This window comes from Streptomyces sp. NPDC051173, assembly GCF_040689515.1.
Classification (GTDB): Bacteria; Actinomycetota; Actinomycetes; order Streptomycetales; family Streptomycetaceae; genus Streptomyces.
In genome coordinates this window covers 1-47,481 of sequence record NZ_JBFBBD010000055.1, presented here as the reverse complement: position 1 = coordinate 47,481, position 47,481 = coordinate 1, and the positions used below count along the sequence as shown (strand labels likewise).

Annotated in this window: 44 protein-coding genes, 1 tRNA gene and 1 pseudogene; 25 read left to right on the top strand and 21 right to left on the bottom strand. The window is 71.4% G+C overall.

Annotated features, from left to right (window positions below):
* Positions 1 to 337 precede the first annotated feature (337 nt).
* The 4 genes from AB0435_RS24810 to AB0435_RS24795 all read left to right on the top strand — a co-directional run bounded on the left by AB0435_RS24810 (position 338) and on the right by AB0435_RS24795 (position 4,370).
* Positions 338 to 1,288 (top strand): ROK family protein, encoded by a 951-nt coding sequence (locus AB0435_RS24810; RefSeq protein WP_366005482.1) that lies wholly within the window; start codon positions 338 to 340, stop codon positions 1,286 to 1,288.
* On the top strand, positions 1,288 to 2,442 hold the full coding sequence (nagA, locus tag AB0435_RS24805; RefSeq protein WP_366005483.1) for an N-acetylglucosamine-6-phosphate deacetylase: 1,155 nt from the start codon (positions 1,288 to 1,290) through the stop codon (positions 2,440 to 2,442). Before AB0435_RS24810 ends, nagA begins: the two co-directional genes overlap by 1 nt.
* Positions 2,443 to 2,592: 150 nt before the next feature.
* Positions 2,593 to 3,522, top strand: coding sequence for a 1-phosphofructokinase family hexose kinase (locus AB0435_RS24800; RefSeq protein WP_366427980.1), 930 nt, complete (start codon positions 2,593 to 2,595; stop codon positions 3,520 to 3,522).
* A 5-nt stretch (positions 3,523 to 3,527) separates the two neighbouring features.
* The gene (locus tag AB0435_RS24795; RefSeq protein WP_366005485.1) at positions 3,528 to 4,370 is read left to right on the top strand and encodes a class II fructose-bisphosphate aldolase; all 843 of its coding nucleotides are present in this window, start codon (positions 3,528 to 3,530) and stop codon (positions 4,368 to 4,370) included.
* Positions 4,371 to 4,428: 58 nt separating this feature from the next.
* On the opposite strand, the gene AB0435_RS24790 is transcribed toward AB0435_RS24795, so the two are convergent.
* Positions 4,429 to 5,373 (bottom strand): hypothetical protein, encoded by a 945-nt coding sequence (locus AB0435_RS24790; RefSeq protein WP_366005486.1) that lies wholly within the window; start codon positions 5,371 to 5,373, stop codon positions 4,429 to 4,431.
* Between the two features lie 178 nt (positions 5,374 to 5,551).
* On the bottom strand, positions 5,552 to 6,127 hold the full coding sequence (locus tag AB0435_RS24785; RefSeq protein WP_366005487.1) for a TerD family protein: 576 nt from the start codon (positions 6,125 to 6,127) through the stop codon (positions 5,552 to 5,554).
* 198 nt (positions 6,128 to 6,325) lie between these two features.
* On the opposite strand from AB0435_RS24785, the gene arfB reads away from it, so the two are divergent.
* Complete coding sequence (arfB, locus tag AB0435_RS24780) at positions 6,326 to 6,754, top strand: alternative ribosome rescue aminoacyl-tRNA hydrolase ArfB (RefSeq protein WP_366427979.1); 429 nt, start codon at positions 6,326 to 6,328, stop codon at positions 6,752 to 6,754.
* A gap of 90 nt (positions 6,755 to 6,844) precedes the next feature.
* Here the strand turns inward: arfB and AB0435_RS24775 are convergent, their stop codons facing one another.
* Positions 6,845 to 7,396: a flavin reductase family protein gene (locus tag AB0435_RS24775; protein ID WP_366427978.1), complete on the bottom strand. Its 552-nt coding sequence runs from the start codon at positions 7,394 to 7,396 to the stop codon at positions 6,845 to 6,847.
* A 412-nt stretch (positions 7,397 to 7,808) separates the two neighbouring features.
* On the opposite strand from AB0435_RS24775, the gene cdgB reads away from it, so the two are divergent.
* Both cdgB and AB0435_RS24765 read left to right on the top strand, forming a co-directional pair.
* Complete coding sequence (cdgB, locus tag AB0435_RS24770) at positions 7,809 to 9,563, top strand: diguanylate cyclase CdgB (RefSeq protein ID WP_366005490.1); 1,755 nt, start codon at positions 7,809 to 7,811, stop codon at positions 9,561 to 9,563.
* A gap of 196 nt (positions 9,564 to 9,759) precedes the next feature.
* Positions 9,760 to 10,689 (top strand): carbohydrate-binding protein, encoded by a 930-nt coding sequence (locus tag AB0435_RS24765; protein WP_366427977.1) that lies wholly within the window; start codon positions 9,760 to 9,762, stop codon positions 10,687 to 10,689.
* Between the two features lie 187 nt (positions 10,690 to 10,876).
* Here the strand turns inward: AB0435_RS24765 and AB0435_RS24760 are convergent, their stop codons facing one another.
* Positions 10,877 to 11,404 carry an RICIN domain-containing protein gene (locus AB0435_RS24760; RefSeq protein ID WP_366005492.1) on the bottom strand — a complete coding sequence of 176 codons (528 nt, stop codon included), beginning with the start codon at positions 11,402 to 11,404 and terminating at the stop codon, positions 10,877 to 10,879.
* Between the two features lie 329 nt (positions 11,405 to 11,733).
* Between AB0435_RS24760 and AB0435_RS24755 the strand changes: the two genes are divergently transcribed.
* From AB0435_RS24755 to AB0435_RS24740, 4 genes are all read left to right on the top strand, one after another.
* Positions 11,734 to 11,934, top strand: a complete 201-nt coding sequence (locus AB0435_RS24755; RefSeq protein ID WP_366005493.1) for a hypothetical protein — start codon at positions 11,734 to 11,736, stop codon at positions 11,932 to 11,934.
* 237 nt (positions 11,935 to 12,171) lie between these two features.
* On the top strand, positions 12,172 to 12,360 hold the full coding sequence (locus tag AB0435_RS24750; RefSeq protein ID WP_366005494.1) for an antitoxin: 189 nt from the start codon (positions 12,172 to 12,174) through the stop codon (positions 12,358 to 12,360).
* Positions 12,361 to 12,905: 545 nt separating this feature from the next.
* Positions 12,906 to 14,522: a M4 family metallopeptidase gene (locus AB0435_RS24745; RefSeq protein ID WP_366427976.1), complete on the top strand. Its 1,617-nt coding sequence runs from the start codon at positions 12,906 to 12,908 to the stop codon at positions 14,520 to 14,522.
* A gap of 147 nt (positions 14,523 to 14,669) precedes the next feature.
* The gene (locus tag AB0435_RS24740; RefSeq protein WP_366005496.1) at positions 14,670 to 15,167 is read left to right on the top strand and encodes a hypothetical protein; all 498 of its coding nucleotides are present in this window, start codon (positions 14,670 to 14,672) and stop codon (positions 15,165 to 15,167) included.
* Between the two features lie 227 nt (positions 15,168 to 15,394).
* Here AB0435_RS24740 and AB0435_RS24735 read toward each other — a convergent pair whose 3' ends face one another.
* Positions 15,395 to 16,099 (bottom strand): pentapeptide repeat-containing protein, encoded by a 705-nt coding sequence (locus tag AB0435_RS24735; RefSeq protein WP_366427975.1) that lies wholly within the window; start codon positions 16,097 to 16,099, stop codon positions 15,395 to 15,397.
* An 88-nt stretch (positions 16,100 to 16,187) separates the two neighbouring features.
* Here AB0435_RS24735 and AB0435_RS24730 point away from each other — a divergent pair, with 88 nt between their 5' ends.
* The 3 genes from AB0435_RS24730 (at position 16,188) to AB0435_RS24720 (ending at position 19,549) form a co-directional block, all read left to right on the top strand.
* Positions 16,188 to 17,192, top strand: coding sequence for a zinc-binding dehydrogenase (locus AB0435_RS24730; protein WP_366427974.1), 1,005 nt, complete (start codon positions 16,188 to 16,190; stop codon positions 17,190 to 17,192).
* A gap of 210 nt (positions 17,193 to 17,402) precedes the next feature.
* On the top strand, positions 17,403 to 18,989 hold the full coding sequence (locus tag AB0435_RS24725; protein ID WP_366427973.1) for an MFS transporter: 1,587 nt from the start codon (positions 17,403 to 17,405) through the stop codon (positions 18,987 to 18,989).
* A 71-nt stretch (positions 18,990 to 19,060) separates the two neighbouring features.
* Positions 19,061 to 19,549 (top strand): GNAT family N-acetyltransferase, encoded by a 489-nt coding sequence (locus tag AB0435_RS24720; RefSeq protein WP_366005498.1) that lies wholly within the window; start codon positions 19,061 to 19,063, stop codon positions 19,547 to 19,549.
* Positions 19,550 to 19,559: 10 nt separating this feature from the next.
* On the opposite strand, the gene AB0435_RS24715 is transcribed toward AB0435_RS24720, so the two are convergent.
* Positions 19,560 to 20,699 (bottom strand): Xaa-Pro peptidase family protein, encoded by a 1,140-nt coding sequence (locus tag AB0435_RS24715; RefSeq protein ID WP_366427972.1) that lies wholly within the window; start codon positions 20,697 to 20,699, stop codon positions 19,560 to 19,562.
* 225 nt (positions 20,700 to 20,924) lie between these two features.
* On the opposite strand from AB0435_RS24715, the gene AB0435_RS24710 reads away from it, so the two are divergent.
* Positions 20,925 to 23,093 carry an MMPL family transporter gene (locus AB0435_RS24710; protein WP_366427971.1) on the top strand — a complete coding sequence of 723 codons (2,169 nt, stop codon included), beginning with the start codon at positions 20,925 to 20,927 and terminating at the stop codon, positions 23,091 to 23,093.
* A gap of 80 nt (positions 23,094 to 23,173) precedes the next feature.
* On the opposite strand, the gene AB0435_RS24705 is transcribed toward AB0435_RS24710, so the two are convergent.
* Positions 23,174 to 23,247: transfer RNA gene (locus AB0435_RS24705), tRNA-Thr, on the bottom strand.
* Positions 23,248 to 23,512: 265 nt separating this feature from the next.
* Between AB0435_RS24705 and ugpC the strand changes: the two genes are divergently transcribed.
* The 3 genes from ugpC to AB0435_RS24690 all read left to right on the top strand — a co-directional run bounded on the left by ugpC (position 23,513) and on the right by AB0435_RS24690 (position 26,257).
* Positions 23,513 to 24,640: a sn-glycerol-3-phosphate ABC transporter ATP-binding protein UgpC gene (ugpC, locus tag AB0435_RS24700; RefSeq protein WP_366427970.1), complete on the top strand. Its 1,128-nt coding sequence runs from the start codon at positions 23,513 to 23,515 to the stop codon at positions 24,638 to 24,640.
* A gap of 342 nt (positions 24,641 to 24,982) precedes the next feature.
* A complete protein-coding gene (locus tag AB0435_RS24695) occupies positions 24,983 to 25,399 on the top strand; it encodes a hypothetical protein (RefSeq protein ID WP_366005502.1) in 417 nt (138 codons plus the stop codon).
* 135 nt (positions 25,400 to 25,534) lie between these two features.
* A complete protein-coding gene (locus tag AB0435_RS24690) occupies positions 25,535 to 26,257 on the top strand; it encodes a nucleotidyltransferase family protein (RefSeq protein ID WP_366005503.1) in 723 nt (240 codons plus the stop codon).
* Positions 26,258 to 26,330: 73 nt separating this feature from the next.
* Here the strand turns inward: AB0435_RS24690 and AB0435_RS24685 are convergent, their stop codons facing one another.
* The 3 genes from AB0435_RS24685 to cysS form a co-directional block, all read right to left on the bottom strand.
* Entirely contained in the window at positions 26,331 to 27,959 is a 1,629-nt protein-coding gene (locus AB0435_RS24685; RefSeq protein WP_366427969.1) for a DoxX family protein, read from the bottom strand.
* Between the two features lie 154 nt (positions 27,960 to 28,113).
* A complete protein-coding gene (gene rlmB, locus AB0435_RS24680; RefSeq protein WP_366005505.1) occupies positions 28,114 to 29,064 on the bottom strand; it encodes a 23S rRNA (guanosine(2251)-2'-O)-methyltransferase RlmB in 951 nt (316 codons plus the stop codon).
* A 108-nt stretch (positions 29,065 to 29,172) separates the two neighbouring features.
* Positions 29,173 to 30,567: a cysteine--tRNA ligase gene (cysS, locus tag AB0435_RS24675; protein WP_366427968.1), complete on the bottom strand. Its 1,395-nt coding sequence runs from the start codon at positions 30,565 to 30,567 to the stop codon at positions 29,173 to 29,175.
* A 184-nt stretch (positions 30,568 to 30,751) separates the two neighbouring features.
* Between cysS and AB0435_RS24670 the strand changes: the two genes are divergently transcribed.
* On the top strand, positions 30,752 to 31,903 hold the full coding sequence (locus tag AB0435_RS24670; RefSeq protein ID WP_366005507.1) for an acyltransferase: 1,152 nt from the start codon (positions 30,752 to 30,754) through the stop codon (positions 31,901 to 31,903).
* 174 nt (positions 31,904 to 32,077) lie between these two features.
* On the top strand, positions 32,078 to 33,298 hold the full coding sequence (locus AB0435_RS24665) for an acyltransferase (protein WP_366427967.1): 1,221 nt from the start codon (positions 32,078 to 32,080) through the stop codon (positions 33,296 to 33,298).
* 88 nt (positions 33,299 to 33,386) lie between these two features.
* On the opposite strand, the gene AB0435_RS24660 is transcribed toward AB0435_RS24665, so the two are convergent.
* From AB0435_RS24660 to AB0435_RS24645, 4 genes are all read right to left on the bottom strand, one after another.
* A complete protein-coding gene (locus AB0435_RS24660) occupies positions 33,387 to 33,794 on the bottom strand; it encodes a PPOX class F420-dependent oxidoreductase (protein ID WP_366005509.1) in 408 nt (135 codons plus the stop codon).
* A 98-nt stretch (positions 33,795 to 33,892) separates the two neighbouring features.
* Complete coding sequence (gene ispF / locus AB0435_RS24655) at positions 33,893 to 34,396, bottom strand: 2-C-methyl-D-erythritol 2,4-cyclodiphosphate synthase (protein ID WP_366005510.1); 504 nt, start codon at positions 34,394 to 34,396, stop codon at positions 33,893 to 33,895.
* Positions 34,383 to 35,153: a 2-C-methyl-D-erythritol 4-phosphate cytidylyltransferase gene (gene ispD / locus AB0435_RS24650; RefSeq protein WP_366005511.1), complete on the bottom strand. Its 771-nt coding sequence runs from the start codon at positions 35,151 to 35,153 to the stop codon at positions 34,383 to 34,385. Before ispD ends, ispF begins: the two co-directional genes overlap by 14 nt.
* A 309-nt stretch (positions 35,154 to 35,462) precedes the next feature.
* Positions 35,463 to 35,945, bottom strand: a complete 483-nt coding sequence (locus AB0435_RS24645; RefSeq protein WP_003953493.1) for a CarD family transcriptional regulator — start codon at positions 35,943 to 35,945, stop codon at positions 35,463 to 35,465.
* A 545-nt stretch (positions 35,946 to 36,490) separates the two neighbouring features.
* Between AB0435_RS24645 and AB0435_RS24640 the strand changes: the two genes are divergently transcribed.
* Positions 36,491 to 37,177 carry a DUF461 domain-containing protein gene (locus AB0435_RS24640; protein WP_366005512.1) on the top strand — a complete coding sequence of 229 codons (687 nt, stop codon included), beginning with the start codon at positions 36,491 to 36,493 and terminating at the stop codon, positions 37,175 to 37,177.
* 135 nt (positions 37,178 to 37,312) lie between these two features.
* On the opposite strand, the gene AB0435_RS24635 is transcribed toward AB0435_RS24640, so the two are convergent.
* Entirely contained in the window at positions 37,313 to 37,993 is a 681-nt protein-coding gene (locus tag AB0435_RS24635; protein ID WP_017242433.1) for a response regulator transcription factor, read from the bottom strand.
* Between the two features lie 58 nt (positions 37,994 to 38,051).
* Positions 38,052 to 39,287, bottom strand: coding sequence for an ATP-binding protein (locus tag AB0435_RS24630; protein WP_366005513.1), 1,236 nt, complete (start codon positions 39,285 to 39,287; stop codon positions 38,052 to 38,054).
* 226 nt (positions 39,288 to 39,513) lie between these two features.
* Here AB0435_RS24630 and phoU point away from each other — a divergent pair, with 226 nt between their 5' ends.
* A complete protein-coding gene (gene phoU, locus AB0435_RS24625; protein ID WP_366005514.1) occupies positions 39,514 to 40,203 on the top strand; it encodes a phosphate signaling complex protein PhoU in 690 nt (229 codons plus the stop codon).
* Positions 40,204 to 40,549: 346 nt separating this feature from the next.
* On the opposite strand, the gene AB0435_RS24620 is transcribed toward phoU, so the two are convergent.
* From AB0435_RS24620 to AB0435_RS24610, 3 genes are all read right to left on the bottom strand, one after another.
* The gene (locus tag AB0435_RS24620; RefSeq protein WP_366427966.1) at positions 40,550 to 41,293 is read right to left on the bottom strand and encodes a class F sortase; all 744 of its coding nucleotides are present in this window, start codon (positions 41,291 to 41,293) and stop codon (positions 40,550 to 40,552) included.
* Positions 41,294 to 41,316: 23 nt separating this feature from the next.
* Complete coding sequence (locus tag AB0435_RS24615) at positions 41,317 to 42,018, bottom strand: hypothetical protein (RefSeq protein ID WP_366005516.1); 702 nt, start codon at positions 42,016 to 42,018, stop codon at positions 41,317 to 41,319.
* Between the two features lie 203 nt (positions 42,019 to 42,221).
* Positions 42,222 to 42,983 carry a phosphoglyceromutase gene (locus AB0435_RS24610; RefSeq protein WP_366005517.1) on the bottom strand — a complete coding sequence of 254 codons (762 nt, stop codon included), beginning with the start codon at positions 42,981 to 42,983 and terminating at the stop codon, positions 42,222 to 42,224.
* Positions 42,984 to 43,136: 153 nt separating this feature from the next.
* Between AB0435_RS24610 and AB0435_RS24605 the strand changes: the two genes are divergently transcribed.
* On the top strand, positions 43,137 to 44,417 hold the full coding sequence (locus AB0435_RS24605) for an MFS transporter (protein WP_366005518.1): 1,281 nt from the start codon (positions 43,137 to 43,139) through the stop codon (positions 44,415 to 44,417).
* Between the two features lie 54 nt (positions 44,418 to 44,471).
* Here AB0435_RS24605 and AB0435_RS24600 read toward each other — a convergent pair whose 3' ends face one another.
* A complete protein-coding gene (locus AB0435_RS24600) occupies positions 44,472 to 44,963 on the bottom strand; it encodes a YbjN domain-containing protein (protein ID WP_366005519.1) in 492 nt (163 codons plus the stop codon).
* On the bottom strand, positions 44,956 to 46,317 hold the full coding sequence (gene mshA, locus AB0435_RS24595) for a D-inositol-3-phosphate glycosyltransferase (RefSeq protein ID WP_366427965.1): 1,362 nt from the start codon (positions 46,315 to 46,317) through the stop codon (positions 44,956 to 44,958). The genes AB0435_RS24600 and mshA overlap by 8 nt, the downstream gene beginning before the upstream one ends.
* A gap of 132 nt (positions 46,318 to 46,449) precedes the next feature.
* On the opposite strand from mshA, the gene AB0435_RS24590 reads away from it, so the two are divergent.
* On the top strand, positions 46,450 to 47,262 hold the full coding sequence (locus tag AB0435_RS24590; RefSeq protein ID WP_366005520.1) for a class I SAM-dependent methyltransferase: 813 nt from the start codon (positions 46,450 to 46,452) through the stop codon (positions 47,260 to 47,262).
* 129 nt (positions 47,263 to 47,391) lie between these two features.
* A pseudogene (locus AB0435_RS24585) lies at positions 47,392 to 47,481 on the top strand (NYN domain-containing protein); the annotation flags it as partial.

Genomic DNA, 47,481 nt, shown 5'->3' with positions numbered 1-47,481 from the left:
CGCGCTGTCCTCAAACTCCCCCAGCTACCGCTGGGAGGTGCCCCCAACGGGCTGGGTATGCGGGCTACGGTCCGCACCATCCAGCCCGTCCGGCGTTTGAGGACGCGCCCGCTGGGGGCACCTCCCAGCGGTAGCTGGGGGAGCTCCCGCCGCAGGCGGCAACGGACCCGCAGCCGGGGGCCTGGGGGCCTGCCCCCAGTTTCGGGAAGGGGCGGGGCTGGGGAACAAGCCCGCCGCAGGCGCAAGCAACCCGCACCCGGCAACGAACCCGCACCCACAGCCCGCCCCACCCAACAGTGGACTAGACCTTTCCCCACCCACACGCGACACTACAGACGTGAAACACGTCATCGCCCTGGACGTCGGCGGCACCGCCATCAAAGCCGCACTCATCGGCCCCGACCACCGGCTCCTGCACGAAGCCCGCCGCCCCACCCGCCGCGAACACGGCCCGGACGCGGTCGTCGACGGCATCCTGGACTTCGCGGCCGAGCTGCGGGAGACGGGGCGCAGGCTCTACGGGCGGACAGCGGAAGCCTCCGGCGTGGCCGTACCCGGCATCGTGGACAGCGAGGCCGGCACCGCCGTCTACTCCGCGAACCTCGGCTGGCGCGACGTCCCGCTGCGCGACCTGCTGCGCGAGCGCCTGGGCGGCGGCACACCCGTGGCCCTGGGCCACGACGTCCGCACGGGCGGCCTCGCGGAGGGCCGGATCGGCGCGGGCCGGGGCGCCGACCGGTTCCTGTTCGTCGCCCTCGGCACCGGCATCGCGGGAGCGATCGGCATCGACGGCCGGATCGAGCAGGGTACGCACGGCTACGCGGGCGAGATCGGCCACATTTCCGTACGTTCCGGACCGGACGCCCCCAAGTGCGGCTGCGGCGGCCTCGGCTGCCTGGAGACCGTGGCCTCGGCGGCGGCCGTGAGCACCGCCTGGGCGCGGGCCACCGACGACCCGGCCGCCGACGCCGCGGGCTGCGCCGCGGCCGTCGCGGCCGGCGACCCGCGCGCCCACGCCGTGTGGCAGGAGGCCGTCGACGCCCTCGCGGACGGCCTCGTCATCGGGCTCACCCTCCTGGACCCCCATACGCTGATCATCGGTGGCGGGCTCGCCGAGGCGGGGGAAACGTTGTTCACACCGCTGCGCGCCGCCGTCGCGGAGCGGATCACGTTCCAGAAGGCCCCCCGCATCGTCCCGGCGGCGCTCGGGGACACCGCCGGCTGCCTGGGCGCGGGCCTGCTCGCCTGGGACCTTCTCTCCACCGATTCCACGGAGGTATCCGCCTGATGGTCGAACGAACGGTTCTCGCCGGTGCCCGCGTGGTGCTGCCGACCGGTGTGGTCGAGAACGGGCGGGTGGCGGTCGAGGGCCGGCGGATCGCCGCCGCGCCGCCCGCCGGAGGCACGGCCCTCGACCTCACCGGCCACTGGATCGTCCCCGGCTTCGTGGACATGCACGTGCACGGCGGCGGTGGCGCGTCCTTCTCCTCGGGCGACGCCGAGGAGGCGCTCACGGCCATCCGTACGCACCGCGCGCACGGCACGACCACGACCGTCGCCTCCACGGTCACCGGTGACCTCGACGACCTGGCCCGGCAGGCGGCCGTCCTCGCGGAGCTGACCGAGCAGGGCGACCTGGCGGGGATCCACTTCGAGGGCCCGTTCATCTCGCCGCACCGCTGCGGCGCGCACCAGCCGGAGCTGCTGCGCGCCCCGGACCCGGCGGACGTGCGCAAGCTGGTCGACGCGGCGCGCGGCACCGCCCGCATGATGACCCTCGCCCCGGAGCTCCCCGGCGGCCTGGAGTCCGTCCGCCTGCTCGCGGACGCGGGCGTCATCGCGGCGGTCGGCCACACCGACTCCACGTACGAGGCCACGCTGGAGGCCGTCGAGGCGGGCGCGACGGTGGCCACGCACCTCTTCAACGCGATGCCGTCCCTGCTGCACCGCGCGCCCGGCCCGATCGCGGCGCTGCTGGAGGACGAGCGGGTCACGGTCGAGCTGATCGACGACGGCACGCACCTCCACCCCGCCGCCCTCCAGCTGGCGTTCCGCAGCGCGGGCGCGGACCGGGTCGCGTTCATCACGGACGCGATGGGCGCGGCCGGCATGAACGACGGCATGTACCCGCTCGGCCCCATGCGCGTCGAGGTCAAGGACGGCGTCGCGCGGATCGCCGACGGCCCGACGGCCGGTTCCATCGCGGGCTCCACGCTCACGCTCGACACCGCCTTCAAGCGCGCGGTGACCGTCGACGGGCTGCCGGTCGAGGACGTCGTACGGGCCCTGTCGGCGAACCCGGCGCGGCTGCTGGGCGTCGACGACCGCGTCGGCTCCCTGGAGCCGGGCAAGGACGCGGACCTCGTCGTCCTCGACGCCTCCTACGACCTGGTGGGTGTCATGCGCAAGGGCGAATGGGTGGTTGAGCCCGAAGTGCGGTAGTTCTGCACTCCCTTGACGGGACTTCACACCGCGGCGGCGCGTCCGAGGTCTGGGCGCGCCGCCGCAGTTTTGGCATGATCGCTCGCGCAGCCGTTCACAGAGCCGTCACGCCGCCGTAACGCCGTCCCCGGTCATGGGAGAGAGCCGCCGATGATCCTCACGGTCACGCTCAACACCGCACTCGATCTGACCTACCGCGTTCCACGTCTGCAGCCGCACACCTCGCACCGCGTCACGGACGCCACCGAGCGGGCGGGCGGCAAGGGCCTCAACGTCGCGCGCGTCCTCGCCGCGCTGGGCCACCCCACGGTCGTCACCGGCTTCGCCGGGGGCGCGACGGGTGAGACCGTGCGCCGCCTCCTCGCCGAGAGCGCCCCCACCGCGGGGAACCTCACCGACGCCCTCGTCCCCGTCCTCGGCCCCACCCGCCGCACGGTCGCCGTCGTCGACGCCTCGACCGGCGACACGACCCAGCTCAACGAACCCGGCCCGGCCGTCTCGCCCGAGGAGTGGGCGTCCTTCACCGACACCTACGCCCGCCTCCTGCGCGAGGCCGCGGCCGTCGCCCTGTGCGGCAGCCTGCCGCCGGGCGTCCCGGTCGGCGCGTACGCCCATCTCGTACGGCAGGCGCGCGCGCTCGGCGTGCCCGTACTCCTCGACACCAGCGGCGAGCCGCTGCGCCGGGGCATCGCCGCCCGCCCCGACCTGGTCAAGCCCAACACCGGCGAACTCGCCGCCCTCACCGGCTCCACCGAACCGCTGCGCGCGGCCCTCGACGCCCGGCGCCGGGGCGCCCACGCGGTGGCCGCGACCCTGGGCGCCGACGGCATGCTCGCCGTCACCCCCGAGGGCACCTGGCGCGCGGCCCCGCCGCGGCGGCTGACCGGCAACCCGACCGGCGCGGGCGACTCCGCGGTCGCGTCCCTCCTCGCCGGCTGGGTCGAGGGCACCCCCTGGCCGGAGCGCGTGGCCCGCGCCGTGGCCCTCGCGGGGGCGACCGTACGGGCGCGTGCGGCGGGCGAGTTCGACCGCCCGACCTACGAGAGTCTGCTGCCACAAGTGAAGGTGACGGAGGCGTAACCACCATGCCCCTCGTACGCACCGGCGAACTGGTCACCGAGGCGCGGGCCGCCGCGCGGGCGGTCGTCGCCTTCAACGTCATCACCGTCGAACACGCCGAGGCGATCGCCACGGGAGCGGAGGCCGCCGGCCTGCCCGCGATCCTCCAGGTCTCGGAGAACGCGGTGAAGTTCCACGACGGCCGCCTGGCCCCCATCGCCGCCGCCACGGCCGCGGTCGCGACCGCTTCCCGGGCCCGGCTGGCCCTCCACCTCGACCACGTCGAGAGCGACGACCTCCTGCGCCGGGCCCACGCACACGGCTTCAGCTCGGTGATGTACGACGCGTCGAAACGGCCGTACGGCGAAAACGTCAAGGCCACGGCGGAAGCGGTCCGTTGGGGCCACGAGCGGGACCTCTGGGTGGAGGCAGAACTGGGCCGCGTGGGCGGCAAGGCGGGCGACGCCCACACCCCCGGCATCCGCACGGACCCGGCCGAGGCCGCCGCCTATGTGACCGACACCGGCGTCGACGCCCTGGCCGTGGCGGTGGGCAGCAGCCACGCGATGTCCTCCCGGACGGCGGCGCTCGACCACACCCTGATCTCCCGGCTGCGCGACGCCGTCCCCGTCCCCCTCGTCCTCCACGGCTCGTCCGGCGTCCCGGACGAGGAACTCCGCCGCGCGGTGGCGGCGGGCATGGCCAAGATCAACGTGGGCACGGCCCTGAACGTGGCGTTCACAGGGGCGGTACGAGCGTTCCTGGAAGCACACCCGTCGGCGGTCGACCCGAGAAAATACCTGACCCCGGCGCGGGGGGCGATGGCGGAGGCGGTGACACGCTTCCTGCGGACGGCGGCGGGCGCGTGAAGCACGAGGGCCGACGCAGGGATCTCTCCCCACGCCGACCACCCAAGCGCCCAGGGAGTCAGCCCTGCCCGTCGAAGAGTGCTTCGGCGCTGGCCACGATGAATGCCTGGTCCAGCCAGCGCTCCAGAGTGTCCAGGTCGGTACAGTTGCAGACGCGTTCCCGAACCTCCGGCGAGACGGCGATGTCCCGGCTCTTCAGCACGCGCATCACCATCAGCGCACGCTCCCAGGCCCGCCCTTCGACCCGCCCCTCGGCCAGCCCCTCGACCCGCCCCTTGGCTTCGCCTTCGAGGAGTGCCTGCTCGATCATGGTGCCGCGGCCGGGGAAGTAGGTACGGATAGGCATCAGTTTCCTCCAGGTCTCTCCCGCCCGGGAGTCCCCCAGGCCGATCTCCAGCAGTTCCGAGTAGTACGCCGAGGACTCCGGGGCGGCCGCGCCCAGGGCGCGGGCCAGTGCGTCCAGTATGGCCGGAGCGTCCTCATGGCTGCTATGCGTCATGGCCGAGAACGTCGCCATGGTCAGGTCCCGGGCAGCCTCCTCCGAGTCGGTGATCACGGGGACATTGCCCGGCCCCAGGACCAGCGGATGCACCGACAGCGAAGTCCAGGCGTCGACGCCGAGCCGGAACGGACCGGCCGCCCAGTCCGCGGTCGCCTTGTCATGGCAGACCACGAGGAGCAGCACGGGGCAGGCGTACTTCGCTTTCAAGAACGACATGTAGTACGCCCAGCTGACCGGCTTGGCCCGGTCCTGCCGCCCCTGCGCCTCGATGGCGAGGAGAAACCCTCCGCGATCACCACTCCTGCCGTCGCCGACCGGCTCGATGCGCAGCACGCTGTCCACGCGCCGCTCCAGCGGCCTGATCTCCGTGACGTCCGCCGTGAGGACCTCGACGGCCGCCTTGGCGGGTAACGGCACACCCAACAGCCGGAATACCGGCGCGAGCAACCCCGGCTGTTCCTGGAAGATCCGGTGCGACGCCTCGTGACGTGAAGTAACCATGTAATGACGCTAAGGCCTCGAACGGGAATCCATCAGACTCTCGCCCTACGTTCACTCATTCGAGCAAGTGAATCGCTCACCAGTACAAGAAGCCTGGACGGCCCGGCCGTATCGACGAGAAGAGGGCCGCCCCGTCGCGGGGTGGCCCTCCTCTCCGTCACGAAAGACGCGGCTCGCGTCAGACGTTCACCCCGAAGTCCTGCGCGATGCCGACCAGGCCCGACGCGTAGCCCTGGCCCACCGCGCGGAACTTCCAGTCCGCGCCGTTGCGGTAGAGCTCGCCGAAGACCATGGCCGTCTCCGTGGCCGCGTCCTCGCTGAGGTCGTAGCGGGCGATCTCGGCGCCGCCGGCCTGGTTGACGATGCGGATGTAGGCGTTGCGGACCTGGCCGAAGTTCTGGCTGCGGGTCACCGCGTCGTAGATGGAGACGGGGAAGACGATCTTCTCCACGTCGGCCGGGAGCGCGGCGAGGTTGACGTTGATCGACTCGTCGTCGCCGTCGCCCTGGCCGGTGGTGTTGTCGCCGGTGTGGACGATCGACTGGTCCGGCGTCGACTTGTTGTTGAAGAAGACGAAGTGGGCGTCGGAGTAGACCTTGCCCGTGGGGTTCACGGCGATCGCGCTCGCGTCGAGGTCGAAGTCCGTACCGGTGGTGGTGCGGACGTCCCAGCCGAGGCCGACCGTGACGGCCGTCAGGCCCGGGGCCTCCTTGGTGAGGGAGACGTTGCCGCCCTTGGACAGGCTTACAGCCATGGGAAAGGTCCCTTTCTGATGGAATCGCCGCGACGGCGGCCGCGGGGTCGCCGTCACTCTTGATAACGCCCTCCGGGGGACCCAGGGTTCCAATCGGCTTTACTTTCTTTGCCATTTCCTGATGGGTCGTCGCCGGAGCCGCCCGGCCGGGCGCAAAACGGGGTGACGGCCCGTCCCGGGCGCGGGATCATGGGGGACATGTCCGGTCCCCACGTCATCCGCGGCTCCGTCTGCCTCCCGGAGTCCGAGCTCATGTGGCGTTTCTCGCGCTCCTCGGGCCCCGGCGGCCAGCATGTCAACACCAGCGACAGCCAGGTCGAGCTCCGCTTCGACCTCGCCGCCACCGACGCGCTGCCCCCGGTGTGGAAGGAGCGCGCCCTCGCCAGGCTCGCGGGCCGCCTGGTCGGCGGCGTGGTGACCGTACGGGCGTCGGAGCACCGATCCCAGTGGCGCAACCGCGAGGCCGCGGCCGTCCGGCTGGCCGCGCTCCTCGCCGAGGCGTCCGCGCCGCCGCCCCGGCCGCGGCGGCCCACGAAGATCCCGCGCGGCATCAACGAACGGCGGCTGCGCGAGAAGAAGCAGCGCGGCGACACGAAGCGCGGCCGTTCCGGCCGCGATTGGGGCTGACCCCCGGGCCGTCCGGCGGCTGAGGACACGCCCCAGACTTCGTCCGGGACCCCAAGGGCGCCTCCGCCGCGGGCGGAGAACAGCCGAGCCTCAGGCCAGCCGCCGGTAGCGCCCCTTGAAGTACGTCAGCGGCCCGCCCTCCGTGCTCGGCGCCCCGGCCGAAAGCACCCGGCCGATCACCAGCGTGTGGTCCCCCGCCTCGACCCGCTGCTCGGTCCGGCACTCCAGGACGGCCAGCGCGCCCCGCACCAGCGGAGCCCCCGTCCGCGCCCCGCGCTCGTAGGGGATGTCCTCGAACAGCAGCCGGTCGCTGATGCGGCCCTTCATCGCGAAGCGGCCCGCGATGTGCCGCTGGCTCTCGGCGAGGACGGACACCGCCCACAGCGGCTGCCGTTCCAGAAGGTCGTCCATGCGGGAGCCGTTGCGAACGCTCACCATCACGAGCGGCGGTTCGAGGGAGACGGAGAGGAACGCGGTCGCCGTCATCCCGACGCCCTCACCCCGCGGCCCGTCCTCGGCGTCGTGGGCGGTCACCAGCACGACGCCCGCGGCGAGGCGTGCGAGGGCGGCCCGGAACTCGTCGGCGCTCACCCCTTCAGCATGGGGTATGGCGGTCTCGTGGGGCGAAGTCGTCTGCAACACGCTGTGCACGCTAGCCGCCGCGCCGTTCCCCCGCATCGGGCTTCAGGACCAGCCGGGTCCTAGGTCGCCCGGCGGTGCCTCCGGGGCAAGAATCCCCGGCCGGCGGGGCATCCTCGCGCTCCGCGACCGGTTCGCGCCAAAGCGTGGCCGATTGCCTTTCGACAGTCATCCGATTCGCCTCCGGATGGCGTCCATATGGGTGTCGTATGGGTTTCGGATTTGCGTTCACGAAGCATAGGAGCGCGCTCGAACGCCAGTGGCGGGACTTCATCACGCGCTGTGACATGAGTCACAGAGGGCGCTAATTGTTGACCCTGTGTACCGAGTGGTCAGCTCGCTGTGATTCAGTGGCCGTGATAAACGGACGACAAGAAGCCTGGAGTTGCTGTCGAGGTCTCGGGGGAGAGCGAAGATGGAGACCGAGTCGGAGCCGTACGTCCGCCTTGCGACCTTGCGGGGATTGCATCAGGTGGTTGCCGATCTGAACACGGCACGTAGCCTCGCGGACACCTTGCAGACCGTCGCGGACGGCATCGTCGCCGGCCTCGGCTATGAGCTTTCGGCAGTCAATCTCGTGCGGCCCGACGGGGATCTCGTCGTGGCCGCCGTCGCGGGCAGCGCACACGCCGAGGCCCTGATGGCCGGGCGGGTCGGCTCCCGGGTCTCCTGGGAGCGCCGGCTCGCCATGGCGGACCAGTGGGGCTCGCTGCGCTTCATCCCGTACACCGAGGGCTGGGTGCTCGACGACGACGACGTGCCTCAGTGGCACACCGCCGGCCCCGCCCCGCGCTTCCCGGACGAGTGGCACCCCATGGACCGCCTCTTCGCCCCGATGTACACGGCGGGCACCGCCGGAGGCGAGCTCCTCGGCGTCATATCCGTCGACAGACCGCGCAACGGACGCCGCCCGGGAGCCTGGGGCCGGGAGGCCCTCCAGATGTACGCGTTCCAGGCCGCGATTGCGATCAGCAACGCTCGGCTGCGCGCAAACATGCAAAGGGCACTCGTCCGCTTGGAGCGCGAGCAGCAGGCGCTGCGCGCGAGCGAGGAAAGCTTCCGCCAGGCCTTCGAGTACGCGCCCAGCGGCATGGCCATCGCCGAGATGGGCGGCGATCAGCACGGCCGGCTGCACCGCACCAATGACGCCCTGTGCCGCCTCCTGGGCCGGTCCGCCTCGCAGATGCGCCGCTATTCCTTCTCCGACCTCGTCCACCCCGAGGACATCGGCACCCTCCTGCGCACCTCCGCCGAGGGCGGCCGGGCCGAACTCCGCCTCGGCCGCCGCGACGGCAGTTATGTCTGGGTGTCGCTGCGCAATTCCGTGGTGGCCGACGCGGCGGACGGCCCGCGTTATCTCCTCACCCACGTCGAGGACATCGAGGAGCGCAAGCGCCACGAATTGCAGCTCGCCCACCGCGCCAGCCACGACTCCCTGACCGGGCTGCCCAACAGCGCCGAGCTGCGCGCCCGCCTCAGCAGCCGGCTGTGCGGCACCCCGGCCCGCGCCGAGGAGCACGCGTCGGTCGCCCCGTACGGCTCCCTCGACGGCTTCGACGAGGTCGAGGGCGCGGCGTACGGGCAGCAGCAGTACGGGCACGGCTTCGGCGCCGACCTCGGGCCGGACTACGCGCCCGACTTCGCCGCCGACTACGCCTCCGACTTCGCGCCCGACAGCGCCACCGGCGAATTCGGCGCGGAACACGGCGGCGCGCCCTATCCGGGGCACGTGCACACCGTCGCGCCCGACGAGGACTCCGAGGACGACGGGACCAAGGGCCTGGCCGTGCTCTTCTGCGACCTCGACGGCTTCAAGTCCATCAACGACCGCTTCGGGCACCACACGGGCGACGCCGTCCTCATCGAGGTCGCCCGGCGGCTGACCGACGGCGTGCGCGAGGGGGACACCGTGGCCCGGCTCGGCGGCGACGAATTCGTGGTCCTCGCCGACGGCCTCGGCCAGGCGGACGCCGAGGATCTCGCGGTCCGGCTGCGCAACGCGATCATCCCGCCGATAAGGGTCGACGGCCGTGCCGTACGCGTCGGCGCGAGCTTCGGGATCGGCTGGGCGGGCTGCGGGATGTCGGCCGACGAGGTACTCCGCTCCGCCGATCAGCGCATGTACGTCGAAAAACGGTCACGTGCCAAGGCGGGGCGGCGGGCAGGCTGAGGTCCGTACCACGGCGTGGGCCCATGATTACCGGGTAGGCTGCGCCGAATGCGGCCACCGCCGCCGACGTGAATCGATCGTGAAAATTGGCCATCCGGACCGCGTGGCTGCCCGGGGCCGCCCCGGCTCGGCAGCGGCGGTCCGGGGCGCTCGCGCACGTGAGCGCCGGTGGGCACCAGGTTGGGAGTGACAGGGGATGACGGCCGGTAACAACGGTTCGGGAACGCCGGAGGGCGACGACCCGTTCGCGCACCTGTACCGCTCGGAGGGTGGTGACGGGAGCCCGGAGGACGGCCCCGCCGCGCCCCGGCCCGGCGTCCCCCGCACGTCCTACCACCAGGTCCGCACGGTGGGCTCCCGGCAGTACGGGCAGCAGAACCAGACGTACGGCGGGCAGCAGCCCCCGCACCAGCCCGCACCGCACTACGCGGCCCCCGAGACGCTCCCGGGCGGCACCCCGCGCCAGCCGGGCCCCCCGCCCGGCGGCCACGGCGGCCCCCAGCGCCCGAAGCGCCGCGGTCTGCTCATCGCCGCCATAGCCGTCGTCGTGGTCGTGGCGGGCGGCATCGGCGCGGCGATGATCACCAACAGCGGCGGCGACTCGAAGACGAGCGCCGACGGCGGCGACAACAAGCCGAAGCCGCAGAACAGCGCGAAGCCGAAGGAACCGGAGAAGGACCAGCCGAGCAATTCCTCGGCGGCGGGGCTTCTCAACCGGGACGCGGCGAGTCTGCGCCTCATCGGGCCGGCGGGCACCGAGAAGAAGGTGTCGGGCGCCAAGGCGGCCGACGGCGCGTACGTCAAGGGCATGGATCAGCAGGGTGCGGGTGTCGAGTGGGAGGTGGATCTCCAGAACGCCGGTGAGTACCGGCTGAACCTCTCCTACGGCGTCCCCGGCAAGGACGCCAACCTCACGGTCACGGTCAACGGCAAGCCCAACGATCTGCCGATAAAGCTGGGGAACTACGGCAACTCGAAGGAAGGCGAGTGGTCCAGCAACTGGATGACCACTTGGACCCGCGTCGACCTCGACAAGGGCCCGAACCGCATAAAGATTTCCTGCGAGGCGGGTAACCAGTGCGAAGGCCATCTCGACCAGGTGTCGATCACCCCGCCCAAGAGCTGACTTTTCGGAGGAGCGCGCCGTGCGCGCCATACCGCTCAGTCGCGCTCCAGGGCGAGGTGCCACGTCCGGTGGTTGGTTGGCCAGGTCACCTCCCGGTCAGCCAACCGCCAGGCCGTCACCCGGAAATCCGGACCAGGCTGGATTCAGCTTCCCCGGATCGCCCAGGCTCAACGCGGTAGATATGGCGTCAGCCGACCTGGCCCGCGGACCATCCCTGACCGGGGGTATCCGCGAAGTCCCACTGCTGCACCCGCGCTCCGTTCGCGGTGCTCGAGTTCTCGACCTCCAGAACCTTGCCGCTGTTCCTGTTCACCAGGGCGAAGTTGCCGTAGTGTCCGGCGCCGGTGGAGAACTTCCACTCTTGCGTGTCGTTACCTGCACAACTCCACTGCTGGACGGGCGCGCCGTTATCCGTGCGAGAGTCCGCAACTTCCAGGCACTTTCCGCTGAAGTTCTCCAGCGAGTACCAGCCATCCCCTCGGTTCCGGAACTTCCAGTAGCTCCCCGTCTGTGAACCGCAGCTCCACTGCTGGGCCCGAGCCCCATTGCTGGAGCTGGAGTTTTCGATCTCCAGGCATTTGCCTGCGCCACCGCTACCCAACTGCCAGTAGGGGTTGTCCGCATGACTGACGCCCGGAGTCATCAACATGACGACAGACGCGGCGGCGGCTGCCGTCGTAATCTTCGAGGCAATCTTCAACTTGAAGCCCTTCACAAGATTGCGTGCAGGATGTGAATTTTGCGCGCAAGGAGTAAAGATCACATAAGTCGAACTCGCGTACCCACAAGGGGATTAAGTCATTCCGGATAGTCGACACCGACGCTTGGATCACCGGCCCATCGGCAGCGAGTCCGGCGTCGCGTCGCCGGAGTCGGGCGAGGAGCCAGGGCGGCCGGGAGGCTACGCGTCCGCAAAGACCACGGCACACAGGTCAAGGCCGGCCGCGGCCGTGTAAGCCGGGGCCCGGGCGCGGAGTTGGGCCGCTTCACGGCGGGTACGTAGTACCCAAGGAGGGGATCCCGTGGAGACAGGACACACGCACCATGGACGACGGCGACTCACTCGACCGCATCCTCGCCGCGGCGATCGGCGACCGGGATCGGGAGTACGAGCGCTGCCCGGACTGCCGGCTTCCGTTGAAGGTGATCGTCGTCGCGGAGAATCCCGGGGACGCCACCTCGCCGGCGATCGTCCGCGGCGTCTGCCCCGGCTGCCCAAGAGGGGCGATCACCGTCGCCCCATGACACCCCTCGCACTCGCCTGCCCGAACTGCCAGAACATGATGCAGCAGATGGGCAACGGCGTGTACAAGTGCTGGAACTGCGGGTACACGAGCACCGGCTGACCTCCCCCGGCGTGCCCCGGGCCCCGTGCGCGGCCCGGAGGCCTCCGCGCGCCTCTCGCCGGGGAGCCTCCGAGGATGCGAGCCGGGCGGAATGCGGCGATGCTGGGTGCGTCAGCGTTCCGTGAGGAGGACGGCCATGTCCATGCTCGACAAGCTCAAGGGCCTGCTCAAGGGTCATGAGGATCAAGCCAGGCAAGGCGTCGAGAAGGCCGGTGACGCCTTCGACGAGAAGACGGGCAACAAGTACCAGAGCCAGGTCGACACGGCCCAGCAGAAGCTCAACGAACAGATCGGCAACCAGCCGCCGACGGACGAACAGCGGTAGCCCGCGCGTCCGCCGTCCGCATACGGTCGCAATGCCGCACACAGTGGCGTTGCGGCCGCGGCGTGCGCCCTCAAGAAGCCGGCGTGCCTCCGTGAGGTGTGCGCCCTGAAGAGGCCCGCATATCTCCCGAGGTGCGCGCTCCGAAGAAACCGGCGCGCCTCCTGAAGGGCATGCCGCCCGAAGAAGCCTCCGACCGGCCCGGCTGAGCGCGCTCCACCGTCGAGCGCCCCCTCCGGTCACCCTCCGCGCACCCTTCGCCGAAGCCGCCCCGGGCACCCAGTGCCCGGGGCGGCTTTCGCATGCCCGTGTGCGGAAGCACCCGGTCCGCCGCCCCGCCGGGCGCGTAACAAAGCCGCACCCAGTTCACCGCATAGCGGAACCAATCAACCGCGTTTCGGAGAACGGGAGATCAAATCCTTGTTGCGCCCCTGTCAATGACGCCCCATCAATGGCAAAGTCTCTTCTCAATTCGCTCCTGCACCACACGTTGCACCAAGGGGCAGTCGTACACCCGGCTGCCCTAACCCCCCTCATAGGAGACAGAGTTGAGAAGCATCACCTCCACCTCCCGCAAGAACACCCTCCGCGCCGCCGCCCTCGTCGCCTCGGCCGCCATGGTCGTCGTCGGAGTGCAGAGCGGCTCGGCGACCGCCAAGACCGATCACGAGAACGGCGCGCAGGCGCTCGCGCTCTCCGCGGGGCAGCGGTCGGCAGCGATCAAGACCGCGCAGACGGAGGCGGGAAGCACCGCCGCGAAGATCGGTCTCGGTGGCAAGGAGAAGCTGGTCGTCCGCGACGTCATCAAGGACGTCGACGGCACGGTGCACACCCGCTACGAGCGGACGTACGACGGTCTGCCGGTGCTCGGCGGCGACCTGGTCGTGCACGAGGCCAAGAGCGGCTCGCGCAGTGTCGACAAGGCGACGGACGCCGACATAGCCGTGCCCACGACGACGCCCTCGCTCGCCCCGTCCGCCGCGAAGAAGAGCGCACTGAGCGCCTCCGCGGACCAGAAGAACGCCAAGACCGACAGCCAGGCCCCGCGCAAGGTCGTCTGGGCGGCGAGCGGCAAGCCGGTCCTGGCCTACGAGACCGTGGTGACCGGCGTCCAGAAGGACGGCACGCCGAGCAAGCTGCACGTCATCACCGACGCGTCGACGGGCAAGAAGCTCTTCCAGCGCGAGTCCATCGAGACGGGCACGGGCACCAGCACCTACAGCGGCAAGGTCCCGCTGACCACGACGAAGACCGGTTCGGGCTACGAGCTCACCGACGGCTCGCGCGGCGGCCACAAGACGTACGACCTCGACCAGGGGACGTCCGGCACCGGTTCGCTGTACACCAACTCCACCGACACCTGGGGCGGCGGCCGTCAGACCGCGGCCGTCGACGCGCACTACGGCGCGGCCGCGACCTGGGACTTCTACAAGAACGTCCTCGGCCGCACGGGCATCAAGAACGACGGCAAGGGCGCCTACTCCCGCGTCCACTACGGCGACAACTACGTCAACGCCTTCTGGGACGACGAGTGCTTCTGCATGACGTACGGCGACGGTGAGGGCAACAACCACCCGCTGACCTCGCTCGACGTGGCCGCCCACGAGATGAGCCACGGCGTCACCTCGGCGACGGCCGGCCTGAACTACAGCGGCGAGTCCGGCGGCCTCAACGAGGCGACCTCGGACATCTTCGGCACGGCCGTCGAGTTCTACGCCAACAACGCCACCGACAAGGGCGATTACCTCATCGGCGAGGCCATCAACATCAACGGCGACGGCACCCCGCTGCGCTACATGGACAAGCCGAGCAAGGACGGCGCGTCGAAGGACTACTGGTCCTCCAGCCTCGGCAACATCGACGTCCACTACTCCTCCGGCCCCGCCAACCACTTCTTCTACCTGCTGTCCGAGGGCAGCGGCACGAAGACGGTCAACGGCGTGACCTACAACAGCCCCACCTACGACAACTCCAAGCTCGCGGGCATCGGCCGGGACAAGGCCACCAAGATCTGGTACAAGGCCCTGACCACGTACTTCACCTCCACCACCAACTACAAGGCCGCCCGCGCCGGCACCCTGAAGGCCACCGCGGACCTCTACGGCGCCACCAGCGCGGAGTACAAGGCGGTCGCGGCCACCTGGACCGCGATCAACGTCAAGTGATCCGCCCCTGGTGAACCCCGCACCCCTCCCGTGACCCGCGCCGGACCGCGCCCCCACCGCCCAGGAAGGCGGGGGCGCGGTCCGGTGCGCGCGGGCCCCGGGCCGTACGTTTACGCGTACACCTCCCGGCCGTGACACCATCGAAGCGTGATCGACCTCGGCTACTCGCTTTCGCGCCGCTTCCCCGACCCGCCGCAGACGGACTACCGCACCGCGGACGTGCGGACGCTCCGGCACGACCTCTTCTGCGGTGACGTCTACCTCGCGGACGTGAAGACCGACCGCGAGCTGTCCACAGCCTGGGGATGGGTGCCGGTCCTGGACTTCGCCTGGGCGCTGTGCGACGTCCTCGAACAGGTCGACCAGGACCCCCGGGGCAACCGCTCGGCGGTCCCGCAGTACGCCGAGCTGGACTTCACCGAGTCCACCGACCGGATGCTCTTCGCCCGGCGCTTCGGCTGGGTGGAGGTCGAGGCCGACTGGATGCCGGCGGACGAGCCCCCGCTCAACTTCAACCACCGGGCGCTGCGGCGCGAGGCCCGGGACTTCCTGCACGACCTGATCGCGGACCTGTCGGACATGCACGAGGGCCTCGCCGACAACCCGGCGATCTGGGACCTCCAGGCCCGCTTCCCGCGCGTGTGACCCGCCGAGGCGGACGGGGCATTTCGCCTGCGTTGAGCCGGTCCCGCTTCCCACGCGTGTGACCCGCCGCCCCTGAGGCCCGGACCGCCCAGGTCACCGTCACCCCTGAGGCCCGACCGCCCCAGGTCACCACCGCGCCCGGGTCCCGTCCGACGCCCGCGTCACCCGCCGCCCCTGAGCCCCGCGCGTGTGACCCGTCGCCCGTGGACTCCGTCCGCCACCCCAGGTCACCCGAAAGGCGCCTCCACCCGGACCCCTATGTGCGCGGCGAACGCGGCCGCCAGATCCAGCAGTTGGGCCGGGCTGACGACCGCGCCCGAGAGCCGCTCGACGCCCCGGGCGATGTCCAGCTCCGCGGCCGCCCGCAGGTCGACGTCCGTCATCCGGGCGGCCGTGAAGTCGACGCGCCGCAGCGCGCAGTCGCGGAAGACGACCCGTTCCAGGACGGCGCCGCCGAAGTCCGCCTCGGAGAGCACGCAGCCCTCGAAGGTGACGTCCTTCAGCCTCGCCTCGCGCAGATTCAGATAGTCGATCTTGCCGCCGCTCACCAGGACCCGGTCCAGGACCGCGCCGTGCAGCTGCGTCCCGCCGAGCCGGGCGTCGCGCACCTCCACGTCGCGCAGCGTGGCCTCGGCGAGATCCGTGCCCACGCCCCGGACGCCGTCCAGCACGCAGTCCATGAACCGCGCCCGGCTCAGCCGGGTCTCGTCCAGCGCGCAGCGACGTATGAGGCAGTCCATGAAGCGGCCGCCCCGCCCGCTCCGGCCCGAGAGATCCGCCTCGGTGAAGTCCAGCCCGTCGTAGTCCCCGTCCGGCTCCGGCCCGGGTCCCTCGTACGGCCGCAGCGGGGGCAGCCGTACCTCTGGGAGTCTGGCCGTCGGGGCCGCCTTCCGCGGCCTCGCCCTGCCCTGTGCCCTGTCGCCCATCGCCATGCGTCCACGGTGGCACACGGCACTGACAATGCCCCTGACCTGGGTGTTCGGCCTCATCACCGGCGCCCTGCCCCGAGGAGGAGCACCCATGCACGCGATCCGGCTACACGCCTTCGGCCCTGCGGAGAACCTCACGTACGAGCGCGCCGACGACCCCGTGCCGGGCCCCGGCCAGGTGCGGATCGCGGTCGCGGCGGCGGGGGTCCACCTCGTCGACGCGACCCTGCGGCAAGGGCGGGCGAAGGGGCCGCACAAGCCTCCGGAGCTGCCCGTGATCCTCGGGCACGAGGTCGCCGGCACGGTCGAGGCGCTCGGCGCCGGCGTGGACGCCGCGCTGCTCGGCCGCCGAGTCGCCACCCACCTGGGCCAGGTGCCGGGGGGCTACGCGCAGCTCACGGTCGCCGACGCGGACAAGCTGCACGACATCCCCGAGGGGCTCGCCGACGATCACGCCGTGACCATGGTCGGCACCGGCCGCACCGCTCTCGGGATCCTCGCCCTGGCCGAACTGACCGGTGAGGACGTGGTCGTGGTCCTGGCCGCCGCGGGCGGCGTCGGCACGCTGCTGGTGCAGCACGCGAAGCGCGCGGGCGCCACGGTCGTCGGCCTCGCGGGAGGGCCCGCGAAGGTGGAGCGCGTACGGGAGCTGGGGGCCGACATCGCCCTCGACTACGTGGACCCGGCGTGGCCGGAAACGGCCCGTGAGGCGCTCGGAGGGCGGGCCGCGACCGTCGTCCTCGACGGGGTCGGCGGGGACGCGGCCCGGGCCGCGGTCGGCCTGCTGGGGCGCGGGGGTCGGCATCTGAACCACGGCTGGACGGCCGTCCCGGCGAGCCCGGGTCCCGTCGCTGCGTTCACCCCCGAGGAGCTCGCCGCCCGGTCGGTCACGTCGCGCTGCGTGCTGGGGCAGCCGATGCTGGAGCGGCTCGGGGGGCCCGCGGGGATGCGCCGTACGCAGGCGGAGGCCCTGGCGCACGCGGCGGCCGGGCAAGTGGCTCCGGTCGTCACGCGCTTCCCGCTGGCGGAGGCGGCCGCGGCGCACCGGGCGCTGGAGTCGCGCGGGACGGTGGGCAAGGTCGTACTGGTCCCCTGATCCCTTGCTCCCCGCCTGCCTCATGGGCTCGTTCGCGTGTCCCGGAGCGTTTCCGTCCGGCAGACAGGGGCGAAAACAAGCCGTCTTCCGGCAGGCGGATGTCCCCCATCGGGCCTAGTCTGGTTGGCGCGCGTGAGCGCATAGGTATACGCGGCGCGCCCAACCGCATACGCACCGAATCGGACGCGAGAGCAGGTTCCGATGAGCTCCATGAATACGGGCCCTATACCTCCCCCATCCGCCGCTCTGACCGGACCCGACCCCCGCCGCTGGTGGGGTCTGGCAGTCATCGGCACGGCGCAGCTCATGGTCGTCCTCGACGCCACCATCGTGAACATCGCCCTGCCGTCGGCGCAGCGCGCCCTTCAGATGTCCGACGGCAACCGGCAGTGGGTCATCACGGCCTACACCCTCGCGTTCGGCGGTCTGCTGCTGCTCGGCGGCAAGATCGCGGACCTGGTCGGCCGCAAGCTCACCTTCATGACCGGGCTCGTCGGCTTCGCCGCCGCGTCCGCGCTCGGCGGCGCCGCGCAGAGCTCGGGGATGCTCTTCGTGTCCCGGGCGCTCCAGGGCGCGCTCGGGGCGCTGCTGGCACCGTCCGCGCTGTCCCTGCTGACCACGACGTTCACGGACGTGCGCGAGCGCAGCAAGGCGTTCGGCATCTACGGCGCGATCGCGGCCGGCGGCTCGGCGATCGGGCTGATCGCCGGCGGCCTGCTGACCGAGTATCTGAACTGGCGCTGGTGCCTGTACGTGAACACCCCGATCGCGATCATCGTCTTCCTGGGCGCCGGGGCGCTCCTCCACGACGACCGGCGCCGTGGCGAGGGCAGGCCGCGGCTGGACATCCCGGGCGTGCTGCTGGGCTGCGGGGGCCTCGTGGCGATCGTCTACGGGTGCAGCGAGGCCGAGCCGCGCGGCTGGGACGACGCGCGCGTGCTCGGGCTGCTGCTCGGCGGCGCCGCGCTGCTGGTCCTGTTCACCTGGTGGCAGAAGCGGGCGCCGAGCCCGCTGCTCCCGCTGCGCATACTGCGCGACCGCAACCGCGCGGGATCGGTGCTGACCATGGCGCTCGCGGTCATCGCCATGTTCGGGATGTTCCTGTTCATGACGTACTACCTCCAAGTGGTGTGCGGCTACTCCCCCGTCAAGACGGGCCTGGCCTTCCTGCCGATGACCGCCGCGATCGTCACCGGCTCCACGCAGATCTCCGCGCGGCTGATGACCCATGTCCCGCCGCGGGCGCTGATGGCACCGGGCGCGCTGCTGGCGGCCGGCGGGCTGTTCCTGCTGACCTTCCTGCCGGTGGAGCCCGCGTACGTCTCGCACGTCCTCCCCGCGGAGATCCTCGTGGGCCTCGGCATGGGTCTGATCTTCATGCCGGTGATGGCCACCGCGACATCGGGGGTGGCGCCGCGGGACTCCGGCGTCACGTCCGCGACGGTCAACACCGCTCAGCAGGTGGGCGGTTCGATCGGCACGGCGCTCCTCAACACCATCGCCACGTCCACCAGCGCCACGTACCTCGCGGACCGGCTGCGGACCGCCACCGCCGAGGCGGGCGGCCGGCTGACCCCGGCCGCCCGGGACACGATCACGAAGGCGGGCGTGGTCCACGGCTTCAACGTGGCCATCGGCTGGGCCTCGGGCATCATGCTCCTCGCCGCCGCGACCAGCACCCTCCTGGTCACCGCGGGCGCCCCCAAACACACCGCGCGCCCGCCGGACCCCGCCCGCGCGGAAGCCGAGGAACGCCACCACATGCGCGCCTGCGAACCGGGCGAACCCCCGGGCTGACCCGGCGAACTCCCCCACCACCCGGGGAAATCCATTCGCGCCGGCATCCGGCGGCGGCGCATCCTGTGCTCATGAGGATCAGACTCGCGGAAGCCGCCGACTGGCCCGCCATCTGGCCGGTGGTGCGCACGGTCGCCGCCGCCGGCGAGACGTTCACCTATCCGCGCGACCTCACCGAGGACTTCGCCCGCGCGTCGTGGATGCTGTCCGCGCCGTCCCGTACGGTCGTGGCGGTCGACGGCGCGGGCGGGCTCCTGGGCACCGCCAAGATGAACCCCAACCACATGGGCCCGGCCTCGCACATCGCGAGCGCCAGTTTCATGGTCGCGCCGGAACACTCCGGGCGTGGCGTCGGCCGGGCCCTCGGCGAATACGCCGTCGCGTGGGCACGCGCCGAGGGCTATCGGGCGATGCAGTTCAACGCGGTCGTGGAGAGCAACTCCCGCGCCGTGGCGCTCTGGAAATCCCTCGGATTCACCGTCGTCGGCACCCTGCCCGAGGGCTACCGGCTTCCCGACGGCACCTGCACCGGGCTGCACATCATGCACCTGACCCTGTGAGAACGGTCCCTCACCGCACCACCAGCAGTTCACGAGGCGTGTTGTTCAGGCGGCGGCCCGCCGAATCCGTGCAGGTCACAATGTCCTCGACACGGACGCCGAAGCGGCCCGGGAGATAAATGCCCGGTTCGATCGAGAAACACATCCCCGGGCGCAGCGGGAGGTGTTCGCCCTCGACGAGATAGGGCGGCTCGTAGGTGGTCACGCCGATGCCGTGGCCGGTGCGGTGGATGAAGTATTCGCCGTAGCCGGCAGCGCGGATGACCTTGCGGGCCACTCGGTCGATCTCCTGGCAGGCCACGCCCGGGCGTACGGCCTCGAAGGCCGCCTGCTGCGCCTCGCGCACCACGTCGTGCACCTTGCGCTCCTCGGCGGTCGGCTCGCCCACGTGGACCGTACGGGTGGTGTCCGAGCCGTAGCCGTCCATGAGGCCGCCGAAGTCCATGACGACCATGTCGCCGTCCTCGATGACCTGGTCGCCCGCGTCGTGGTGCGGGTTCGCGCTGTGGGGGCCCGCGCCGACCACCGTGAAGTCCACCTGGCTGTGGCCGTGTTCGCGCAGCAGCCGCGCCAGGTCCGCCGCGACGTCCCGCTCGCGCCGCCCCGCGAAGCGCAGCTGCACGATGTCCTCGTACACGGCGTCCGCCGCCGCGCCGGCCGCCGCGAGCCGCTCCACCTCGTAGGCGTCCTTGACCGCGCGCAGCATCGGCAGCAACTCGGTGAACGCCCCGAAGCCCACACCCGGACAGGCCCGCTGGAAGGCCAGCAGGTGCAGCGCCCAGGCGCTGTCCGAGACGCCGTAGCGGCCCCGCGGGTCCAGCAGCGGGGCGAGCGCGGCATACGGATCCTGGCCGTCCGTCCAGCCCGTGATCGTCAACGCGTGGGCACCCGCCGCCCGTTCGGCGTCGGGCGCCCCCAGCGCCGGGACGAGCAGCTGCGGCCGGTGCCCGGGCGCCAGCAGCAGCGCGGTGAGCCGCTCCGTGGTGTGCGGGCGGTAGCCCGTCAGCCAGGTGAGGTCGGGGCCGGGCGTGACGAGCAGACCGGCCAGCCCCGCCTCGGCGGCCGAGACGGCGGCGCGCTCCATGCGGGCGGCCAGGACCTTGGACCCCTCGGTCGCCCCGGCGGGGGCGGGCTCAGCGGCATCGCTCATGAGGGCAGCGTAATCCGGACGGAGGCGGTCGGCAGCGATTTCTCTACCTCACGGGTGAGAGCCCCTCATCCGCCCGGATGAGAGGCACCCCGACCCAGGACCGATTTCCCCCGGATTTCATTGTGGAGGGGAATCCCGCCCGCCTAGCGTGTTGACGCCCGAACTGAACTCATTCCGTTGTCGTTCTTCCGCCGGGCAGCGCTGGACCATAGTTGAAGGAGCACCATGTTCCGACGGATCGGGCGGTTCGCCGTCCACCGCCCTTGGCTGACCATAGCGGGCTGGATCATCGCGGCAGTGGCACTCGCCATGCTCGCCCCCGGCTTGAAGTCGACAACCGATGAAACGGAATTTCTCCCTTCGCATTACGAGTCCGTACAGGCCGGGAAACTTCAGGAGAAGGCTTTCCCGCAGACCGAACAGCCCTCCGCGATAGCCGTGTTCCAGCGGACCGACGGCGGCAGGCTCACCCCGTCCGACAAGGACGCCGTCGCCCGGATCACCCAAGGCCTGGACGCCAAGCACCACAAGGGCATAGCCAAGGTGGTGACCAACCCCCAGGCCGTGTCGCCCAACGGCGAGATCGCCCTCGCCAATGTCATCGCCGTCGACCGCAACTCCCAGGACAGCACCGTCCCCGACGCGGTCAAGGACCTCCGCTCGGACGTCAAGTCCCTGACCGGTGACACCCAGTTGAAGGTCGGCTTCACCGGCCAGGCGGCCACCGCGCTCGACGCCAAGGAGTCCTCGGGCAACACCGACTCCATGATCATGTCGGCGACCCTCCTCCTGATCGTCATCCTGCTGCTCGTCATCTTCCGCAGCCCGCTGATCGCCCTGCTGCCCGTGCTGATCATCGGCGTCGTCTTCTCGGTCGCCCTCGGACTCATCGGCACCGTCGCCCACCTCGGCGGGCTCAAGGCGGACAACTCCATCTCCGCGATCCTCATCGTCGTCCTCTTCGGCGTCGGCACCGACTACATCCTCTTCCTCCTCTTCCGCTACCGCGAGGAGCTGAGGGCCGGCGAACAACCCAAGAACGCGCTGGTCAACGCCGTCGCCCGGGTCGGCGAGACCATCGCCTCCGCCGCGGGCGCCGTCATCGTCGCCTTCCTCGCCCTGCTGCTCTCCACCATGGGCATGATGCGCGCGATGGGCCCGTCGCTGGCGATCTCCGTCGGCGTGACCCTCGTGGCCGCGCTCACCCTCGTACCGGCCGTCTTCTCCCTGCTCGGCACCAAGGCCTTCTGGCCGTCGAAGTCGTGGAAGAAGAAGCCGCGCAACCGCGTCGCGAACGGCCTCGGCTCCGCCGTCGCCCACCGCCCGGGACTCATCGGAGCCGTCTCCGCCCTGGTCCTCGCGGTGCTCGCCATCGGCACGTTCAGCTTCAAGGCGGAGTTCGACACCGACAGCCAGCTGCCGCAGAAGCTGGAGTCCGTCCAGGCGATGAAGGACCTCCAGCGGGGCTTCTCCGCCGGCCAGTCCGACCCCGCGATGGTCTACGTCCAGTCCAAGGACGCCGCCCCGCTCGACAAGGGCGCCCTGGACACCTACCGCGACAAGCTCGCGAAGCTCGACGGGGTCGGCTCCGCCGCGCTCACGGCCACCAGCCCCGACCGCACCGTCGCGCAGTACAGCGTCGTCCTGAAGTACCGCCCCACCGAGGACAAGGCCATCGAGCTGGCCGGCGGCTCGCTCCGCGACGGCGCGCACGCCGCCGCGCCCGAGGGCACCCGGGCCGTCGTCGGCGGCACCTCCGCCGTCCTCTCCGACGTGGAGAAGGCCGTCACCCACGACTACACGGTCGTCTTCCCCGTCGCCGGCCTCGCCATCATGATCATCCTGGGGCTGCTGCTCCGCAGTCTGGTGGCGCCGCTCTATCTGATGATCTCCGTCGCCCTGGGCTTCGGCGCGACACTCGGCGCGACCGTCTGGCTCTTCCAGGGCGCGCAGCACAAGCACGGCCTGCTGTTCATGCTGCCGATCATCGTCTATCTCTTCGTCGTCGCCATCGGCACCGACTACAACATCCTCATGGTCGCCCGCCTGCGCGAGGAGGTCCGCCGCGGCGTCCCGGCCCGCGAGGCCGTCCGGACGGCCGTCTCCCGCTCGGCACCGACGATCTCCTCCGCGGCGATCATCCTGGCGGGCACCTTCGGCGTCCTGATGCTGGCCGACAACTCCATGCTCCAGCAGATGGGCTTCGCGGTCGCCTTCGGCATCCTGCTCACGGCCTTCATCATGGCCATGCTGCTGGTCCCGACCGTGACCTCGCTCCTCGGCCACAAGGCGTGGTGGCCCGGCCACCAGGACGCGCCACGCGCGGAGCCGGTCCCGGACCAGCCGCAGGGCATGTCCCCGTACCGGGCGGAGGGCGAGGAGGTACGCAGCTGACGCGTACGCCCCCGCAATGACATCGGCCCTCCGTGAGAGATCACGGAGGGCCGATCCACGCGCTGTTCAGCGCTGACACGAGCCGCCTGTCGGATTCGAACCGACGACCCTCGCTTTACAAGAGCGACGCTCTGGCCAACTGAGCTAAGGCGGCACGACGCACGCGGGCGGCGCCCACGAACGCTGCCCCACTCTACACAGCGCCTCCTCCGGCCAGCCACAGAGTTGCCACCGCCCTGGAGGGCCGGCGGAGGGCCGGCGGAGGCCCGGCCGGAGGCGCGCGAAGGTTTCGCGCGCCCCCCTGCTGACAACCGCCCCGCCCCCGGGTAGCGTCACCGGCAACCCGTCCGATTGGACTGGACCACTCCTTTTACTCGGATCGTCCGGCACGTTCCTGCCGGTGAAGGGATCTCGAAACCATGGCTACGGTCACGTACGACAAAGCGACCCGGATCTACCCGGGGAGCGACAAGCCCGCCGTCGACCAGCTCGACATCGCGATCGAGGACGGCGAGTTCCTCGTCCTCGTCGGGCCCTCCGGCTGCGGCAAGTCCACCTCGCTGCGCATGCTCGCGGGGCTGGAGGACGTCAACGGCGGCGCGATCCGCATCGGGGACCGCGACGTCACCCACCTGCCGCCCAAGGACCGGGACATCGCGATGGTGTTCCAGAACTACGCGCTCTACCCGCACATGACCGTCGCCGACAACATGGGCTTCGCCCTGAAGATCGCGGGCGTCAACAAGGCGGAGATCCGGCAGAAGGTCGAGGACGCGGCCAGGATCCTGGACCTCACGGAATACCTCGGCCGCAAGCCCAAGGCGCTCTCCGGCGGCCAGCGGCAGCGCGTGGCCATGGGCCGCGCGATCGTCCGCGAGCCGCAGGTCTTCCTCATGGACGAGCCGCTGTCCAACCTCGACGCCAAGCTGCGCGTCCAGACCCGCACCCAGATCGCCGGGCTCCAGCGGCGCCTCGGCATCACCACGGTGTACGTGACCCACGATCAGGTCGAGGCCATGACCATGGGCGACCGGGTGGCCGTGCTCAAGGACGGCCTGCTCCAGCAGGTCGACTCGCCGCGCAACATGTACGACCGCCCCGCCAACCTCTTCGTCGCGGGCTTCATCGGCTCCCCCGCCATGAACCTCGTCGAGGTCCCGATCACCGACGGCGGCGTGAAGTTCGGCAACAGCGTCGTGCCCGTCTCCCGCGAGGCGCTCTCCGCCGCCGCGGACCGGGGCGACCGCACGGTGACGGTCGGCGTCCGGCCCGAGCACTTCGACGTGGTCGAGCAGGGCGGCTCCGCCGCACCGTCCCTCGGCAAGGAGGCCCCCGCCGGCCTCGCGGTCACCGTCAACGTCGTCGAGGAACTGGGCGCGGACGGCTACGTCTACGGCACGGCCGAGGTCGGCGACGACCGCAAGGACCTCGTGGTCCGCGTCAACGGCCGCAACGTCCCGGAGAAGGGCGCACTCCTGCGGGTGGTCCCGCGGGCGGGTGAACTCCATGTCTTCTCCACGTCGTCGGGCGAGCGCCTGAGCGACTAGGGGGGCCTGGCCGGAGTGCGGGTCCGCTGCCGGGTGCGGGTTGCTCGCGCCTGCGGCGGGCTTGTTCCCCAGCCCCGCCCCTTCCCGAAACCGGGGAGACCCCGGACCCCAACGCGGCTGCGCCACGTGTCCTCAAACGCCGGACGGGCTGAATGGTGCGGACCATGACCAACGCGCGGTTCGGGGGCCTGGGGCACAGCCCCGGAGACGCCACCCAACCCCGACACCCGTCACCTTTTCGAGCGCGTACGTCAACTCACGTCCCGCGATAAACCTCGAATCCTTCGCTCGACCGGGTGACTAAATGTCGCCATATCATTACCCCTCGCTACCATCTGCGACATGAACCAGGCCGCCCGCCGCATCGGCAGAACCCTCGCCCTCGTCCTCCCTGTCGTGCTCGTGCTCTCCGGGACCCTCGCGGTCACCCGCGTCCCGTGGGCCGCGCCGAGTGCCGACTCGCAGGTGCTGACCGCTTCGTCCGACACCGCCTCCACCCAGGCCAAGGCAGCCCGCGCGCCGTACGAGGTGCTGCGCGACCAGCTGCTGACCGAGCTCCAGGTGAAGAACCCCGGCTCCGCGCTCACCCACCTCCAGGCCGCGACCAACGGCCGTCCCTCCCTCGCCCAGCACTGCGCCGAGCTGGCCCGTGCGCTCGGCCGTGCCGCGGTCGCCAAGTACGGCGCCAAGCAGGCCCAGAAGTTCTCCCGGCCCGTCTGCGACACCTCGTTCGCGTCCGGCGTCGCCCAGGCCCACTGAGCACCGCCCACGGGCCCGGCCGCCGCACCACCCGTACGGCCCGCCGTACGGCCCGCCGTACGGGGGCAGCACCCCGCACGACCGCGCGCACCGCCGCCCGCACCCCCGCCCGGGCCACGGCATATCGTGCGGAGCATGACAGGCACGCACGCGTACCCGCATCCCACCCAAGCCGTCGTCCTGGCCGGAGGCCAAGGGTCACGGCTTCGCCCGTACACCGACGACCGCCCCAAGCCGATGGTCGAGATCCCCGGCACCGGGACCCCGATCATCGGCCATCAGCTGGCCTGGCTCGCCGCCGAGGGAGTCACCGACGCCGTCGTCTCCTGCGGCCATCTGGCGGAGGTCCTCCAGGACTGGCTCGTGTCGGCCGATCTGCCGCTCCGTGTGACCACCGTGGTGGAGAAGGAGCCGCTGGGCCGCGGTGGCGGCCTCAAGTTCGCGGCCGCGTCGCTGCCGCACCCCGATCGCCCCTGGTACGCCACCAACGGCGACATCTGGACCCGCTTCTCGCTCCGCGAGATGGCCGACTTCCACCACGAGCGTGACGCGACCGCCACCCTGGCCCTGGCCCGGCCCCGGATCCCCTGGGGAGCGGTGGAGACCAACGAGTTCGGCCACGTCCTCGACTTCATCGAGTCGCCGCCCTCGCCGTATCTGATCAACGCGGGCGTCTATGTCTTCTCCGCGGACTTCACCGCCCTGCTGCCCGAGCGCGGCGACCACGAGCGCACGACCTTCCCGCGCCTCGCGCGCGAGCGCCGGCTGGCGGGTTACCCGCTGCCGCACGGCGCGTACTGGCGGGCCATCGACACGGCGAAGGACCTGACCGAGGCCGCCAAGGAACTCGCCGGCTGACACGCGGCACGCGAGCGCCCCCGCACCCTTGCCGGGTGCGGGGGCGCGGTGCGCCGTGCTCAGCCGGGGAGGCTCAGCCGAGGAGGCCTCCCAGGGCCCCTCCGCCGCCGGTCGAGCCGCCGGAGGAGGAGTTGCCGGAGGAGCCCGTACCGCCGCCCGTGGAGCCGTTCGCGGCGGACGAGCCGGAGGGGCTGCGCGGCGCCGCGGGAGCGGCGGGCCGCTCGTGCGTCTGCGGCGTGGAGTGCGCGCCCTGGCTGGCGCCCGGGTGCCCGGCGGCGCCCGCCGTGCTCTCCGGGGCCCGCGCGGTGCCGGGGGCGGCGGGCGCGGTGGCGGAGGGCGTGGCGGTCTTCTTGCCCGAGGGGGTCGGCCTCGGGGTGCCGGGGGTGGCCGACCCGCGGCCGCCGTGGGTCGGGGCGCCGGTGCCCGGGGTCTGCGGGAGCGGCGTGCCGGGGAGGTTGTTGACGGGCGGGTCGCTCGGCCCGGGGGTCCGCGCGATCTCCGAGGAGCGCACGGCGCCGCCCAGCGTCGAACCGACGATCAGGGACAGGCCGATGACGACGGTGGCCATGACCGTGCCCCGGCGCAGCACGCGCCGGCGGAGGTCCCACAGCTCGGCGCGGGGGCCGAGGCGCCGCCACGCCTCCCCTGCGAGCCGGCCGTCGATGGAGTAGAACGGCGCTCCGGCGATGACCAGGGGGCTCCACGCGGCGAGGTAGACGATGTCGGGCGCGTTGTAGACGGGCACGGTGCGCCAGGTGACCGTCATGAGGAGGACCGCGGAGAGCAGGACGCCGATGCACGCGGCGAGCCGCTGCCAGAGGCCGAAGATGGTGAGGACGCCGACGACGACCTGGAGGAAGGCGACGGTGAGCCCGGCGCCCACGGGGTGGGCGAGGGCGAGGCCGCGCAGGGGCGCGGCCAGGGCCCAGGGGTGCAGCGCGGTGAGCCAGGTGACCATGGAGCCCCGGCGGCCGCCGTCGAAGTAGACGGGGTCGCAGAGCTTGCCCATGCCCGCGTAGATGGAGATGAGGCCGAGGAAGATCCGCAACGGCAGGAGCACGACGCCGAGGTTCATCCGGCGCCCGGGGTAATAGGCGTGCCGGACGGAGTCGTTGCCGCCGCGGTCGCGTTTGCGCCCGGGGTGGTCGCCGTCCTCGTCGTCGAACTCCTGGTATTGGTACTGGTCTTCGTCGTACGCGCTGTCCGTGGGGCGCACCCCGCGCAGCAGTTGGGTCTGGGGGCCGACCGCGTCGACGAGCTCACCGGGGCCGGTGTGCTCGGTGGAGCCGCGGGGGCCGACGACCGTCGGCGGGGGGCCGTCGACGCGGATCCGGGGCAGCACCTGGGTGGAGCCCGCGTCCTTGCCGGCCGCCGTGCCCACGGGCCCGGCCGCGGAGTCCCTTACGGCTTGCAGGAGTTCGGTGGGCGCCGCGTCGCCGGGTTGCGTCCGGCCGCTCCACACCACCGGGGCGCGACGCCTGGCCGCGCCCTTGACGGTGGGCAGCTGTGCCGTGTCGGCGACCCCGGCGAACTGGCGGGCGACGCGCGGCGGCCGGGCGAGCTGCACGCGGAAACTCAGGTGGTTGACGACGATCTGCGCCGGGTCGGACGGCACTTTCACCGTACTCAGCGCGGGCTGGTCGTCGTACCCGGAAGAGCTTCCCCCCGTGGGTGTGCGGGGTGTTCTGGTGTCCACACTCATCTAACCGAGTGACTTCTGATTAGGACACTGCCTTGACCGGTTCGAACTGTCCGAGGCCCGTCAAGATCATGAGACGCCGAACGCCGGAAGGGCTGGTTTAACCGGCCCTTCCGGCGTTCGATGTCGTTTTATGACCGCGAGCGGTCACAAGGGGTCAGGCGCGGCGGCGCGACGCCTCGTAGAGGACCACACCGGCGGCGACACCGGCGTTGAGGGATTCCGCGCCACCCGGCATCGGGATCCGCACGCGGAAGTCGCAGGTCTCGCCGACGAGGCGGGACAGGCCCTTGCCCTCGCTGCCGACGACGATGACGACGGGGCCGCCCAGCGCCTCCAGCTCGTGCAGCTCGACGTCACCGTCGGCGGCCAGGCCGACGACCACGAGCCCGGCCTTCTGGTACGACTCCAGCAGCCGCGTCATGTTGGTGGCGCGGGCCACCGGCGTACGGGCGGCCGTGCCCGCGGAGGTCTTCCAGGCGCTGGCGGTCATGCCGGCCGCGCGGCGCTCGGGGACGACCACGCCGTGGCCGCCGAAGGCGGAGACGGAGCGGACGACGGCGCCGAGGTTGCGCGGGTCGGTGATGCCGTCGAGGGCGACGATCAGCGGGTCCTCGCCGTCGTCGAACGCGGCGGCGGTGAGGTCGTCGGGGTGGGCGTACTCGTAGGGCGGCACCGACAGGACGAGGCCCTGGTGGTTGAGGCCGTTCGTCATCCGGTCGAGCTCGGGACGGGGGGCCTCCATGAGGTTGAGGCCCTTGTCCGTGGCGAGCTGGAGCGCCTCGCGGACGCGCTCGTCGTTGTCCAGGTACTGCTGGATGTAGAGCGTGTTCGCGGGGACGCCCTCGCGCAGCGCCTCGACGACGGAGTTACGGCCGACGACGAGCTCGTTCGTGCCCTTGGGGCCGCCGCGGCGCGGGGCGGGCCGCTTGGACTCGTGCCGGACCTTGGCGCTGGCGAGACGGTTCTTCTTGTGTCCCTTGCGCTCGGAAGCGGGCGGGGTCGGACCCTTGCCCTCCAGGGCACGGCGCCGCTTGCCGCCGCTGCCGACCGTCGCGCCCTTCTTGTTGGACGTGCGGCGGTTCCTGCGCTGGCTGTTGCCGGCCATGGGTGCACCTGTTTCTTCACTGCTCAGAGCCACCGGGGGCGGCTCTTGTAAACGTACGTACGAAAAGTGTCTCTCAGGACGGGCGGCGTCGCTCGGGTGCCGGGCCCGCTACGACAGGGACCAGCGGGGGCCGGACGGGGTGTCCTCGATGGCGAGGCCCGCCTGCTGGAGCTGGTCGCGGATGGCGTCGGCGGTGGCGTAGTCCTTGCGGCCGCGGGCGGCCTGGCGCTGCTCGAGCACCAGCCTGACCAGCGAGTCCACCACGCCGTGCAGATCGTCACCGCGGCCGGACGCGGCACCGGCCCACTGCGCGTCGAGCGGGTCGAGGCCGAGCACGCCGAGCATGGCGCGGACCTCGGCCAGCCGGGCGACAGCGGACTCCTTGTCGTCAGCGGTCAGCGCGGAGTTGCCCTGGCGCACAGTGGTGTGGACGATCGCGAGGGCCTGGGGGACGCCCAGGTCGTCGTCCATCGCCTCGGCGAAGGCGGGCGGCACCTCGGCGGCGGGCTCGACCGGACCGGCCTTCTCCACGACCCGCTGGATGAAGCCCTCGATCCGCGCGAAAGCGGCCTCCGCCTCGCGCAGCGCCTCCTCGCTGTACTCGATCATCGACCGGTAGTGCGGGGTGCCGAGGTAGTAGCGCAGGACGATCGGGCGCCAGTGCTTGACCATCTCGGAGACGAGCACGGAGTTGCCGAGCGACTTCGACATCTTCTCGCCGCTCATGGTCACCCAGGCGTTGTGCACCCAGTAGGAGGCGAAGTCGTCACCGAAGGCCTTGGCCTGGGCGATCTCGTTCTCGTGGTGCGGGAAGATCAGGTCCAGGCCGCCGCCGTGGATGTCGAACGCCTTGCCCAGGTACTTGTGCGCCATGGCCGAGCACTCCAGGTGCCAGCCCGGCCGGCCGCGGCCCCACGGGGTCTCCCAGGAGGGCTCGCCGGGCTTGGCGGCCTTCCACATCGCGAAGTCGCGGGGGTCGCGCTTGCCGGTCTCGCCCTCACCGGACGGCTGGAGCAGGTTGTCCAGCTCCTGGTTGGAGAGTTCGAGGTAGCCGGGGAAGGAGCGCACGTCGAAGTAGACGTTGCCCTCCGCCTCGTAGGCATGGCCGCGCTCGATCAGGCCGCGCATCATCTCGACCATCTCGGTGACGTGGCCGGTGGCGCGGGGCTCGACGGTGGGCGGCAGGCAGCCGAGCACGTCGTAACCGCTGTTGAAGGCGCGCTCGTTCTCATAGCCGATCGACCACCAAGGGCGGCCCTGCTCGGCGGACTTCTTGATGATCTTGTCGTCGATGTCCGTGACGTTGCGCACGAAGGTCACGTCATAGCCGCGGTGGGCGAACCAGCGGCGCATGATGTCGAAGTTGAGACCGGAGCGGATATGTCCGATGTGCGGAGCGGCCTGCACGGTCGCGCCACAGAGGTAGATCGAGACGCAGCCCGGCGTGAGCGGGGAGAAGTCACGGATCTGCCGGGCGCTGGTGTCGTACAGGCGAATGGTCACGGAACCAGGGTAGTGGGCTCCGGGCAGTGCCCCGGGCAAACGGCGGGTTCGTTCGTCGGACGGAACGTTTTGCCCCTTATTTGCTTATTGCGCCAAAAATATAACTTCGCGTGGTAACTTCCGCGGCACGAAGCCAACTTCTCGGTGACGACTTCTCGGTGGGACGCCGCGGAAACCTGGAGGGGTGTTGCACTCCACTCTGCCGGTACAACAGGAGCACCCCGAACGGCCCGGCCCGCCTGCCGGGCCGCTGGAGACGGCGTGCGGACCGGCGGGCGGCGAGCGGCGCGGGCGGCTGGCCGCGCTGGACGGGCTGCGGCTGTTCGCCGCGCTGATGGTGGTGGCCTACCACTACGTGGCCTTCGGCAGCGGGATCTGGGAGCGGCCGTCCGCGGCGGTCTTCCCGACGGCCTTCCTGCCCGCGTCCTACGGCTGGCTGGGCGTGCAGCTGTTCTTCCTGATCAGTGGCTTCGTGATCTGTATGAGCTGCTGGGGCAAGAGCGTCGGGCAGTTCGCCGTGTCACGCGTCACGCGGCTCTTCCCCGCGTACTGGTTCGGAGTGCTCCTCGTCACCCTCGCCGTCTATTTGTGGCCCGCGGTGGACGAAACCCTCCGTCCGAGGGATGTCGCCGTCAACCTGACGATGCTGCAATCGCCTCTGGGGGTGGACTCGGTCGACGGCGTCTATTGGACGCTCTGGGTCGAGATGCGCTTTTATCTGCTCTTCGCGCTGATCGCCTGGCGGGGACTCACCTATCGGCGGGCCGTCGGTTTCTGCGCGGTCTGGGGATTCGCGGGGGCCGTCGCCACCGCGGTGCACGACCCGGTGCTCGACCAGGTCCTCATGCCGGAGGACTGCTGGTATTTCATCGCCGGTATCGCCTTCTACCTGATGTACCGCTTCCGCCCGAATATGGCGCTCTGGATGATCGTGGGCAGCTGTTTCCTGATCGCCCAGCACGCCCTTCTCGACGCCCAGGCGCGCGCGGAAGGCCACATGGGCCGGCACGTGCCGCACTGGCCGACGACAGCCCTGCTGACCTTGTTCTTCGTCGCGGTCGCGGCGGTGGCGCTCGGCCGGACCCGGCGGCTGGACCGGCGGTGGCTGACCACGGCCGGAGCGCTGACCTACCCGCTCTATCTGATCCACGAACGCGTCGGCTGGCTGGTCATCCGGCACACCGCCGGCCTGGTGCCGCGCTACGTCCTGCTCCCGGCCCTCGTCCTGGGAATGCTCCAGGCCGCGTGGCTGGTGCACCGGTACGTGGAACGTCCGCTGGCCGGGGCGCTCGGGCGCGGTCTGCGCCGGGCGGCGACGGATATCCGGGCGGGGTGACCTGCCTTGTACGGATATCCGTGGACCCTTGTGAAGATCACGACAGGGCGGGGCTTGGAAATACTCGAGAGACAAGAGATAACTGTCACGGCAGCACGGGGGCTTCCTATGCCAGCATGCGTACGAATGGGCCTGCGTAGGATGAGCCGACTTCAGCCAATCGGAGAGGACGACATGCGTTTCGCCAGACGAGGTGAACTCGATGGCGGCCGGGCAGCCGTCCCGCAGTCAGCACCGCGGCTCTATGTCCTGGACGGGCTCCGCATCGTCGCGGCCCTGATGGTCGTGATGTTCCACTACGTCGCCCTGCGCGGCGGCTGGGGCCGCGATACCCGGGAGATCTTCCCCCACCTCCAGATGTTCGCCCGCTACGGGTGGACAGGTGTCGAGATCTTCTTCCTGATCAGCGGGTTCGTCATCTGCATGAGCACCTGGGGGCGCTCCCTGGGCGACTTCGTGGTCTCCCGGGCGTCCCGGATCTATCCGGCCTACTGGGTGGCGATCTTCCTGACCGCGACCGTGGTCACCCTGTGGCCGCAGGTGCGCCAGGTGCAGAACTGGGACGCGGTCCTCACCAACCTGACCATGCTCCAGACGGGCGTCGGGGTCTGGGACGTCGACGGTGTCTACTGGACGCTCTTCATCGAGCTGAAGTTCTACGTGCTCTTCGCGATCGTCGTCGCCACCGGCGTGACGTACCGCAAGTGCGTGCTCTTCTGCGGCATCTGGACGGTGGCCGCGGTCACCTCGTCCAGCGTGGACAGCAAGATCCTCGACATGTGGGCGATGCCGCTCTACGCGCCGTATTTCATCGCGGGCATCGCCTTCTACCTGATGTACCGCTACAAGCCCACGGCGCTGCTCTGGGGCATCGTGGTCATGTCGCTGCTGCTCGCCCTGCACCACGTGCCGCGGCGGGTGGCGGACAACGCCAGCCACACGGTCCCGACCTGGCCGGCCACGCTGATCATCGTCGTGGCCTTCGCGCTGATGGCGCTGATCGCGCTGGGCAAGCTCAACCGCGTGCAGTGGCGCTGGCTGTCGACGGCGGGCGCGCTCACCTATCCGGTGTACCTGATCCACCAGTACATCGGCATGACCGTCATCTACGCCCTGCGCGACCGCATCGCTCCGCACGTGCTCGTACCGAGCCTGGTCGTGGTGATGCTGGGCGCGGCGTGGCTGCTGCACAAGTACGTGGAGCGGCCGCTGGGCAGGAGACTGCGCAAGGGCCTGCTGAAGGGGATGGACGAGATGCGCCGCAATTCGGCGCCGCCCGCCCCCGCCCAGCCGACCGCGCAGACGCGGGAGGGACTGCCGATGCCGAAGCGGGTCAGGCTGTACGAACCCGCCGAGCCGGACCGCGTGGGCGCGGGCAAGTCCGACCGCGCCTGAACCCCCTGATCGCACGCCCCGCCGGGCGGGCGGGCCTTCCCGGCCCGTCCCCGGCGGGGCGTTGTCGGATCAGGGGGCAGAGCAGGGGTCAGAGCGAGCCGACGACCTTGCGCGGGCTCACCCGTACGACCACGCGCTGCGCGTCGTCCGCCGCCGCCGGGTTGAAGTCCGCGTAATCCTTCCCGGTGTATTTCCGGGACAGCGTGTTGATCAGCTCCTGACCGCCCGCGGTGGTCAGCGTGGCCGTTCCCCGTACCTCGGCGTACGTGTAGGGCGCGTTGTGCGGGTTGATCATCACGGTCACCCGCGGGTCCCGCCGCAGGTTCTTCTCCTTGCGGCGGCCGACGGTCGTGGAGATCAGCAGGTCGTCCCCGTCGCGCGTGATCCAGGTGACGGACAGCTGGGGGCTGCCGTCGGGCTGGACGGTCCCCACGGTCGCGAAGACGGGGCTGTCGTCGAGAAGCTTCTTCAGGTCGTCGGAGAGTTCGGCGGACACGGCGCGGATCCTTCCCTCGGGTGACGAATGGGGCTTCGCGCGCAGTGACCGGATGGTCACCGCGCGTCGCCCACCGTATGCCCCCGAGGCCGGGCCGGTCAGATCCTCGGGAAGACCAGCGCCGTGGCGACGGCCGCGAGGCCCTCCGCGCGGCCCGTGAGGCCCAGACCGTCGCTCGTGGTGCCGGAGACCGACACGGGGGCCCCGATCGCCTCGGAGAGGGCCTTCTGGGCCTCCTGGCGCCGCTTGCCGATCTTCGGGCGTACGCCGATCACCTGGACCGAGACATTGCCGATCTCGAAGCCCTCCGCGCGGACGATCCGCGCCGCTTCGGCCAGCAGGGTGACGCCGGACGCGCCGGACCACTCCGGGCGGTCCGTGCCGAAGTGCTCGCCGAGGTCACCGACGCCCGCGGCGGAGAACAGCGCGTCGCACGCGGCGTGCGCGGCGACGTCGCCGTCGGAGTGGCCGGCGAGGCCGTGCGTGGCGTCCTCCCAGAGCAGGCCCGCGCACCACAGCTCGCGGCCCTCCTCGAAGGCGTGCACGTCGGTGCCGATGCCCACGAGCGGAATGATCTGGGCGGAGTGGCTAGTACCGATCATTGGCCCTCCTGCGGGCGAGTACGGCCTCGGCCAGGACGAGGTCCAGCGGCCGGGTCACCTTGAATGCCTCCTCGTGGCCGGGCACCACGACGACCGGCCTGCCGAGGCGCTCCACGAGCCCGGCGTCGTCCGTGGCGCCCTCGCCCTCCGTGGCGATCTGCTCGTGGGCCTCGTCGAGGGTGCGCCGGTCGAAGCCCTGCGGGGTCTGCACGGCCCGCAGCAGCGCCCGCTCGGGCGTCCCGACGACGGGCTCGGGCTCGCCCTCGGCGTCACCCGTGCGGGGCTCGACCCGCTTGACCGTGTCGGCCAGCGGCAGCGCCGGCACGACGGCGGGAGCGCCGTCCCGTACGGCGGAGATCACGGCGTCGACGGTGTCGACGGGCACCAGGGGGCGCGCGGCGTCGTGCACCAGGACGATGTCGATGTCGCCGGGGAGGGCCTTGAGGCCGAGGCGGACGGACTCCTGCCGGGTCTCGCCGCCGGGGACGACCAGGATCTCGGCCGGGCCGTGGCCGGTGAGCGGGTGGTCGTCGAGGAGGTTACGGACCTCGGGGGCGCCGTCCGGCGGGGCGACCACGACGACGAGGCTCACGGCGCGGGAGGCGGCCATCGCCCGTACGGCGTGGACCAGCATCGGGGTGCCGTTCAGCGTGCGCAGGGCCTTGGGGGCACCCGGGCCGAGGCGGACGCCGCGGCCGGCCGCGGGGATCACCGCCGCGGTGCGCGAAGGAGTGACGGCGGGGGCTCGATCAGACATTGCGTTGGCGTTCAGGTTTGCTTCCTCGGCCGAATTGGGTATGGCCTCAGCGTGCCGGGCACGACGCCCCGACCAGCCCCTTCCGTGACACTGGTCGGGTCGGCTGCCCGGGCCCGGCACGCCAAGCACGGCGTGAAAACCCGGCGCCGGAGCAGAGATGCCGCAGCGCCCGGCGGATGACAGACGTCATCGCGCGGGCACCGCGGCACTTCTTTCGTCCGGCACCTGCTGCGTTGCGCGCAGCGCTGCTGTGCTCCACCGACAGCGAGTGGCTCGATGACGAGCCCCGATGGCGAGTGGAGCGCTGCGTCAGGACGCGAGAACCTCGTCGAGCAGGGCCTCGGCCTTGTCCTCGTTCGTGTTCTCCGCGAGGGCGAGCTCGCTGACCAGGATCTGGCGCGCCTTCGCGAGCATGCGCTTCTCACCGGCGGAGAGTCCGCGCTCGCGCTCACGACGCCACAGGTCGCGCACGACCTCGGCGACCTTGATCACGTCACCGGACGCGAGCTTCTCGAGATTTGCCTTGTAGCGACGGGACCAGTTCGTCGGCTCTTCCGCATACGGTGCGCGCAGCACCTCGAAGACCCGGTCCAGCCCATCCTGGCCGACCACATCGCGCACACCGACGAACTCCGCATTGTCCGCCGGCACCCGAACCGTCAGGTCACCCTGGGCGACCTTCAGCACCAAGTAGGTCTTGTCCACGCCTTTGATCTGGCGAGTTTCGATGGCCTCGATCAGCGCGGCCCCGTGATGGGGATAGACCACGGTGTCGCCAACCTTGAACGTCATGTGACAGGTACCCCTTCCGTGGCTATCCAGTCTAACACGGGAACTGCCCGTTCTGAATGGCGTTTCCGCAGGTCAGGGCATATCTCGGGGCTTGACAACAGCAACCGGAACGTGCTGCGGGAGGGTTCCGGAAGCGGGTATTCGCAGGTCGGAGCCGTTCTTCGGGCAAGGCGAAACGGGCACGTTACACGCGTGCGGAGTGGCTCGCGAGCGGCCGAACGTCCCGTTTTGCCGGGGTCCGGTCGGCGGACTTCCGCTAGTCCGTTCGGGGCCGGAGTCTCTTCGGCCGCCCGGATTCCGGAATTGATCACGGGCGTCTTGATCAATTCCGGGACATCTTCCCGGGGTCTCCCGCATTCCTTGCGGATAATCCCGCGCATCACCCGCCACTCGGCTCCGCGGGCGTTCGGGGCGGATATTCGGCCATGCCGCCGACAGGGGCCTAGTTGACCATGGGGGCGGGTCGGGTGCGAGGGCCCGGACGGGGCTCGGTAACCTAAGCGCGCTGACACACCTCTTACTTCGTCCAAGGAGATGCCGCCGCCGTGAGCAGCAGCCTTCGACGCGGCACTCTCGCCGCTTCCGCCCTCGTGCTCTCGATCGCCTCGCTCTCCGCCTGCGCGGCGGGCAACAGCGCGCAGACGCTTGAGGTCAAGCCGGACAACGCCGCCACCTCGGTCGGCGACGTCAAGCTCCAGAACATGAACGTGATCACCCAGCCGGACCTGGACGCCAAGGGCCCGGCCGTGATCACCGGCAAGCTCTTCAACAACGGCCGCAAGGACCAGACGCTGCGCGCGATCTCCCTGGCCGGCAAGAACGCCACCGTGAAGATCACCCCCGCGAGTGGTTCCGGCCAGCTCGTCGTGCCCGCGGGCGGCTCCGTCGTCCTCGGCGGCAAGGGCAACGCCTCCGCGGTCCTGCCGAACGGCCGCGAGTCGCTCAAGGACGGCGAGCAGCAGAAGCTGACCTTCGACTTCAGCGACACCGGCGCGGTGGACATCGGCGCCTTCGTCGTGCCCGCGAAGAGCTACTTCAAGGAGTGGGGCCCCACCGAGGTGCCCTCCTCCGCCCCGTCGCAGTCCTCCTCCCCGGCGCAGTCCGGCAAGCCGGGCAAGCCCGGCGCCGAGGGCTCCACGGGCGCTTCGGGCGCCCCGGAGGGCCAGCAGGGCGCCGAGAAGCCGGGCGCCGGTGAGCCGTCGCAGGGCGGCCGGCAGCACGCCGGTCACTGACCCTGACGGGCTGACCGGCACAGCGACACAGCAGAGACACGGAGGGGCCCGGAAGCATGTGCTTCCGGGCCCCTCCGTGTCTGTGCGTCGGCTCCGGCGCGCGGGCGGCCGTGCGGCCCCCCGTACGCCCGCCCGCTACGGCTCGAACTTGTAGCCCAGGCCGCGGACCGTCACCAGATAGCGCGGCGCGCCCGGGTCGGGCTCGATCTTGGCGCGCAGCCGCTTGACGTGCACGTCGAGGGTCTTGGTGTCGCCGACGTAGTCCGCGCCCCAGACCCGGTCGATGAGCTGCATACGGGTGAGCACCCGGCCCGCGTTGCGCAGCAGCATCTCCAGGAGGTCGAACTCCTTCAGCGGCAGGTCGACCTTGCCGCCCGAGACGGTGACGACGTGCCGGTCGACGTCCATCCGGACGGGGCCCGCCTCCAGGGCCGCGGGGGTGACCTCCTCGGGCTCGCCGCGGCGGCGCAGGACGGCCCTGATGCGGGCCACCAGCTCGCGGGAGGAGAAGGGCTTGGTCACGTAGTCGTCGGCTCCTATTTCCAGGCCGACGACCTTGTCGATCTCGCTGTCCTTGGCGGTCACCATGATGACCGGGACGTTGGAGCGCCCCCGCAGCTGGCGGCAGACCTCCGTGCCGGGCAGGCCGGGGAGCATCAGGTCGAGCAGGACCAGGTCGGCGCCGTTGCGCTCGAACTCGTCCAGCCCGTCGGGCCCGGTGGCGGCGACGGCGACCTCGAACCCTTCCTTGCGGAGCATGTAGGACAAAGCGTCGCTGAAGGATTCCTCGTCCTCGACGACGAGCACACGGGTCACGGGTGGACCTCCGGTCGGGTCTCTGTGGGGGCAACGGGGGTCGTTCCCCGAACACGGGTCACGGAAGCACCTCCGGGGTGGGAAGGTGTTCGCTGATGAGGGTGTCGTCGATGCGGCGGGGGCCGCGGCGGTCCCGGTCGCGGACCGATCCGGCCTCCGGGAGCCGCAGGGTGAAGGTGGAGCCCTGGCCTTCGGCGCTCCAGACCGTGACCTCCCCGCCGTGCGAGGCGGCCACGTGCTTGACGATGGCGAGGCCGAGGCCGGTCCCGCCGGTGGCGCGCGAGCGCGCCGGGTCGACGCGGTAGAAGCGCTCGAAGATCCGCTCGCGGTCCTTCTCCGAGATGCCGATGCCCTGGTCGGTGACGGCGATCTCGATGAGGTCGCCGCCGGGCGCGGCGATGTGGCGGGCGGCGATGCCGACGCGCGTACGGGCGGGGCTGTAGTTGACCGCGTTCTCCACGAGGTTGCCGAGCGCGGCGGCGAGCTGGCCGCGGTTGCCCCAGACGTGCAGGTCTGCGGTGCCCCCGGCGGCCATGGTGATCTGCTTGGTGCCGGCCTGGTGGCGGCAGCGGTCGATGGCCTCGGCGACCAGCTCGTCGACCCGGACGGGCTCGGAGTCCTCCAGCGGGTCGTCGTTCTGCACGCGGGAGAGGTCGATGAGCTCCTGGACGAGGTTGGTGAGCCGGGTGGCCTCGATCTGCATCCGGCCGGCGAAGCGGTTGACGGCCTCGGGGTCCTCGGCGGCGTCCATGACGGCCTCGGACAGCAGGGAGAGCGCGCCGACCGGCGTCTTGAGCTCGTGGCTGACGTTGGCGACGAAGTCCCGGCGCACGGCCTCGATGCGGCGCGCCTCGGTGAGGTCCTCGACCAGCAGCAGCACCAGCCGGGAGCCGAGCGGTGCCACTCTGGCCGAAACCGCGAGGGCGTCGCCGCGGCCCGTGCCGCGCCGCGGCAGGTCGAGCTCGACCTGGCGTATCTCGCCGTCGCGGCGGGTGTCGCGCGCCATCTGGAGCATCGGCTCGACGGCCAGCTTCCCGCCGCGGACCAGCCCCAGGGCGTACGCCGCGGAGCTGGCCTTGACCACGGTGTCGGCCTCGTCGAGGACGACGGCCGAGGAGCGCAGCACCGACAGCACCGTGTCGACGCCGGGAGGGAGCACGGCGTCGGTGTGCAGGGAGCTGCGGGTGGGCCTCGCCTGGTCCCGTTCGCTCCAGCGGAACGCCAGCATGGCGATCACCCCGGTGCACAGACCGGCGATCGCTGCCGCTGCGGCGACGGCCGCGTTCACGTTCATGAGTCAAGGTTATGCGGGGCCCGGGACGCATCCACAGCCAAACGAGTGCCATCTCGAACATACGTTGCTGAGAGTTCACCTTCAGGACAGCACGGATTCACTCCGGAGGCCGCGGGCCGTAGCGTTCCGGCCGGAACGTGGGATCCGCCGGCGGAAGCGGTCCGGGCACGCGACGGGACCGCACAGCTCCGCACGGCGTTCCATCGAGCAGGAGAGAAGGTCAGGGATGCGGGACGCGTACCACGAGGAGCTCGACTCGATCGGCGAGGGCCTCGTCGAGATGGCCCGGCTCGTCGGTTCCGCGATCGGGCGCGCCACCACGGCGATCCTGGACGCGGACCTCAAGCTGGCGGAGTCCGTGATCGCCGCGGACGCCAAGGTGGACGACCTCCAGCGGGACCTGGAGGCGCGGGCGATCGCCCTGCTGGCCCGCCAGCAGCCGGTCGCCACCGACCTGCGGATCGTGGTGACGTCGCTGCGCATGAGCGCCGACCTGGAGCGCTCCGGCGACCTCGCGCAGCACGTGGCCAAGCTGGCCCGGCTGCGCTTCCCGGACACGGCGGTCCCGCGCGACCTGCACGCCACGATCCTGGAGATGGGGCAGCTGGCGCAGCGCCTGATGGCCAAGGCGGGCGAGGTGATCATCACCAAGGACGTCGATCTGGCGCTCCAGCTGGAGCACGACGACGACGCGATGGACCTGCTGCACCGCGCGCTCTTCCAGCATCTGATGGACGACCGCTGGCAGCACGGCATCGAGACGGCCGTCGACGTGACGCTGCTGGGTCGCTATTACGAGCGGTTCGCCGACCACGCGGTCTCGGTCGCCAAGCGGGTGGTCTATCTGGTGACCGGCGAGCACGCCGACGAGCTGGCCCAGGGCGAGGGGCGTACGGGAGCAGTGGACGGCGCGTGATCTCACGGAGTGCGCCGATGCGCCCTCCGTGCGCCCGGACACCCGTACGTGAGGGGCATTGACGGGCGAAGCGGACCGTCCTTGACTGAGAGTCAGGCAGACCACCCTTCGAGGAGGTACCGCAGATGACCCACACCCCTCCGACCCCGGCCTCAGGCTGTCAGTGCGGCCCCGGGTGCTCGTGCGGCTGCCAGTCCGGCGGACCGTGCCAGTGCGGCGGCGGCTGCGGCTAGCCGCACGCGCGCACGTCACTCACGGAAGTGGGCCCCCGGCCGGATGTGTCTCCGGCCGGGGGCCCACTTCCGTTCTGTGTTTCCGTGCTTCCGTGCCGTGCCCGGCTCCCGCGTCACGTGTCCGGCGGGGGCACGGGAGCGGGGGGCGGTGGCACCGGAGCGGGGGGCGGTGGCGGGGGCTTCGGCTCCGTGCTGCCGGTGAGATAGGCGTAGACGACGATGTTCGCCAGGTAGGTGTGCTTGTTGCGGTCGTAGTCACCGCCGCACGTGAGCAGCCGGAGCTCGGGGCGGTCCGGGTCGTCCTTGTAGCGCGGGCCGTAGACCTTCTCGTCGTCCCAGTGGTCGTTGGGGACGACGGAGACGTCCTCGACGGTGAACTCGGCCGTGGAGCCGTCCGAGCGGGAGACGTCGATCTTCGTGCCGGGCTTGGTGTTGCTCAGTTCGTAGAAGACGGCCGGGGCCTGTTTGGTGTCCACGTGGCCGACGAGGACGGCGACGCCCGGGGTGCCGGGCTGCGGGCCGTCCTGGTACCAGGCCACGGTGTTGGCCCGTTGGTAGGGGGGCGCTTCGACGCCGCCCTGCGCGTCGAGGCCGTGGGCCTCGATGGGGGCTTTGATCCCCAGGGGCTTGACGACCAGTCCTTGGGGGCCCGCCCCCGGCAACGGTTCGTGTACCGGGGGCAGGCCGCGCGCGGGAGGGTGGCTCTTGGCGGTGGCTCCACCGGTCTTACGGGCCTTGACGATCGCGGGCTCGTCGGCGTCGCCACCACCTACCAGGCACAGGGCGAGCGCTACGGCCGCCCAGGCCACCCCTGTCAGCAGGCGCCTGGTGTGGCCGCCTGTGCGCGGTTCTGACATGTCACCTGTTTCTTCCCGTCACATCACTGCTTGGCCGAGGCGGCCCGGCGGCGGTACCAGAACATGCCACCGGCTATGCCGGCAGTGGCTCCCGCGGCGAGGATGAGGACGGGGGTGTCGCTGGACGACTCCGTGGAGGAGGCCATCAGTGCGGTGGCTCCACCACCCGCGTGGGCGTGCCCGTGCGGACGGTGCTCGTCGTGGCGACCCTCGTGGTCGTGACGGCCGTCGTGCCGGCCGTCGTGGTCACCACGTCCGTCGTGGTCACCACGCCCGTCGTGCCGGCCGTCGTGGTCGTCACGGCCGTCGTGGCGCCCGTCGTGGTCGTGACGCCCGTCGTGCCGGCCGTCGTGGTCGTCGCGCCCGTCGTGGCGGCCGTCGTGGTCGCCACGTCCGTCGTGCCGGCCGTCGTGGTCGCCGCGCCCGTCGTGCCGGCCGTCGTGGTCGTGACGCCCGTCGCCGTCGTCGTCGCAGTCGTCGTCGTCACGGCCGTCGTGCCGGCCGTCGTGGTCATGACGCCCGTCGTGGCGGCCGTCGTGGTCCCAGCGACCGTCGCATTCGTCGCAGTCGTCCCTGTCGTGGCCGTGGCCGGTGGCGGGGACCGCGGTCTTCTCGACCGGGGTCGCCAGGTTGCCGAGGTGGCCGAAGGCGTAGGCGGGAGCTGCGGGCACCGCGCAGGCCGCGACGACCGCGGCGCCGCACAGAGCGGTACGGATTGAATCCATGGTGTTACCTCCTTGACAAGAGGCTCACCCCGCTACTCACGCGCCGCATCCGCACCGTGCTTCTCTTGCTCCATTCGGTGACCAACTCGCTCTCCGTCACCGCGCGGGACCCCGCGAAAAGGCCCCCTTCCCACGGCGGAACCGCAGGCAGGGGGCCTTTTCCGGACGCGCTCAGGGCGCGGCGCGTCCGTGGTCGGAACGGGTTACTTCTTCTTGCCCTGGTTCTTCACGGCCTCGATGGCGGCCTTGGCGGCCTCCGGGTCGAGGTAGGTGCCGCCCTTCTTGACCGGGCGGAAGTCGGCGTCGAGCTCGTAGGAGAGCGGGATGCCGGTGGGGATGTTCAGGCCCGCGATGTCGGCGTCGGAGATGCCGTCGAGGTGCTTGACCAGGGCGCGCAGGGAGTTGCCGTGCGCGGCGACCAGGACGGTGCGGCCGGCCAGCAGGTCCGGGACGATGCCGTCGTACCAGTACGGCAGCATGCGCGTGACGACGTCCTTGAGGCACTCGGTGCGCGGGCGCAGCTCGCTCGGGATCGAGGCGTAGCGCGGGTCGTCGCTCTGCGAGAACTCGGTGCCGTCCTCAAGCGCGGGCGGCGGGGTGTCGTAGGAGCGGCGCCAGAGCATGAACTGCTCCTCGCCGAACTCGGCCAGGGTCTGGGCCTTGTCCTTGCCCTGGAGGGCGCCGTAGTGGCGCTCGTTCAGCCGCCAGGAGCGGTGAACGGGGATCCAGTGGCGGTCCGCGGACTCCAGCGCGAGCTGCGCGGTGCGGATGGCGCGCTTCTGGAGGGAGGTGTGGACCACGTCGGGGAGCAGACCGGCGTCCTTGAGCAGCTCGCCGCCGCGGACAGCCTCCTTCTCGCCCTTCTCGTTCAGGTTGACGTCCACCCAGCCGGTGAACAGGTTCTTCGCGTTCCACTCGCTCTCGCCGTGGCGGAGGAGGATCAGCTTGTACGGTGCGTCGGCCATGCCCATGAGCGTAATCGACGGCAGGGGTGGTGCCGCCCGCCCCTGCCGTGGTACGGACGATTGACCGCTGCCGTCAATTCGGTGGCGCCCGGTGATCCGGTCTCTGTAAGTTGCGGGCTTCACAGGAGACGCTTACACATCGGGGGTTCGGGGATGTCGGTAGCGAGCGTGGGGCGCGCCGCCAGGGAGAGCGTGTCGGGGTTGCCCCGGGAGTTCTGGTGGCTGTGGACCTCCACCCTGGTCAATCGCCTGGGGGCGTTCGTCTCCGTCTTCCTGGCCCTCTATCTCACCGTCGACCAGGGCTATTCCGCCTCGTACGCGGGGCTGGTGGCCGCCCTGCACGGTCTCGGCAGCGTCGTGTCCTCGATCGGCGGGGGCGTGATGGCCGACCGGCTGGGCCGCAGACCCACGCTGCTGATCGCCCAGACCTCGACCGCGGTGTCGGTGGCCGTGCTCGGGTTCGTGCAGAGTCCGGTGGCCATCGCCGCGGTCGCCTTCGTGGTGGGCATGGCCTCCAACGCCTCGCGGCCCGCAGTGCAGGCGATGATGGCGGACATCGTGGCGCCCGAGGACCGCGTGCGGGCCTTCGCCCTCAACTACTGGGCCATCAACCTCGGCTTCGCGATCTCGTCGGCCGCGGCCGGGTTCATCGCGCAGTACAGCTACCTCGTCGGCTTCCTCGGCGAGGCGCTCATGACGCTGGTGTGCGCGGTCCTCGTCTTCATCAAGCTGCCGGAGTCCCGCCCGGCCGCCGCCGAGGCGGCCACCGGTGCGGAGGGGCCCGCGGTCAGCATGGGCACGGTGCTGCGCGACGGGCGCTACATGAGCGTGGTCGGGCTGTCCTTCCTGCTCGCGCTGATCTTCCTCCAGTCCTCGGTGGCGCTGCCCGTGGCCATGGCCAAGGACGGTTTCTCCACCAGTGACTACGGCATGGCGATCGCGGTCAACGGCGTCCTGATCGTGGCTCTCCAGATCCCCGTGACCCGCTTCATCGAGCACCGCGACCCGGGCCGGCTGCTGGTGATCTCCGCCCTGCTCGGGGGGTACGGGTTCGGGCTCACCGCCTTCGCCGGCGGGTCGCTCGCCGCCTATGTGCTGACCGTCTGCGTCTGGACGCTGGCGGAGATCGTCAACTCCCCCACGCAGATGGGCCTCGTCGTGCGCCTCTCCCCGGTCCACGGGCGCGGCCGCTACCAGGGCGTCTATTCGCTGTCCTGGTCCGGCGCCGCGCTGGTCGCCCCGCTGGCGGGCGGCGCGGTGCTCGACCACTACGGGGCGGACGCGCTGTGGGCGGGCTGCGCGGTGGTGGGCACGGTCGCGGGCGCGGGTTACTGGGCGCTGACGCGCACGCTCTCCCGGGGCTCCGCGCCCCGCCCGGACCGCCGGGTGGAGAGCGCGCCCGAGCCCGAGGGAGCGAGCATGTCGGGCGCGTGAGGGCGCGGGGCCGAGCCCCGGGAGAGCGTGCGCGTCAGCCCCGCTCCTCCCGGCTCAGCCCCGCTCCTCCTGGGTCAGGCGTGCGAACGCCTCCAGGTTGCGCGTCGACTCGCCGCGCGACGTGCGCCACGCGTACTCCTTGCGGATCGCGCTCGCGAAGCCCATCTCCAGCAGGGTGTTGAAGCTGCCGTCCGCGTTCTCCAGCACCGTGCCGAGGATGCGGTCGATCTCGTCCGGGGTGACCGCGGCGAGCGGCAGGCGACCGACCAGATAGATGTCCCCGAGCCGGTCCGTCGCGTAAGCCACGCCGTACAGCCGCGTGTTGCGCTCCAGCAGCCAGCGGTGCACCGCCTCGTGGTTCTCGTCGGGGCGGCGCACGACGAAGGCGTTGACCGACAGCGAGTGCTTGCCGACGACCAGGGACACGGTCGTCGACAGCTTGCGGGTGCCGGGGAGTTTGACCACATACGTACCGTCGGCGGGGCTCTCCCATTCGAGGCCCGCCTCGTGGAACGTCTGCTCGATGACGGATTTCGCGTCAGACATGCGACGAGCGTAGGCGACGCCGCCGGTCCTGGACCGCGGCGGAGTACACGTCCGCCGTGGCGGCGGCCGCCGTGTCCCAGCCGAAGGACCGCGCGTGCCGGGCCGCGGCCGCGCCCATCGCGTCCGCGAGCGAGGGCTGGTCGGCGAAGCGGCGCAGCGCCCGCGCGTAGTCGGCGGGGTCGTGGCCGTCGACGAGGAAGCCGCTGACGCCGTCCCGCACGGCCACCGGCAGCCCGCCCACGGCCGCCGCGACGACCGGCGTGCCGCACGCCTGCGCCTCCGCGGCCACCAGGCCGAAGGACTCGCTGTACGACGGCATGACCAGCACGGACGCCGCGCGGTACCAGTCCGCGAGCTGCTCCTGGCCGACCGGCGGCCGGAACCGTACGACATCGGTGATGCCCAGCCGGGCGGCCAGCTTGTGCAGCTCCTCCGGCTTGGCCAGGCCGCTGCCGCTGGGGCCGCCCACCACCGGGACGACCATCCGCCCGCGCAGGCCCGGGTCCTGGTCGAGGAGCTCGGCCACCGCGCGCAGCAGGATGTCCGGCGCCTTCAGCGGCTGGATGCGCCCCGCGAAGAGCGGGATCAGGGCATCGGCAGGCAGCCCGAGCCGCTCGCGCGCCGCCGCGCGGCCGCCGCTCGGGGTGAAGCGGTCGAGGTTCACACCGGGGTGGACGACGGCGACCTTGCCGGGCTCGGCGTCGTAGTGCCGTACGAGCTCCTCGGCCTCGCCCTCCGTATTGGCGATCAGCCGGTCCGCCGCCCGGACGATCTGCGTCTCGCCGATCACGCGCGCGGCGGGCTCGGGGGTGTCGCCGGCGGCGAGCGCGGCGTTCTTGACCTTCGCCATGGTGTGCATGGCGTGCACCAGCGGCACGCCCCAGCGCTCCGCCGCGAGCCAGCCGACGTGCCCGGACAGCCAGTAGTGCGAGTGCACCAGGTCGTAGTGGCCCGGCCGGTGGCCCGCCCACGCCTGCATCACGCCGTGCGTGAAGGCGCACAGCTGCGCGGGCAGCTCCTCCTTGGCCAGCCCCTCGTACGGGCCCGCGTCGATGTGCCGCACCAGGACGCCCGGGGCCAGCTCCACGGCGGGCGGGAGGGTCCCGGTGGTGGCCCGGGTGAAGATCTCGACCTCGATGTCGAGCGTGGCCAGGCGCTTGGCGAGCTCGACGATGTAGACGTTCATGCCGCCCGCGTCGCCCGTGCCGGGCTGGTGCAGCGGCGACGTGTGGACGCTCAGCATCGCTATGCGGCGGGGGCGCCGAGGGGTGCCGATGCGACGCAGGGGGCTCTGGGCGAAGGTGCCGAGCGCGCGGCCACGGCGTGCGCCGAGCCTGGATGCGTACTGGCTCACCGGGTGAGTCCTCCGTCCGCTTCTTGGGGGCATGCAGCGCGTTACACGGGGGCAACGTCGCGGAGGTCGCCTCCCATTTCCCCTTTACCAAAGTGTGACCCGGGGACGGAGGGCTGACCTACAGTTGAGCGCATGGCCAGCCGTACCGCCCCCGCCCGCCGCCCCATAGGGACGGCCACCCGGGGGACCACCAACCCCAACCGGCTGCGCCGCATGGACCGCTGGATCGCCCACACCCACGGCCCCGCCCTGCGCCGGAGCGGTGACCCCGTCGCCGTCGACCTCGGCTACGGAGCGGCCCCCTGGACCGCCGTCGAGCTGCTCACCCGGCTGCGCACCGTGTGCCCGGGGGCGGAGGTCGTCGGCGTGGAGATAGAGCCCGAGCGGGTCGCCGCCGCGAAGCCGTACGAACGCGACGGCCTGACCTTCGCCCACGGCGGCTTCGAGGTCCCCCTCGGCGGCGGCCCGGACCGCGCGCCCGCGCTGATCCGGGCGGCGAACGTGCTGCGGCAGTACGACGAGGACGAGGTCGCCGCCGTCTGGTCCCGCCTCTGCGCGCGCCTCGCGCCGGGCGGCCTGCTCGTGGAAGGCACCTGCGACGAGATCGGCCGCCGGCACGTCTGGGTCGCCCTCGGCCCGGAGGGCCCCCGCACGGTCACCTTCGCGGCCCGCCTCGGCTCCCTGGACACCCCCTCCGACCTGGCAGAACGCCTGCCGAAGGCCCTCATCCACCGCAATGTCCCCGGCGAGCCGGTGCACGCGTTCCTCCGGGACTTCGACCGGGCGTGGGCGGCGGCCGCGCCGTATTCCGCGCTCAGTGCGCGGCAGCGGTGGATCCGTACGGCGGGGTCTTTGGCGGACTCGTGGCCGTTGACGGACGACGCGCGGCGGTGGCGGCAGGGCGAGCTCACGGTGCGCTGGGAGGCGCTTGCGCCGCGCGGCTAGCGGTTGGTTTTCCCCCAGCCCCGCCCCTTCCCGAACTGGGGGCAAGCCCCCAGACCCCCGATTTCAGCCCGTCCGGCGGTTGAGGACGCGCCCGGAGGGCGCTGGGGTCCGGGGTCTCCCCGGTTTCGCTTCGACCTCGACGCCGAAGGACTGATCGAGGCGTTCATCGACAAGGCCCGCATGATCTTCCCCGACAGCAGGCTGCTGCGGGTCTACTGG

Coding starts and splice junctions, on each gene's coding strand:
- phoU (WP_366005514.1), top strand. CDS start 39,514: ATGCGGGACGCGTACCACGAGGAGCTCGACTCGATCGGCGAGGGCCTC.
- ispF (WP_366005510.1), bottom strand. CDS start 34,396: ATGATCGGTACTAGCCACTCCGCCCAGATCATTCCGCTCGTGGGCATC.
- AB0435_RS24725 (WP_366427973.1), top strand. CDS start 17,403: ATGAATACGGGCCCTATACCTCCCCCATCCGCCGCTCTGACCGGACCC.
- AB0435_RS24765 (WP_366427977.1), top strand. CDS start 9,760: ATGACGGCCGGTAACAACGGTTCGGGAACGCCGGAGGGCGACGACCCG.
- AB0435_RS24755 (WP_366005493.1), top strand. CDS start 11,734: ATGGACGACGGCGACTCACTCGACCGCATCCTCGCCGCGGCGATCGGC.
- AB0435_RS24605 (WP_366005518.1), top strand. CDS start 43,137: ATGTCGGTAGCGAGCGTGGGGCGCGCCGCCAGGGAGAGCGTGTCGGGG.
- cdgB (WP_366005490.1), top strand. CDS start 7,809: ATGGAGACCGAGTCGGAGCCGTACGTCCGCCTTGCGACCTTGCGGGGA.
- arfB (WP_366427979.1), top strand. CDS start 6,326: ATGTCCGGTCCCCACGTCATCCGCGGCTCCGTCTGCCTCCCGGAGTCC.
- AB0435_RS24730 (WP_366427974.1), top strand. CDS start 16,188: ATGCACGCGATCCGGCTACACGCCTTCGGCCCTGCGGAGAACCTCACG.
- AB0435_RS24590 (WP_366005520.1), top strand. CDS start 46,450: ATGGCCAGCCGTACCGCCCCCGCCCGCCGCCCCATAGGGACGGCCACC.
- ispD (WP_366005511.1), bottom strand. CDS start 35,153: ATGTCTGATCGAGCCCCCGCCGTCACTCCTTCGCGCACCGCGGCGGTG.
- AB0435_RS24600 (WP_366005519.1), bottom strand. CDS start 44,963: ATGTCTGACGCGAAATCCGTCATCGAGCAGACGTTCCACGAGGCGGGC.
- AB0435_RS24665 (WP_366427967.1), top strand. CDS start 32,078: ATGCGTTTCGCCAGACGAGGTGAACTCGATGGCGGCCGGGCAGCCGTC.
- AB0435_RS24685 (WP_366427969.1), bottom strand. CDS start 27,959: ATGAGTGTGGACACCAGAACACCCCGCACACCCACGGGGGGAAGCTCT.
- AB0435_RS24800 (WP_366427980.1), top strand. CDS start 2,593: ATGATCCTCACGGTCACGCTCAACACCGCACTCGATCTGACCTACCGC.
- AB0435_RS24735 (WP_366427975.1), bottom strand. CDS start 16,099: ATGGCGATGGGCGACAGGGCACAGGGCAGGGCGAGGCCGCGGAAGGCG.
- nagA (WP_366005483.1), top strand. CDS start 1,288: ATGGTCGAACGAACGGTTCTCGCCGGTGCCCGCGTGGTGCTGCCGACC.
- AB0435_RS24630 (WP_366005513.1), bottom strand. CDS start 39,287: ATGAACGTGAACGCGGCCGTCGCCGCAGCGGCAGCGATCGCCGGTCTG.
- AB0435_RS24645 (WP_003953493.1), bottom strand. CDS start 35,945: ATGACGTTCAAGGTTGGCGACACCGTGGTCTATCCCCATCACGGGGCC.
- AB0435_RS24790 (WP_366005486.1), bottom strand. CDS start 5,373: ATGGTTACTTCACGTCACGAGGCGTCGCACCGGATCTTCCAGGAACAG.
- AB0435_RS24615 (WP_366005516.1), bottom strand. CDS start 42,018: ATGGATTCAATCCGTACCGCTCTGTGCGGCGCCGCGGTCGTCGCGGCC.
- rlmB (WP_366005505.1), bottom strand. CDS start 29,064: ATGGCCGGCAACAGCCAGCGCAGGAACCGCCGCACGTCCAACAAGAAG.
- AB0435_RS24710 (WP_366427971.1), top strand. CDS start 20,925: ATGTTCCGACGGATCGGGCGGTTCGCCGTCCACCGCCCTTGGCTGACC.
- AB0435_RS24750 (WP_366005494.1), top strand. CDS start 12,172: ATGTCCATGCTCGACAAGCTCAAGGGCCTGCTCAAGGGTCATGAGGAT.
- AB0435_RS24795 (WP_366005485.1), top strand. CDS start 3,528: ATGCCCCTCGTACGCACCGGCGAACTGGTCACCGAGGCGCGGGCCGCC.
- ugpC (WP_366427970.1), top strand. CDS start 23,513: ATGGCTACGGTCACGTACGACAAAGCGACCCGGATCTACCCGGGGAGC.
- AB0435_RS24695 (WP_366005502.1), top strand. CDS start 24,983: ATGAACCAGGCCGCCCGCCGCATCGGCAGAACCCTCGCCCTCGTCCTC.
- AB0435_RS24785 (WP_366005487.1), bottom strand. CDS start 6,127: ATGGCTGTAAGCCTGTCCAAGGGCGGCAACGTCTCCCTCACCAAGGAG.
- AB0435_RS24715 (WP_366427972.1), bottom strand. CDS start 20,699: ATGAGCGATGCCGCTGAGCCCGCCCCCGCCGGGGCGACCGAGGGGTCC.
- AB0435_RS24690 (WP_366005503.1), top strand. CDS start 25,535: ATGACAGGCACGCACGCGTACCCGCATCCCACCCAAGCCGTCGTCCTG.
- AB0435_RS24610 (WP_366005517.1), bottom strand. CDS start 42,983: ATGGCCGACGCACCGTACAAGCTGATCCTCCTCCGCCACGGCGAGAGC.
- AB0435_RS24620 (WP_366427966.1), bottom strand. CDS start 41,293: ATGTCAGAACCGCGCACAGGCGGCCACACCAGGCGCCTGCTGACAGGG.
- AB0435_RS24720 (WP_366005498.1), top strand. CDS start 19,061: ATGAGGATCAGACTCGCGGAAGCCGCCGACTGGCCCGCCATCTGGCCG.